Genomic DNA, 55,017 nt, shown 5'->3' on the forward strand with positions numbered 1-55,017 from the left:
GTCGCCCAACACTGGAACAGCTGACAACCCTAGACATTCCTCCACAGGGGGAAACAAGACCGCCGGCCGGCACCCGAACCAGGGCGCCGGCCGGCGGTCTTTCCGATCACTCAGGTGGCGCTGATGGTGCCCGTCAGCAGGAGTGCCAGGACGAGCGTGCCGACCGCGACCCGGTAGAGCACGAAGACGTACAGGGTGTGGTGCGCGACGTAGCGCAGCAGCCAGGCGATCGCCGCGTAGCCGATGACGAACGCGATGATGGTGGCCACCACCATCTGCGCGACCGTGGGTACCGAGGTGCCGGGCGCCGCCGGTTCGAAGACGTCGCCCAGGCTGAACACGCCGGACATCACCACCGCCGGGATGGCCAGCAGGAACGAGTAGCGGGCCGCCGTCTCCCGGGTGAGGTTCAGGAACAGGCCGAAGCTGAGCGTGGCGCCGGAGCGCGACACACCGGGAATCAGCGCCAGCGACTGGGCGAAGCCCATCACCACGCCGTCCCGCATCCGGAAGTCGCGCAGGGTCCGGGTCTGCCGCCCCCAGTACTCGGCGAACGCGAGCACGAAGGCGAACACGATCAGGGTGGTGGCCACCACCCACAGGTTGCGGGCGCTCTCCCGGATCTGGTCCTTGAACAGGAAGCCGAAGATTCCGATCGGGATCGACCCGATGATCACGTACCAGCCCATGCGGTAGTCCAGGCTGGCGCGGATGGACTTGTCCCAGATACCGACGACCCAGGTCCGGCCGATGCGCCAGATGTCCTTGGCGAAGTAGAGCAGGACGGCCGCCTCGGTCCCCAACTGGGTGACCGCGGTGAAGGACGCTCCGGCATCGCGTTCGAAGAAGATCGCCGAGGTGATCCGCAGATGTCCCGACGAGCTGACCGGGAGGAACTCGGTCAGGCCCTGGACGATACCCAGGACGATGGCTTCGACCCAGGTCACTCCCCGACTCCCGAGAGGTCCAGCGCCTCGGCGACGGTGCGCAGGGTCTGCACACCGGTGTCCCGGTCCGCGGCGAAGAGCGTCACCGACAGGGTGGTGACTCCGGCCTCGGCGTACTCGCGCATCCGGTCGGCGATGCGCTCCTTCGGACCGAGCAGCGAGGTCCGGTCGATGAACTCCATCGGCACGGCGGCGGCTGCGTCGCGCTGCCGCTTGGCGAGGTAGAGCTCCTGCACCTCGCGGGCCGCGTCGCCGTAGCCCATCCGGGTGGCCAGTTGGTTGTAGAAGTTCTGCTGGCGGCTGCCCATCCCACCGACGTACAGCGCCGCGTACCAGCGGACCAACTCCGCGCACGAGTCGAGGTCGTCGCCGACCACCACCGGCACGGAGGGCACCACGTCGAAGCCGGCCAGTTCCTTGCCGGCCTTCGCCCGACCGGCCCGGACCGCGGCGAGTTGCTCCTCGGCGAACTCGGGGGCGTAGAAGACGGCCAGCCAGCCGTCGGCGATCTCGCCAGCCAGTTCCAGGTTCTTCGGGCCCACCGCGGCGAGGTAGATCGGAATGTGCTCGCGCGGCGGGTGGAAGCCCAGCCGCAGCGCCTTGCCGGGGCCGTCGGGCAGCGGCAGCGTGTAGAACTCGCCGTCGTAGGCGACCTCCTTGCGCCCCACGGCCAGCTTGACGATGTCCACGTACTCCCGGGTGCGGGCCAGCGGCCTGCCGAAGCGTACGCCGTGCCAGCCCTCGGAGACCTGCGGTCCGGAGACCCCCAGGCCGAGCCGGAACCGGCCCCCGGAGAGCGAGTCGATCGTGGCGGCGGTCATCGCGGTCATCGCGGGCGTCCGGGCGGGGATCTGCATCACCGCGCTGCCGATGTCGATCCGCTCGGTCTGGCCGGCCATCCAGGCCAGCATGCTCGGCGAGTCGGAGCCGTAGGCCTCGGCCGCCCACACCACCGAGTAGCCGAGCCGGTCCGCCTCCTGAGCCAGGGCCAGGTGATCGGCCGGCGTGCTCCACGCTGTCTGGTATCCGAGGCTTAGCCCGAGTCGCACAGAGTCCTCCCCCATCCGCAGTCGCATCAGGTTACGCAATGTCGGTGGCAGGGACGATCACCGGCTCACCCCGAGTCGCCCTCCGCGGTCTCGTCGGGGCCGTCGCGCCTCCGGCAGCCGACCGTACGTCCTCGACGCGGCGACCCGGACGAGCGGAAACACGAACTGGCGGGCAGACTCGACGGGAGCGAGGATATCGGTCCGGCCCTGGTTCGAAATAAGGTTCACCCATGCAGCAGCGACCGCTCGGCCGCAGCGGGCTGGCGGTTTCCCGGCTCGCGCTCGGCACCATGACCTGGGGCCGGGACACCGACGCCGACGACGCGGCCGCACAACTGAAGAGTTACCTCGACGCCGGCGGCAACCTGATCGACACCGCCGACGTGTACGGCGACGGCGACGCGGAGTCGGTGATCGGCTCACTGCTGGGCACCCTGGTGCCGCGCGAGGAGCTGTTGATCGCCACGAAGGCGGGACTGCGGCCGGGCGGCGGCCGGCGCCGGGACGGATCCCGGGGGCACCTGCTGCGTACGCTGGACGCCTCGCTGCGGCGGCTGGGCACCGACCACGTCGACCTGTTCCAGGTCCACGGCTACGATCCGCAGACCCCGCTGGAGGAGACCCTCGCGGCGCTGGATCACGCGGTGGCCAGCGGCCGGGTGCGCTACGTCGGCGTGTCGAACTTCTCCGGCTGGCAGACCGCCCGGGCGGCGGCCTGGCAGGCGGCCTGGCCCGGGCGCGCCCCGGTGGTGGCCGCGCAGGTGGAGTACTCGCTGCTGGAGCGGGGCGTGGAGCGGGAGGTGCTGCCCGCCTGCGAGGCGCTCGGGCTGGGGGTGCTGCCGTGGTCGCCGCTGGGGCGGGGGGTGCTCACCGGCAAGTACCGACACGGCCGACCGGCGGACTCCCGGGCGGTGTCGCCGCATTTCGAGCGGTTTGTCGCCACCTACCTGGAACCGCGCTGCTCCAGCATCGTGGAGGCGGTGGCCACCGCCGCGAGTGGTCTCGGCGTCTCGCCGCTGGAGGTGGCGCTGGCCTGGATCCGGGACCGGCCGGGCGTGACCGCGCCGATCCTCGGCGCCCGCACCTCGGGGCAGTTGCTCGGCGCACTCCAGGTCGAGCGGATGACCCTGCCCGACGAGATCACCACGGCGCTGGACGACGTGTCGGCGCTGGAAGTGGGCTACCCCGAACGCGATGGTTGAGCATCACCCGCAGGAGGGTGGCGCGTGAGGGGTCGGGCTGGGCAGCATAGGCCCCATGGACTACGAATACGCGCCGCTGCGGTTACCGCCGAACGTCGACCGGTTGACCGCTGCGGCGCAGCTGGCGATCCAGGCGGAGTTCTCCGGCTGGGAACTGGCCCGGGTACAGCTCTTCCGCGACGGCACCCGTCAGGTGATGCTGCGTCGGCGGCGGGTCAACCAGCCGCAGCCGGGCCTGTCGTACTGACCAGACGGCGAGCCGGCCGTCGGTGGGCCGACCGTCCGGCCGCGGGTGGGCCGGACTGCCGAGTGGCTGCCGGCTGGGCCGGGACGCCTGGCGGCCGGGCCGGGAGCGGTGATGTCTCCCTCGGCCGCTGTCGAGCTGAGCCGTTTGCGCCCTCGCGGGAGGAGGCCGCTGCCCGGGCCGGACCCCGCCGAGGAGGCGACAGTATCCGGGGGTAGTGCTGGCCCAGGCCACCGGGAGGCAGCAACAGCACCGAAGTTGCCGCCTCCGGTAACGGCGCCCCGGGTCCGCCGACGAGCTACCCGCTGCCCTGCGGCGCCGCACGGTCGGCGGGTCGGATCGGTGACCGACGAAGTCAGTGGCGTCCGAGAAGATCCGGCGGCGCCGCTCGTGCCGGCACCCTGACCGAACCACCGATCCGTCTGTGCCGTCAGCTCGACACCGCGCCAACGGCGGCCACCCGACCGACCTCCGCCACCAGCCCGACACCCGCCGACGGCGGGCCACCGGTCGACCCATCGGGCCGACCGGTGGTCGGTCGGGGCACCCGCAGGTTCAGTGCACGTGGTCGTGCTCGTCGTCGAGTTCCAGGAAGGGATGCTCGTCGAGACGGCCCACCAACCGGTCGTCGGCGCCCGGCTGGAACGGACCCACCGGGTCGTCGTCGGCGAACGACTCCAGGTCGACCGGGGTACCGACCTCGCTGACCATCACCACACCGTCGAGCGGCTCCAGCTCCGGCACGTCGAGCGCGCCGAGCGAGCCGTCGCCGCTCTGCAGCAGCTCCAGCACCGCCTCGCCGACCCCCTCGACCGGCGGCACCTCCTCGTCGCCGGGTACGCCCTCGCGGCGGGCCGCCTCGGCGACCCGGATCAGCGCCGAGACGCTGGGCACCCGGTAGTCGCGCCGCTGCCGTACCGAGATCACCTGCGGGTACGGGTCGGTCGACTCGACTCCCTCGCCACCGGCGAAGCGCTGGTCGGCCTCGTCCGGGTCGATGGACTCGACGTCCCACGGGGTGACCTCGCCGAAGGCGTCCATGAGTTGCTCGTCGTAGGCGAACGAGGCGTTGTTCAGCGCGACGTACGCCTGCCAGACGTCGTCGTCGTCGATCCGGCCCTGCGCGGCCCGAACGGCGGCCAGGTGGTGGCGGGCCGCTTCGATCACGCGCTCGAGGGCGGCGTCCAGCTCACCGTGCTGGTCGGTCATGTGAGGCGTCCCCTTCACGAAGAATCCAGGATGTCGCGTCCCTCCGGACGCGGAACAGCAGGTCGGCGTCCGAACGGACGCCGGCTAACAGGAGCGCAGGAACCGGTCGAGAACCCGCACGCCGAACTGTAGTCCGTCCACCGGTACCCGCTCGTCGATGCCGTGGAACAGCGCCGAGAAGTTCAGGTCGGCCGGCAGCCGCAGCGGCGCGAACCCGAAACAGCGGATGCCCAACTGCGAGAAGGCCTTGGCGTCGGTGCCACCGGAGAGCATGTACGGCACCGGCCGCGCCCCCGGGTCCTCGGCCCGCAGCGCCGCGGACATCGCCGCCACCAGCTCGCCGTCGAAGGTGGTCTCCAGCGCCGGCTGACGCTGCACGTACTCGATGGCGATGTCCGGGCCGACCAGCTCGCGCAGCTGGCGTTCCAGCAGCTCCGACTGGCCCGGCAGGCTGCGGCAGTCGATGGTGGCGCTGGCCCGGCCGGGGATGACGTTGTCCTTGTAGCCGGCGGCGAGCCGGGTCGGGTTGGCGGTGTTGCGGATGGTGGCGCCGACGATGTTGGCGATCGGGCCGAGCTTGGCGATGGCGGCCTCCGGGTCGTCCGGGTCCAGCTCGATGCCGAGCACCTCGGAGACCTCCTCCAGGAAGGCCCGTACGGTGTCGGTGACCACCACCGGGAAGCGGTGCCGACCGATCCGGGCCACCGCCTCCGCCAGCGCCGTCACCGCGTTGTCGTCGTGCAGCATCGAACCGTGTCCGGGCCGGCCCCGGGCGTGCAGCCGCAGCCAGTCGATGCCCTTCTGCGCGGTCTCGATGAGGTAGAGCCGCCGCGACGGGTCCACCGTGTACGAGAAACCGCCGACCTCACCGATGGCCTCGGTGCAGCCGTCGAAGAGGCCACGGTGCCGGGTGGTCAGGAAGTGTGCGCCGTACTCGCTGCCCGCCTCCTCGTCGGCGGTGTACGCGAGCACGATGTCCCGCGGCGGGCGCACCCCGGTGCGCTGCCAGTGCCGCACCACCGCGAGGACCATCGCGTCGAAGTCCTTCATGTCGATGGCGCCCCGACCCCACAGGTAGCCGTCGCGCAGCTCACCCGAGAACGGGTGCACCGACCACTCGTCGGCGTCGGCCGGTACGACGTCGAGGTGCCCGTGCACGAGCAACGCGCCGCGGGTGGGATCGGTGCCGGGGATCCGGGCCACCACGTTGGCCCGGCCGGGCGCGGACTCGTGGATCACCGGCGTGATGCCGACGTCGGCGAGTTTCTCCGCGACGTACTCCGCCGCGGCGCGTTCCCCGACGCTGGTGGCGTTGTCGCCGGTGTTCGTGGTGTCGATACGCAGCAGGTCCCGGCACAGGTCGACGACCTCGTCGGTCGGTGCCGGGAGGGCGGCGGTGGCGTCGCTCGTCATCGTGCCTTCATATCAGCCTAGAGTTTCGGTTCGGGCGGGCGCGGGTACTGCCGCGCCTGCCCGACGTCCGTCGAGCCCACCTCGTCGCTCCGCCCGCCTGCCCAGGAGGCGACCATGTCCGTCCACCTGCCGCCGCTGCCGCCCACCCCCGGGGACGACTATCAGCCCGCCGGGCGCAGCATCGCCGACCTGGTGGCCGAGGAGCACCGGCAGTTGCTGGAGCTGACCCGGCGCCTGATCGAGCCCGGGCCGGACCCGGAACACGGCCGTGACGTGCTGGTCGCCGCCCTGTCGCGGCATCTCTCCGGTGAGGAGCAGTATCTGCTGCCCGCCGTCCGGCACGCCGTCGAGGGCGCGGACCCGCTGGTCGACGAGGTGCTGGCCGGTGACGTCGAGCTGCTGCGGGCCTTGCAGGGGCTGAGCGACGACGGCCTGTCCGACGTCGCCACCCGGGTCGAGGCGCACGCCCGCGCGGTCGATCCGCTGATGCAGCGGCTCTGCGCCGCCGCCACCGAGGAGGAGCTGATCCGGCTCGGCAACCGGTTGGAGATCGCCGAGGAGGCGGCACCGACCCGGCCGCATCCCGGCGTGCCGCACACCCCGCCGTGGAACCGGATCGTCGAACCGGCGGTGGGCGTGGTCGACAAGGTCCGGGACATCCTCGCCGGCCGGCACACCCAGTTGAGCGAGCTGAGCGAGCCGCCACCTCGATGAGTAACCCGCGACACGTTCATGGTCGTTGATCCGTCCGGGCACTACCGCAGGCTGCTCCGTGGCCCTACCGTCACGCTATGAATCTGGAGTTGCGCCACCTGCGGGTGGTCTGCGCCATCGCGGAGACGGGGAGCGTGACCAAGGCGGCCTCGACGCTCGGCCTGGCCCAGCCGGCGCTGACCGCCCAGCTCCAGCGGATCGAACGGACCCTGGGAGGGCCGCTGTTCGAACGCGACCGGCGGGGCGCGCGGCCCACCGCTCTCGGCGAGCTGGTGCTGGCCCGGGCCCGCGTGCTGCTGCCGGCGATGAAGGGTCTGCAGGACGAGGCGGCCCGGTTGGCCGGCGCGGGCGACGCCCCGCGGCGGTACCGGTTCGGTGGGGTCAACAGCCCGATCCTGGGGCGGCTGGTGCACCGGTTGGCGGCCGAGCAACCGCAGGCGCAGATCAGCACGCACGCCTCCTGGTCGGTCGACGAGCTGGCCCAACTGGTCGCCGGTGGACGGCTGGACTACGCGCTGACCGGGGTGTGCGGTGACTCGACCCCGTCGGCGGACTACGGGCTGAGCTGGCGGGAGGTCGCCGTCGACCCGGTCATGGTGCTGCTGCCGGAGACCCATCCGCTGGCCGCACGCGACGAGGTCGCCCTGGCCGACCTGCGGCACGAGCAGTGGGTGGCCGCGCCGGGTGACGGCTGTTTCGGCGACTGCTTCGCCGCCGCCTGCGCCCGGGCCGGCTTCACCCCCCGCAAGGTGTACGAGGCCGACGTGCGCAGCTGCATCGACCTGGTGGACGCCGGTGAGGCGGTGGCGCTGTGCCAGGCCACGTTCCGACCGGTCGCCGGACTGGTGACCCGTCGGCTGGCCGGCACACCGTTGCGCTGGCGGCTGATGCTGGGCTGGCACCCGGAGTCCGCCGCCGCCCGCACGGCCGACCTGGTGCTGGAGACCGCCCTGGTGGCGTACACCGACGCCCTCGCTCCGCACCCGGCGTACCTGGCCTGGTTGTTGCGCAACCCGGCGTTCGGGGTGCGGCGGCCGGCGCCCGTGGTGACGGCACACCGGGTGCGAACCGCCTGAGCGCGGGTAAGGGGCGGGTATGACCGACCTCTATCCCGCCGCCGACGACCGCGAGCTGCTTCGTCAGGCCGCCGCCGCACACACCGCCGCCGTCCGGGAGTGCGAAGCCTTCCTGCGCCGGCTGCCGGAGGTGCCCGACCCGGCCGACCTGGCCGAGTACGCCAATCTGCTCACCCGCGAGGAGCAGACCCGGGCCGACCGGCAGTCCGCCGCGGACGCCGCCGGGCTGGCCATCGGCAGCCTCGAAGCCGAGTAGTCGGGCGGGGACGTGCGGGTACCCCCGGCGCGGCGGCGTCGGGGGTGGCCCGTGGGTCGTCAGCGTTCGACGAGCACGTCGTGCCCCAGGTCCAGCAGGCTGTGCCGCCATTCGTCGTCGGCGTTGCCCCGGTCGGGCTTGGCGGCGGTCAGCGATCGGATCCGCTCGACCGCGTCCCGCATCACCTCGATGTCCTCGGGCGTCAGATCGACCTTGCGTTTGCGCAGCACGGCGAGGATCTGCCGGCCCGGCTCCGGCAGGTTCAGGTCCGGGTCGGGACCGAACGCTGCCTCGCCGGAGCCGCGGGTCAGCAGCCACTGTCGCAGTTGCTCGGACGGCACGTTGACCTCGGCGTGGAACTCCTCCCAGAGCACCTCCACGTCCGGGTCGAGTCGCTGCTCCCGTACCATCAGCCCTCCTCTGCCGGCGGCGACCCGGACTCCTCCGGGTGCCGCTCGTCCGTCTGCCCGCCCAGCCCCTCCGGCGGCACCTGCACCCGGGCGGGGTTGGCCGTCGGTGGCGCCACGATCGCCTCGGTCCGCTCGTCCTCGCGGGCCTCGTCCGGTTCGGTCATCGGTGCCCTTCCGGTCATCGGGGGTGCGTGGTCGTCGCCTTGGCGCGACCCTGGCCGGCCGACACGTCGAAGGCCAGTTGGTCGTCCCGGGCGTCGACGGTGACCCGCTGACCGGGCGAGATCTCCTGCTCCAGCAGCATCCGGGACAGGTGGTTGTCGACCTCCCGCTGGATCACCCGGCGCAGCGGCCGGGCACCGAACTCCGGCTGGTAGCCGTGCTCGGCGATCCAGTCGATGCCGGCGGTGGTGAAGTCCACCTCGATGTCCTGCGCGTGCAGCCGGCGACGGGTCTCCTCCAGGAGCAGCCCCGTGATCTGACGTAGCTGCTCGGCCTCCAGCCGACGGAAGATGATCACTTCGTCGATGCGGTTCAGGAACTCGGGACGGAAGTTCTCCTGCAGCCGGCGCATCAGCCGTTCCCGCAGTTCGTCGCTCTCCCGATCGGTGCCGGGTTCGCCGGCGCCGAAACCGACCGCGCGCTGGGTGCCGGTGATCAGCTCGGAGCCCAGGTTGCTCGTCATGATCAGCACGGTGTTCTTGAAGTTGACGGTGCGGCCCTGACTGTCGGTCAGCCGACCGTCGTCGAGCACCTGCAACAGCACGTTGAACACGTCGGGGTGCGCCTTCTCGATCTCGTCGAGCAGCACCACCGCGTACGGGCGGCGACGCACCGCCTCGGTGAGCTGGCCCGCCTCCTCGTACCCCACGTAGCCGGGCGGAGCGCCCACCAGCCGGCTGACCGTGTGCCGTTCCTGGAACTCGCTCATGTCCACTCGGACCATCCGGTCCGCCTCACCGAACAGCGCCTCGGCCAGGGCCCGGCCCAGCTCGGTCTTGCCCACGCCGGTGGGGCCCAGGAACAGGAAGCTGCCCATCGGCCGGTTCGGGTCGGCCAGGCCGGTACGGGAACGGCGGACCGCCTCGGCTACCGCGGTGACCGCGTCGTCCTGCCCGACCACCTTCTCGTGCAGTTGGCCCTCCAGCCGCAGCAGCCGGTCCCGTTCCTCCTCGGTGAGCTGGCTGGCCGGGATGCCGGTGGCCCGGGAAACCACCTCGGCGATCTCCTCCGGACCCACCTCCGGCACCTGGCTGCCGTTGCCGTCGTTCCCCCGGGCCCGGTCCACCTGCCCCTCCAGCTCGGCGACCCGGTCGCGCAGCGCGGAGGCGCGTTCGTACTGTTCGTCGGCGACCGCCTGTTCCTTGTCCCGGCGTACCTCCTCGAGTTGCTGTTCGAGGTCGCGCACGTCGGCGGCCGGGGTCCGGGTGCGCAGCCGGACCCGGGCGCCGGCCTGGTCGATCAGGTCGATCGCCTTGTCCGGCAGGAAACGGTCGGTGATGTAGCGGTCGGACAGCTCGGCGGCGGTGACCAGCGCCTCGTCGGTGAAGCGGACCTGGTGGTGCGCCTCGTAGCGGTCCCGCAGCCCGCGCAGGATGGCCACGGTGTCCTCGACGGTGGGTTCGGGCACGAAGACCGGCTGGAAGCGCCGGGCCAACGCGGCGTCCTTCTCGATGCTGCGCCGGTACTCGTCGAGGGTGGTCGCGCCGATCACCCGCAACTCGCCGCGGGCCAGCGCCGGTTTGAGCATGTTGGACGCGTCCATGCCACCCTCGCTGCCCGCGCCGCCGGCGCCGACCAGGGTGTGGATCTCGTCAAGGAAGATGATCAGCTCCTCCCGGTGGGCCCGGATCTCGTCGATCACCTTCTTCAGCCGTTCCTCGAAGTCACCCCGGTAACGGGTGCCGGCGACCAGGCCGGCCAGGTCGAGCTGGATCACCCGCTTACCGAGCAGCGTCTGCGGCACGTCGCCGTCGCAGATCCGCTCCGCCAGACCCTCCACGATCGCGGTCTTGCCGACGCCGGCCTCGCCGATCAGCACCGGGTTGTTCTTGGTACGTCGGGACAGGATCTCCACCGCTTGCTCGATCTCGTCGGCGCGCCCGATCACCGGGTCGATCTGGTCGTTGCGGGCCAGGTCGGTGAGGTCCTGGCCGTACTGGTCGAGCGTCGGGGTGCCCCGGTCCGGCCGAGGGCCGCCGGCCGGACCGCGTTCGGCGTTGGCGGCCTGAAGGGACTCGGGCTGGATGCGTCCGGCGGCCAGCATCCGGCCGGCCGGCGACTCGGGGTTCAACGGCAGGGCCATCAGGATGTGCTCGGGCCCGATGTAGTTGGCCCCCATCGCCCGGGACAACTGGTGGGCGTCGAGCAGCGCCCGCTTGGCCGCCGGGGTCAGCGACAGGTTCGGCGGGACCTCGCCGTGCGGCGCGCCGTCGCCCCGCCCGCCCAGGGCGTTGATCAGGGTGTCCGGGTCCGCGCCCGCCCGCCGGACCAGGTCGCGCAGCGGCTCGCGCTGCAGCGCCGCCCAGAGCAGGTGGTCGGTGTCCAGGTCGTTGCTCTTCTTCTGCGCCGCCCGACGCGCCGCGTCGGCCAGCATCTCGCGCGCGTCGGCGGTCATCAGCCGGGTGATGTCGACCCGATGCGCCGGGCGTCGCCCGCCCTCGCCCCGACCGAAGTACCGCGCCAGGAACTCGTCCCACGGGTCGGAGCCGAAGTCACCGGGTCCAATCATGTCTGTCCTCCGCGGTCGGGCGCGAGACGGTCGGCACGGGCTACCCAGCCCCCGGCCGGACAAACGCCACCACCCGGCCGGCGCGGCTGCCGAGCAGGTTGCCCCGACGGGTGGCAGGGTTGACGGATGGACCCGACACCGCTGCTGATCGTGGACGCCGCCAACGTGGTGGGCTCGCGCCCGAACGGCTGGTGGCGCGACCGGGCCGGTGCCACCGCCCGACTGCGGGACACGCTGGCCCCGCTGGGCGGGCAGGGAGTGCCCCCGGACCTGGCACCGCCCGTGGAGGTGGTGCTGGTGGTGGAGGGTGCGGCCCGCGACGTGCCGGGCGTCGACGGGGTACGCGTGGTCTCCGCCGACGGCTCCGGCGACGACGCCGTGGTCGACCTGGTGGCCGGGGCCGGAGACCGCCGTCGACTGGTGGTCACCGCCGATCGTGAGCTGCGGGGCCGGGTGACCGCGCTCGGCGCCGAGGTGCACGGACCGCGCTGGCTCCGGACGTGAGTGCGGCGGGCGGCGGCCGGTGGTGGCGCTGCGTGATCTTCCGACCCCGGGTCCCACGGATCGGACCGGGCGTGTCTGTGGTCGACAACCGGTCAGCGGGGCAGGAACACTGACAGGGCACGTGTTCTGTCCCCTACCGGCATAGGCTCTAATGGAGTCCTCCCCGCCCCCAGGAGGTTCCGCGTGGCGAGCGTCGCCGAGCTCAAGGCAGCCATCGATGTCGCGCTCCAGCAGATCGGTGACGGTCAGAGCGCCGTGCAGGCCGCCGGCGAGAAACTGGCCGAGGCGCAGCAGACCCTCGCCGGGGCGTTGGAGGGCAGCGGTCACACCACGGTCGAGGCGGCGCAGGCGTCATTGACCCAGGCCAGCCAGGAGCTGGAGGAGTGCCTCGCCGCGACGCTCGTCGCGGTCGAGCAGGCCCAGCAGTACGTCTCGACGCTGTAGGGGCGGGCGTGTCCATCGTCGAGGAGGTCGGCGCGCAGGTCCGTGCCGCCGCCGAGGAGCTGCCGCTCGGCCTGCTCGGGCAGGCGCTGGAGAAGTTCGGGCTGGCCAGTGAGCGGTTGCGCTGGGTACGCCAGGAGTCGGCGAACCCGATGGGGGTGCCGGAGCTGTCCGCCGCCACCGAGCACGCGGAGACGGCCGGCTACGCGCTGCGGGTGGCCCAGGAGCAGCTCACCGCGTACCTGGCCGCGATCGGGCTGGCCCCCGACGGTGCGCCACCGGCACCCGGGCAGCCGCAGCGCCGGCCGGCGCACGACGCGCCCGGCGCGGCTGAACCGGTGGTCACCGCACCTGAGCCGGCCGGCGAGGTCCGGTTGCGCCGCTGGTGGTCGGTACGGGTGGCGGAGCTGACCGGCGGACGGGAGGGCCCGGCCGAGGAGCCCGACGAACGCATCGCCGACTCCCGGGAGCTGCTGCAGCGGGTGGTGCGCGGCGTCCGGGCCGGTGACCGCGACCGGTTGCACCGCGACCTGCGCGGCGCGCACGCCGACGTCGGTCTGGGGCTGGCCGCCGTCGCGCCGCCGCTGCTGCGCGACCTCGCCGGTCAGCTGCTCGGCCATCCGCCGCGCGGCGACGACCTGGCCCGGCTGCACCGCGAGCTGGACGGTCGGGTCCGGGACCTGCTGCCCGGCCTGCCCGCCCCGGTGCTGGACACCCTGCTCAGCCGGGTCTGCCGGATGCCTCCGCCACGCCGCGGCGAGGGTGAACAGCCGCACGCCGCCGACCCGGCGGTGACCGCCGGGGTGCTCACCGGTGTCCTGCTCGACCGCCTCGGCCGCGACCTGCCGGCCGAGCAGACCGGCACGGCCGCGGGCCGGCCCACCGGCGAGGGCTCGGCCGGTGGCGTACCAGCCGGGCGGGGCGGGGCGGCGGGCACCGACCGGCGACCCGGGTCCGGTGGCACATCCGGGGTGCGCGACTCAGGCAGCGGGCGCGCGACGCCGTGGTCCGGGACACCGTCGCGGCCGACGTCCCGCGACGGACTGACCGGCCGGCCGAGGCGCGGGATCGATGGCTGACCGGCGCAACCAGCTGGTCACCCGGGTCCGGGAACTGCTCGCCGAGGCACTCGGCGCGTCCCGGGAGCGGTCGGCCACGGCCCAGGTCGCGTTGTCCGCCGCCCGGGAGCGGGCGGTGCGGGTACGTCAGGCCGCCGCGGCGGTGCCCGAGCGGGTCGGCGGCGAACGGGACCGCCGGCTCGCCGAGATCGACTCCCGGCACGCGGCCCGGTTGGCGGTCCTCGCCCGGCAGGCCGCCGAGGCCGCGGCCCGGGAGGCGCCGGGCGCGGGTTCGGCGGACTGGCCGGGGTGGCGGCCCACGCCGGCCGAGCGGGGCGAACCACCGGGAGCCACGCGGATCGGCACCGTCCGGCTGGCCGGCACCGAGCCGGTACCGGCACTGGTGGCGCTGCTCGACGGGGGCCACGTGGCGCTCGACGGTGACGCCGACGGCTGCGCGGCCGTGGTCGCCGCGCTGCTGCTGCGCGGGCTGGGTCGAGCCGCACCGGGCAGCGTACGGCTGGTCGGCTACGACCCGGACCACCTCGGCGGTGGGCTGGCCGGTTTCGCCCCGCTGGGCACGGCCGGGCTGCTCACCTTCGTCGGCCCGGGCGGACTGGGCCGGCTGCTGGACGACCTGGTGGAGCAGATCCGCCGGATCAACGAGACCGTGCTGGCCGGTGAGCACGCCTCGCTGCGCGAGCTGGCCGCCGCCACGGGGCGCCGCCCGGAGCCGTGGCGGGTGGCGGTGCTGCTCGGCGGCGACGAGCTGTCCCGGCACGAGCGGGGCCAACTCGACCGGGTGGTACGCGCCGGCGCGGCCTGCGGCGTACACCTGATCGTGCGGGGTGTGCCGGTGCCCGACGACCCGGCGGTCACCCGGGTGACCGTGACCGGCGACGACGCCCGGGTCGGCACCCTGCCGGTACGCCTCGACCCACCCCCGCCGGCCGCCCTGGTCACCGAGACCTGCCGGGACATCGCCTCGGTGGTCAGCGCCGGCCCGGCACCCACCCCGTTCACCGACCTGCTGCCGCCGGTCGACCAGATGTGGCGGGAGGACTCGGCGACCGGGCTGACGGCACCGATCGGTGAGGGACCACAGGGCCGGCCGGTGCTGCTCACCCTCGGCGACTACCCGCCGCACGCGTTGATCGGTGGCCCCTCCGGCACCGGCAAGACCAACCTGATCTTCGCCTGGATCGGGGCCCTCGCCGCCCGGTACTCCCCCGCCGAGCTGGAGTTCTACCTGCTGGACTTCAAGGAGGGGGTGTCCTTCGCCCGGTTCGCCCAGGGCCGGCGGGACCCGAGTTGGCTGCCGCACATGCGGCTGGTCGGCATCAACGTCAACACCGACCGCGAATTCGGCCTGGCGCTGCTGCGCTTCCTCGCCGAGGAACTGCGCCGACGCGCCGACGCGGCGAAGAAACACGAGGTCACCAAGCTGGCCGAGCTGCGCGCGGTGGACCCGACCGGGCACTGGCCCCGCATCGTCGCGGTGGTCGACGAGTTCCAGATGCTGCTGGCCGGCCGCGACGCGGTCGCCCGGGAGGCGGCCGACCTGCTGGAGGACCTGGCCCGCCGGGGCCGTTCCCAGGGCATCCACCTGGTGCTGGCCTCGCAAGACGTACGCGGCATCGAGGCGCTGTGGGGCCGTCCCGCGCTGGTGGCCCAGTTCACCCTGCGCATCGCGCTGCCGAAGGCGCTGCGCATCCTCGCCGAACGCAACGACGCCGCCCAGTCCCTGCCGAAGTTCCACGCGGTGGTCAACGCCGAGTCGGGCCTGACCGAGGGCAACCAGGTGGCCCGGATCCCGTCGGCCAGCGACTGGGAGACGTGGAGCGACCTGCAACACCGGCTGTGGCGGATGCGACCCGCCGAGGCGGCGCCCGCGCGTCTCTTCGACGGCGACGCGATTCCGCGGCTGGCCGACGCGCCGGACTTCCGGGCCCTGCGGGCGCCGGAGGTGGGCACGCCGCGCAGCCCGGTGGCCCTGCTCGGCGAGATCATCGACGTGCAGGCCCGCTCGGCGGTGCTGCGCCTGCCCCGGGCGCCCGGGCGCAACCTGGCCGTACTGGGCACCCGGATCGACGAGGCGTGCGCGGTGCTGGACGCGGCGGCCCGATCGCTGGCCCGGCAGCACCGTCCCGGCAGCGCCCGCTTCTCGATCGCCTGCCTCGACCCGGACGCCGACCCGGCGGCCCGGGCCCTCTACGAGGATCTCGCCGACGACGCCGCCTGGTACGACGAGGAGACCGTGGCCGAACTGATGGCCGAGACGGCCGACGCCCTGGGCGCGCCCGGCGCCACCGGGGCACCGCACTATCTGCTGCTGTTCGCCGTCGACGCCGCCGCCGGCACGCTCGCCGCTCGCAGCGGGCGGGCCACCGGGCTGGAGCACCTGCGCCGCATCCTGCACGACGGTCCCGAGCGCCGTACCCACGTGCTGGCCTGGTGGCGCGGCGTGGCCCGGATGCGCGCCGACCTGGGTGGTACGGGCTCACGTACCGACCAGATCGGTGCCTGGGTGGCGCTGGACACCCACGGCGGGGATCTCGGTTCGTCGTTGTATCCGGGCAGCGGTGGGCCGGACTGGTATCCCCGCCCGTGGCGCGGGCTGTTCTTCGACCGGGCGGTGCACCGCACCGGACAGACCATCATCCCCTACGGACCGGCACGGTGAACGAACCGGTGACCAGCCAGACCTACGCGGCCCAGCTCCGGCGGCTCGCCGAGCTGACCGCCCGGGTGCAGGAGCAGCGCGAGGAGGCGCGGGCCTGGTACGAGCAGCAGTGCGCGGCGGCCGACCGGGCGGTGGCCGAGTCCGCCGAGGAGGTCAACCGGGCCGAGCGGGAACTGGCCGCCGCACGCGAGGCCCAGGAACGGGTCGACGCCGAGGTGGCGGTGCTCTGGCAGGAGCTGAACACCCGGCTGGGCGGCGGCGGGCGACGGGCGGGGGCACCGCCGGTTCCCGCGCCGAATGCCAGCGGCGACCCGGTCGTGCTGCTGGAGGGCGTACGCGATCTGCTGCGCCGCACCCGCCAGCCCGGCGAACTGCCGGGAAACGTCAACCCGCTGCTGGCGTTGTGCGGCGTCGCCGGTGCCGTGCTGGCGTACGCCCTCGGTGCCGGGGCCCGCGCGCTGGGTGAGCGCAACGACGGCGACCTGGCCGTCGGCCTGCCGGTGCTGGCCCTGGTGGTGACGCTGCTCGGCCCGGTGCTCGGTCTGATCCCGGCGCGCCTGATCGCCGACCGCCGGCACGCCGTCCTGAGTCCCCGCCCCGTCCTCATCGTCGTCGTCGCCGGCCTGGCCACCACCCTCCTCCTCCTGACCCTCCCCTGACCCACCCCGCCCACCCCCGACAGTGTTGATCATGAAGTTGTTACCCGGGGGAGCGCTTCCCCGGGACAACAACTTCATGATCAACCGACGTTGTCGGGTGGTCAGGCGGGGGCCAGGGCGGCTTCGCGGAGGAGGCGGCGGGTGAGGGTGAGGCGGTCGGCGTCGGTGTCCAGGCCGGGCAGGTCGCCGACGCGGCAGACCGCGCCGGTGAGCAGGGCATGGACGGCCGGCTCGCACTGCGCGGGCAGGGTGATCGTACGGTCGAACAGGCGCAGCGCCACCCGCTCGCCCTGGGCGACGAGCTGCCAGCGCAGGCCCGGACGGGCGACGACCCGACTGTCGACGTCCAGCGCGGTGATCGCGGCGGCCTGCGCCAGCGGCCGGATCGGGGCCGGACGCGAGGCCGACCAGGATCGCTGCCGAAGCCGGGCGGCCACCGCGGCCGGTTCGGCCCGCAGCAGCCAGTCCCGCAGCGCCTCAACGGTCTCGGTCAGCTCCGGTTCGATGGCGTCGGGGTCGGCCACGTCGGTGCCGAACGGCAGGGTGGCCCGCAGCCGCTGATCCTCGGCGGCGAGCGCGAGCAACTCCTCGACCAGCGCGTACCGGGTCAACGCCCGGATGCCGACGGTCAGGTGCAGCGAGCTGGACTCCTGCGCCTGGGCGCTGTGCAGCCATCCCCGGGGCAGATAGAGCGCGTCACCCGGTTCCAGGACCACGTCCAGCGCGGCCGGACCCTGCGCGGTCGCGGCGACCTCGTCGGCTCGGCCACCCCACGGCTGGCGTTCCAGCGGGTCGGGCAGCACCGGTGGATGGATCCGCCAGTGCTTGCGGCCGTCGACCTGGAGCACGAAGACGTCGTGGGTGTCGTAGTGGGTGGCGAAGCCCTGGCTGCCCGGTGGGGTCAGATAGGCGTTGACCTGCAACGGCTGCCCCACCGCCAGGCTCAGGTCCCGGGTGAAGTCGATCAACGCCGGCCAGGTGCGGTGCAGGCCCTGCAGGACCAGGGTGGCGCCGTCGGCGTACAGCTGGAGGATCTTCTCGTCGAGAACCTGGTCACCGATCTCGGCGCCGGCACCCCCGCCGCCGGTGTACCGCGCCGCCGGCAGCAGCTGCCCGTCCTTCGCCACCCGCAGGAACGGGGTACGCAGACCGCGCCGGCTGAGCAGCTCGTCGGCGTCGGTGGGGCTGAGCAGATCGGTGAAGCCGGCCGGGTTAGGCAGTTCGGCGGCGCGGGACAGCAGCGGAGTACGTCCCCAGTGTGCGGCGGCGAACTTCGCCGGTTCCACGCTGACGCAGCGGGCCAGCGCGGCCATGGCCGACGGCGGCTCGGCGGCCCCGTCCGGTCCCGACGCCACAGCGGACAACGACGGAGCCGCCGGGCGGCCGAGGCCGCCCGGCGGTTCGAGATACGTCATGGCGTTGCGCTACCGGGCGGCGCCGTCGGCGCCACCGTCCTGCTGACCCGGAGTGGCACCACCGTCGGCCGGACCCTCCGCGCCACCGTCGGCGCCACCGTCCTGCTGACCCGGAGTGGCACCACCGTCGGCCGGACCCTCCGCGCCACCGTCGGCGCCACCGTCCTGCTGACCCGGGGTCGCGCCACCGTCGGCCGGACCTTCCAGCCCGCCGCCGCTGGTGGTCTGCATGTCATCGTCGTTGAGTGGCATCGTGCTCCCTCGGATTGACCCGCCCCCGCCACCGTCGGTCGGGTGCGTCCTGACGCGGGTGGTACCCCGCTCCCGATCTTCTCTAACCACACCTGACCTCACGGTAAACGTCCGAACCGTCCGGCATGGCCGGTTCGCCGCAGGGCGGGCCAGCGCCGCCGGTGGCAGGATGGACCACATCGAGCAGACGGAGGTGCCGATGACCGAGCCGCTGGAGCCGGTGACCGAGGACTGGCAACGGGCCCTGGCGATCGTGGCCCACCCGGACGACCTGGAATTCGGTGCCGCCGCCGCGATCGCCCGCTGGACCGGGCAGGGCAAGGAGGTCGTCTACTGCCTGGTGACCAGCGGCGAGGCGGGCATCGACGGAATGTCCCCGGCGCGGGCCCGCGAGGTACGCGAGCAGGAGCAGCGCGAGTCGGCGGCCCTGGTGGGCGTGGACACGGTCGAGTTCCTGGGCCTGCCCGACGGCGTGCTGGAGTACGGCGTGCCGCTGCGCCGGGAGCTGGCCGCGGTGGTCCGTCGGCACCGTCCGGAGATCGTCATCACCAACAACTTCCGGGCCACCTGGGACGGCGCGGACGTGCTCAACCAGGCCGACCACATCGCGGTGGGTCGGGCCACCCTGGATGCGGTCCGCGACGCCGGGAACCGGTGGATCTTCCCGGAGCAGCTGGCGGGTGACGTCGAGCCGTGGGGCGGCGTACGGCAGGTCTGGGCGGCCTCGTCACCGCGCTCCCGACACGGTGTGGACACCACCGACACGTTCGACAAGGGGGTCGCGTCGCTGCTGGCCCACGAGGCGTACCTGACCGGTCTGGGCGACGGCAGCTTCGACGCCGAGGAGTTCCTGGAGGGCGGCGCGCGCCCGGTCGGGACGCGGCTGGGCGTGCGCTACGGCACCTCGTTCGAGGTGTTCCACTTCGACCTCTGGTAGGGCCCGGTCGTGATCCTGGTCGGCACCTCCGGCTGGCAGTACCGTGACTGGCGGGACCGCTTCTACCCCACCGGCCTGCCCCAGCGGGCCTGGCTGGAGCACTACGCCCAGCGGTTCGCCACGGTCGAGGTGAACAACGCCTTCTACCGGTTGCCGGAGCGGGACACCTTCGCCGCCTGGCACGCGCGTACCCCCGATGACTTCTGCGTGGCGGTCAAGATGAGCCGCTACCTCACCCACATCAAGCGGCTGCGGGACCCGGCCGAACCGGTGGCCCGGTTCCTGGCGCGGGCCACCGCGCTGGGCGACCGGCTCGGCCCGGTGCTGCTGCAACTGCCGCCGAACCTGCGCGCCGACCCGCCGGCACTCGACGCGACCCTGCGGCTGTTCCCGCCGAACGTGCGGGTGGCGGTGGAGCCACGACACGACTCCTGGTGGACCGGTGCCACCCGTACAGTGCTGGAACGGCACCGCGCCGCGCTGGTCTGGGCCGACCGGCACGGCCGGCCGGTGACCCCGCTCTGGCGCACGGCGGAGTTCGGGTACCTGCGCCTGCACGAGGGGCGGGCCCGACCCTGGCCGCACTACGGTCGCATCGCCCTGGCCTCCTGGGTACGCCGGCTGGCCGAGACGTTCGGTGACGACGAGACGGCGTACGTCTACTTCAACAACGATCCCGGCGGTGCGGCCGTGGTCAACGCGGCGACCTTCGCCGCACTGGCCGTCCGGGCCGGCCGCGAGGTCAGCCGGGTGCCCGGGCCACCGGCCCGGTGAGCCCGACGCCCCGGCCCGCCCCACGCGGGTGGGGCGGGCCGCGATGTGCCGGGATCAGGGCATGATCTGGGCGAGGTCGGCGGGCATGGTGGCCTTGACGTCCTCCCACTCGCCCTGGGTGATGTGCCGGCGCAGGGTGTCCAGCACCACCTGGACCACCCGCTCCGGGCCGCCCTCCACGTCGTACGGGAAGCCCTGGCGGACCTCGTACAGGAAGTCGTCCCGGTTGAGCTTGATCGGCACGTCCTGCGGCTGCCAGCCGTCGAAGTAGACGCCGCGCACCACGACCGGCAGCTGGGCGGAGAACTCCACGCTCTCCTGCACCGGCATCCGGTCCCGCAGCAGGTGCAGCACGGTACGCAACGCGGCGTACGACTGGTTGCGCTGCTCCTTCGGCCATCCGTACGCCTGCTCGATGTCCTTCAGGATCAGGTTGGTCTTGTCCATCGAGGACTCGATCGCGGACTGGAACTGCTCAGCCATCTCCCCACCCCCGTAGGTCGGTCTCCCACCGCCGGTCGTCGTGACGTCGCGGCGGACCCACCGGGCCGCGCCGGAGCCGGAGCGGACTGTCCCGTCCGCTACGTGGAGCCCGTCGGGCCTGATCGGACGCTCCGACGACATGCAGCACCGCGGCGCGTCGTCGGTGCGACGCCACCCGTACCGTCATCGCCAACCACCTCCGTGGTGTCGTCGTCGCGCGGACGCCGACACACCGCCGCCCGCTCCCACCATCCTCGGCCCGCCCGGGGTGAGCTCCCCTCACCCGACCAGGATGAACCGACCGGAGTTGACCAAGACGTTTCGGTCGCGGATGCGCGCCCGCCGGGAGGAAAACTTCTTGATCAACGCTGGGGAGGGGGTCAGGCGGAGGGGGTCAGCAGGGCCTGTAACTGCTGGGCGTTGGTTTGGGCGTAGTCGCGGTAGCAGTTGTTGAGCAGGACGTGGGTCTGCTCGGTCTGCTCGGACAGCTCGCGCAGCCTGGGAGCCCACTCCCGGAGCTCCCGCTCGGAGTAGTGGTAGCCGAACTTCTCATGAATGTCCTTGCTGGTCCACTTGTCACTGTGGCCGTGGAAGCGGACCACCGCGAGGTCCGAGGTGGCGGCCAGCACCGGCGGGATGGAGGAGCGGTGGCCCTGCGGCATGTCCACGCTGACGTACGCCAGCCGGTGCTCGCGCAGGAAGTCGAGGGTCTCGGTGGCGTTGTCCCCGTCGAACCAGGAGGCGTGCCGGAACTCGAACACCGGCCGCAGCGGCGCGCAGCGGCGCGTCACCTCCAGCAGGTACTGCTTGTTGTCGCGCCGGATGGTGAACCAGGGCGGGAACTGGAACAGCAGCACGCCGAGCTTCCCCGCCTCGACCAGGGGGTCGAGGGCGCTGAGGAACCGGGTCCAGACCTCCTCGTACGCCTGCGGCGGCAGGTCGTCGGGGTAGAGGTTGCGCTTGTCGGTGTCCGGCCGCAGGTCGTTGTAGATCGCGTTCAGCCGGGTCGGGTGGCCGGTGAGCAGGCTGAACGCCTTCACGTTGAAGGTGAAGCCGGCCGGGGTCCGCTCGGCCCACAGCTTCGCCGTGCGCTCCGCGGGCGGCGAATAGTACGTGGCGTCGACCTCGACCAGTGGAAACTGGCGCGCGTAGTAGGCGAGCCGCTTTTCCGGCGTGTCAGCCGTCCGGGGATACCAGCCCGAGTCCAGCAGGGTCCGGTCGGTCCAGGAGGCGGTGCCCACCCTGATCTCGCCCATGGGTGAAGTCCACCGCGTCCCGGACCGACCGGCAACCGCTGCGGGTCAGGCCGCCCGACGTTCGCGCGTCTGCTTGCAGGTGACGCAGGTGGTGGCCGACGGGAAGATCTCCAGCCGTTCGACCGGGATCGGCGCGGTGCAGCCCTCGCAGAAGCCGTAGGTGCCCTCGTCGAGCCGGGCGAGCGCGTGCTCGAACTGGGCGCGACGGTCCAGGATGGTGCGCAGCAGCGACTGGGCGGTGTCCCGCTCGGCCGTCTTGGTGCCGCTGTCGGCCTGGTCGTCGCCGGCGGTGTCGCCGACCTCGACGAGCCGCAGCACCTGGCTCTGCTGCACCGCCTGCTCGTACTCCGCGGTCAGCTCGTCGTGGCGGGCCTGCAGGGAGAGTCGGATCTGGTCGATCTCCGCCTGGGATCGGCCCGTGCCGACCGTGTCGTGGACGAGCATCGCTGCCTGCCTTTCCTGGGCCATATCGTCTTCGCGGGCGGGTCGGTCCGCACCCGGTCATACCGCCCAAGTCATCGCACCCGGGCGCTGTGAGCCCCGCGAATACCCCCGCTGCCGCCGGCTCAAACCGCCCCCTCGACGGATTCCACCAGCGCCGGGCGACGCGGGTCGTCGACCCGGACCAGCACGTCGGCGAAGCTGGCCGGGGCGACCTCGGCGGCGTACCGGTCGAACGCGGGCAGGGTCCACGCCAGTTCGGGGTCGGTACGTCGGCGCAGCGCGGCGGCCGACATCTCCAGGTGCACGACGACGTCGAAGGCCAGCCCGCCACCGAGCAGGAACGCGCCGCTGACCAGCACGACCCCGCCGATCGGCAGTTCGACGTACCCGGCACGGCTGGCCCGGTCCGCCCGCGCGTCCCACAATGTGGGCAGCAGTCGCCCGCTGCCGCCCGGCCCCGCCGGGTCCAGCACCTCGCGGCGCAGCCCGGGCTCGTCCACCCAGCCCTCGTAGTAGGCGTCCGGGTTGGTCCGACCCCGCTCCAGACGCACCGAGGCGGGTCTGAGGAAGTTCTCGGCCCGCACGTGCAGCGCCGGATGGCCGAGGGCGCGCAGCGGATCGACCAGGGCGGCGGCCAACTGGTCGGGGCGGGCGGCAGGGGCGCCGTCCACGGCGACCCGCAGCCGCCCGTCCGACACCGCGGCGGCGAACCGCTCGGCCAGTTCGGTGATCAGGAGCCGCGGTGAAATGGGACGCACACGCATCGGACCATGGTGCCCGTCGGCCGGGGCGGGTACGCACGCCCCGGCCGGATCCGGTCAGCCGGCTCGGTCGAGGGTGACCCGGGCGTCGTCGGCCAGCCGGTAGCCGACGCCGTAGACGGTGGTGACCAGCGGGACGTCGACGCCGACCTTGCCGCGCAGCCGGCGCACGTGCACGTCGACCGTGCGTACGCCGGCATGCTCGTAGCCCCAGACGGCGTTGAGCAGCTGGAGCCGAGTGAAGACCCGCCGTGGGTGCGCGACCAGATGCAGCAGCAGGTCGAACTCCAGCCGGGTCAACGGCAACGGCTCGCCGTCACGCAGCACCGACCGGGAGGCCGCCAGGATGTGCAGGGTCGGAATGGCGGGGGCGAGCTGTCGCGACGGCGTACGCCCGGCCGGCACGGCCTCACTGCGGCGCTCCGGCACGACCGGACCGACGGTGGTGATGGTGCCCTCACCCCGTTCCAGCATTTCCCGCGCCGCGTCGAGCAACCGGCGCGCGGCCGGCGTCAGCGACTCCTCACACGCCAGCGGGATGGAGAGGGTGACCGTGAGCACCGGCGCGGCGGTGTTGGCGGGACGCCGCTGACCGCCGGGAGGTCGACCGGGCACCGCGGGTTGGGACGTATGCCATCCGGCGCGCGACGAAGCGGGGCTGACCGACATGGTCCTCCTTGGCTGGTCCGGGTTTCCCCACGGCCCCGGGACGCCGCTTTATCGATGCTTCCCGGTGCCCGTGCGAGGGTCAAGGGGCGGCTGCGTTGCATGAATGTGACAATTGACCGACACATCGGAGCCGTCCGCTCGCTCTGCGTACGAGGCCAGATGATTACAGCAGAGTCGCCAAGTTGACCTGATACGGGGGGTGGTCGATGCCGTTCGCAGCCCTCGGACCGGGTGACCGGCACCCGGCCCGACGTCGACTGTTCGCGCTCCCACCGCCTGACTGTCACGCGGACGGGACAGCCCGGACGGTCGCGGACGGGACAGCGCCATCGACCGGCGCGGGAGAGCGCGCCGGTCGTGAACGGAGAGCGCGGGGGGTCGTTCGGCGGGCAGCGCGCCGGGTCGACCGGCGGGTGGTGTCGCCGGACCGCGGGGCCGAGGGCCGGGCACCCCGCCCGACCGGAAGAGCAGCAGGTCGTACTCGATCCGGGTCAGCGGGATCGCCCGGTCGCCCCGACGGACGGCACGCGGTCCGGTGAGGATCCGTACGACCTTCGGATCCGTCACGGCGGCGGGGGCTGCCTCCGCGTCCCGCGACGATCGCACCTCGCCCGGCTCGGCGAGTTCGCCGAGCAGTTCGAGCAGCCGGTTCAGGCGCGGGCTCACCGAGCCCGACGCCAGGTCGACGGTGATGGTCAGGGTCGGCGTGGTGCGCGGCCGGAGCATCCGGACCCGGCTGGTGCGACGGGGCGGGTGCTGGCGCGGGCCGAGGGCGACGACGGACACGGTGGCCTCCTGGGACTACCGCCACGTCGGGTGGGCGTGGCGGTTCAGCGGGACGCCCGGCCGGCAGTCGCCGGGGGCGCGAGCATGGACGGTCTGGTCGGCGGGGTGGGGCCGAGCACGGGCAGGCCGGCGATCCGCCAGGCGGCGAAGCCGCCGACGACGTCGGTCGCCCGGTGCAGCCCGAGGTCCTGGAGCGAGGCGGCGGCCAGCGACGAGGTGTAGCCCTCCTGGCAGAGGACCACCACGGGCAGGTCGTAGCCGACCGCCTGGGGCAGCCGGGCCGGGCACCGTGGGTCGAGTCGCCACTCCAGCACGTTGCGCTCGATGATGAGCGAGCCCGGCACGGTGCCGTGCGCCGCCCGCTGGGCGACGGGGCGGATGTCGACCAGCAGGGCACCCGCGCGGTACGCCAGGTGTGCCCGCTCGGGATCGAGGCGGTCGAGCCGGGCGCGGGCGGCGGCGAGGATCTCGGCTATCCCCCGGGAGCCGGGGGGGCGGCACGGGTGCCGGACAGCCAGGGGCGGGACCGGTCAGCGACATCAAGGTTTCCTTCCGAGAAGGTTCTCGGCGTCGACCCGGAAGGCGCGCCGGGCGACGCGGGCGGTGTGATCGTTCGGGGCCTCACCATGCCACGCCGGCCTCGGCCACCTCGGCGAACCGCAGCCGCCCCGCGACGAGGTCGGGTCGAAGCGCAACGGCACCGGCCAGGTGGTGACGTCGGCGGCCCACGCCCGCGCGACGGCGAACAGGTCCGGTGCGACGGCGGACGGGGCAGGCATGGCGGTCTTCCTCACGACTGGTCCGGTGACTGTCGCCAGCCTAGAAGGTAAAGCCTATAGGTTTAGTAGGCATTCCCGAAGGCTGGGACGGCCGGGCGACCGAGAGTGGCTCGTCGACACCGACTAACCTGAGCCGGTGAGCGAGGAACTCGACGCCGAGACCCTGGAGTTCGCGCACCGGATGTTCGACCTGGCGCGCGACGGCGCGACCGAGGAGCTGGCCGGGTACGTCGACGCGGGGCTGCCGGTCAACCTGACCAACGAGAAGGGCGACAGCCTGCTGATCCTGGCTGCGTACCACGCCCGCCCGGAGACCGTCAGCGCGCTGCTGGCGCGCGGTGCCGACCACGCGCGGGCCAACGACCGTGGGCAGACGGCACTGGCCGCAGCGGTGTTCCGCAAGAACGCCGAGGCGGTACGCGCGCTGCTCGACGCCGGGGCCGATCCCGACGGCGGCAGCCCGTCCGCCGTGGAGACCGCCCAGTTCTTCGATCTGCCGGAGATGCTCGCGCTGCTGCGGCCCGCCTGACGGCCCCTACCGCACGGCCTCGACGAGGAACCGGCGGGCGTGGGTGACGAACGGCCCCTCGGCCCGGATGCGCTCGTGCAACCGGGCCAGCGCCGGCCGGTGGGCCGCGACGGTGAAGCCGGGGACCGTCCAGATCACCTTCCGCAGGAACCAGACCACCGCGCCGATGTCATGGAAGACCGTGCGCAGGGTCGCCTCCCGCAGCTCCACCACCGTCAGGCCGGCCGACCGGGCCGCGGCGACCGCCCGTTCCGGGTGCCGCCCGGTCGGCGGCGGCAACGGACCCAGGATCGCCTCACTGAGTTCGCGTACGGTGCCCGGACCGATCTGCTGGGACAGGAACGTGCCGCCCGGACGCAGCACCCGGGCCACCTCCGGCCAGTCGGTGCGGACCGGATGCCGACTGACCACCAGGTCGAAGGCGGCGTCCCGGAAGGGCAGCGGCGCGTCGACGGACACCGCCACCACGGTCGCCCCGAGCGGACTCAGGTTGGCCCGGGCCACCGGGACGTTCGGCGGCCACCCCTCGGTCGCCACCAACAGCCGGGGCGGCCGGGGTACCTCGGCGAGCACCTCTCCCCCGCCGGTGTCGATGTCCAGCGCGGCGTCGGCCACCGACATCCGGTCCGCCACCAGACGGGCGTACCCCCAGGGTGGACGCTCCTCGGTGGCCCGGCCGGCGAGCCAGTCGAACCCCCAGCCCGTCACCGGCGCGGCGGCACCCTCGGCGATCAGTTCCTCGAAGCTCGCGTCCCGCACCACCGGCCCAGCCTGCCCCGGGGCGGGCTGGGCCGGCAACGGAATTGCGGTCGGCGCCCACATGCGGTCGGCACCGACCGCGTGCGGCTCACAGCCGCGGCCGGACGACGTCGACGGTCGGGCCGTCGACGGTACGCAGCGCGTCGAAGCTGGTGGCCTCGCCCCGGCCCAGTTCGAAGTGGCGCATCAGCCGGGCACCGAGGCGGACCCCCAACCCACCCACGGCGAGGGCGAGCAGCTCGACGACCAGCAGCACCGGTGACGCGCCCCGGTTCGACGCGTCGGCCCGGATGAGGCAGGAGAGCAGGAACAGCCCGGCCATGCCGGCGTTGACCAGGTTGAACGTGATCGCGGTGCGGCGGGTCCGGTCCGGCGGGACGTCCCACAGGTCGACCATCCCGGCGACGGCGGTCAACGCCGCCGCCACGAGGGCGGCCACCGCCGTCCAGTAGCCGACCTCGCCGAGGAAGACCGGTCCGCCGACCACGTCGGCGAGGTCGAAGATGACGGCGCAGACGAAGAGCCCGTACGGGAACGTCACCAGCATCGGTTGGATGGGGTGTCCCTGCACCCGCAGACGGCTCTGCATCTGGTCCCCCCTGGGATAGGTTCAGTCCATCAGTCCAGGGTGCTACCCGGGCGCCACCCGGGCGAAACGACCCGCCCCGCTCAGTTGTCCCGGGGCCGGGAGACCGTGCTGACCAGCCTCTCGGCCACCTCCCGCAGCGGGATCGACAGCGACGACGCCGCGCTGCGCAGCACCTCGAGGGCGTCCTCGGCCGGGCAGCCACGCTGGGTCATGATGACGCCGACGGCCTGGCCGATCACGCCGTCGTTGAGCAGGGCGCTGTCCTGCTGCACCGTCAGCGCGGCGCGCTTCTCCCGGTCGCGTACCGCCGCCAGCAGCAGGCCGGCGTGTTCGGCCAGCAGCATCGCGGTCAACTGGTGGCCGGGGGTCAACGCGTCGGACTCGCCGGCGTAGAGGTTCACCGCGCCGATCACCTGGTCGTCGATGTCGACGGGCGCCGAGATCACCCCGCGTACGCCCAGCTCGCGGGCCCGGGGCGTCCAGTCCCGCCAGCGCGGTTCGATGCCGAGGTCCTCCGCGCCGACCATCTCCCGGCGGCGGATGGCGTCCATCGCCGGGGTGTCCGGGCCGTACCGCAGGTCGTCCAGCCCGCTCAGCCGCGGATCGGAGGCCGCGACCCCGGCCGGCTCACCGGCCCGCAGGGCGGTGAACCCGCACCAGCCGACCCCGGCCAGCGCGTCCCGGGTGATCCGGACCAGCGCGGCCAGCGCCTCGTCGAAGTCGTCCACGGCGATCAGGCCGGCGGTCAACTCCCGCAGCAGGGCAGCCGTCTCGAGCACCCCGAGCGTCTCCGCCAGCGGTGCACGCGTCTCCAGGTTCACCGGCCCCCGGCTCCCGTACTCCCGGTCAGCGTCGTCACCGTCTCCTCCTCGGCTGGGAACCGCGGCGCTGCGGCTGCCCTCGTCATCACGACCAGCCCTACTACCCGCGCCGACAACGGTCGAAACGGCGCAAACCAGGGCCCCCTCCCAGGGTACGGACGCCACCGGGAGGGGTCTGCCGGACCGGACGACTCAGCGGGCGCCGGCACCACTGAGCCGGCGACCGACCGAGGCGATCAGCCGGTCCAGCTCGGAGCCGAACGGGTTGTCGTGCACGAGGTACGTCCAGGTGGCGCTCGGGCGGACCAGCTCCGCCTCGTCGGGCTCCCAGTCCTCGTCGAACTCGGTCTCGGCGAAGGTCGCGAGCGTCCGCGCCTCGATCTCCGGGACCAGTTCGGTGAACGCCGGCACCGCGGCGCGGTGGAACTCGTCCAGCGGGTCGAGCCGTCCCAGGGCCCGCAGGTGCACGCCCTCGCGGACCTCCGACAGCTCGGCCAGGTGCGACGCCCACAGCCGGTCGAGGTGGTAGAGGGCGATCGACCGGGCCACCCGGGCCAGCAGGTCCTCGTCCATCTCACCGGCCTTCTCCGGCATCTTGTCCAGCAGCATCAGCGCCGCGACATCGCTGGTGAGCAGCCGCTCCCGTCGCTCGGCCAGGGCCTTGCGCTGCTGCTCGATCACCACGCTGTAGCGCCAGGTGTTGCGGTGGATCTCGTGGTTGACCCCCTCGGCGACCCGCTGGGCGTGCTCCACCGCGTAGTCCACCTGTGGATCGGTGACCAGGCCGTCGGCGTTCATCCGGGGCGACGGCGGCACGGTGTCGCCGGCGTGCCGGACGACGAGGTCGTCCTCCAGGCTGACGAAGAAGACCGATCCACCGGGGTCGCCCTGGCGACCGGCCCGGCCGCGCAACTGGTCGTCCACCCGGCGGCTGTCGTGCCGGCCGCTGCCGATCACGTAGAGGCCGTTCAGCTCGGCCACCCGATCCCGGTCGGTCTGGTCGCTGCCGCCGAGCCGGATGTCCACGCCTCGCCCGGCCATCTGGGTGGAGACGGTCACCGCGCCGTACGCCCCGGCCTCGGCGATGATCGCCGCTTCCTCGTCGTCGTTCTTGGCGTTGAGCACCACGCACGGCACCCCGGCGGCGTTGAGCCCGGCCGCCAGCTGCTCGGACTCCTTCACGTCCAGCGTGCCGACCAGCACCGGACGTCCGTCGGCGTGGCAGCGCCGGATCTCGTCGATCAGCGCCTCCTCCTTCTCCGCCCGGGTGGCGTAGATGCGGTCCGGCTCGTCGACCCGCACGCACGGGGTGTTCGGCGGAATCACCGCGACCTCCAGGCCGAAGAACTCCCGGAGCTGGTCACCGACGAGCACCGCGGTGGCGGTCATGCCGCACACCATCGGGTAGAGGCCGACGTACGCCTGCACGGCGATGGTGCCCAGCACCTCGCCCTCGGCCGTGGCGTCCAGCCCCTCCTTGGCCTCGACCGCCGCCTGAAGCCCGTCCGGCCACCGGCGGCGCTGGGCGACCCGGCCCCGCATCTCGTCGATCAACTCGACGGTGCCGTCCCGGACGATGTAGTCCACGTCCCGGTGCAGCAGGGCGTGCGCGTGCAGCGCCACGTTCACCGCCGAGAGCTGCTCGACGTTCTCCTCGTCGTACAGGTCGATGCCGAGCTTGGCCTCGACGGCGGCCAGGCCGGCGGAGGTGAAGGCGACGCTGCGGCCGTCCTCGGCCACCGTGTAGTGCCGGCCCTTGCGCAGGCCGCGCACCAGCGCCGCCGCGGCGTGGACCGGGTCCTGCTCGCCGGGCACCGAGCCGGCGAGGACCATCGGTACCCGGGCCTCGTCGATCAGGATGGAGTCGGCCTCGTCGACGATCGCGGTGCGCAGCGGGCGCTGCACCCGATCCTCGATGTCGGTGACGAGCTGGTCGCGGAGGAAGTCGAAGCCGGCCTCGCTGACCGAGACGTAGGTGACGTCGCAGGCGTAGGCGGCTCGCCGCTCGACCGGGGTGGACGCCTCGTTGACCCATCCGACGGTGAGCCCGAGCAGGGTGTAGATCGGCTCCATCCACTGGGCGTCGCGGCGGGCCAGGTAGTCGTTGACGGTGAGCACATGCACCGGCCCGTTGCCGAGGCGGACGTGCCCGTACGCGGCGATCGCCGCGGTGAGCGTCTTGCCCTCGCCGGTGGCCATCTCGGCGACCTTGCCGGAGAGCAGCGACATCGCTCCCAGCAGCTGGACATCGTACGGCCGCTGGTCGATGCCGCGGCGGGCCGCCTCGCGGCCGAGCGCGCAGATCTCCTCGTAGCTCGACGCCGCAGCCGCCGCCTCGGTGAGCTCCGCGTCGTCGAACGCCGAGACCTCCTCCTCGCGGGCCTCGATGACCGGCAGCAGCTTCTCCAGCGGGGCCAGATCGACCGTGGTCCCCGGGCGCTGGAGGAACCGGCGGAACCTGGTCTTCAACCGTTGCGACACACCCATGAGCCGCAACGGTACGCGACTGGACCGATCTTGAACGTCCCACCCGTCCCATCGATTTTCCACGATCTTGCGTTTTCCGCCGAGACGAAATGGGGCTCTCGACGCGCGAAGGCGACCGGTGCCGCACGATCACGGCGGTGAGTCGGCGCGGGATGGCTGGTCAGGCGCAATCAAAGGTTCATCGGACGGGAACGTGGCCGGAGCAGAGTGGTGATCAAGCTGGGGGAAGGATCCGGTTAGCGTGCGGGGTGCTGGGAAATCCATCTCCCGGTCTTCCCGCCGACGAGGGGGTGTCTGTGCGCAACGACGAATCTCTGGTCTCGCCGGTGGTGGAGGCCTGGGCCACCTATCGGACCACCTCGGCCGCCGACTGGCCGACCCGCCGGCTGCTGCGGGCCAAGGGCGACTGCCGGGTCAGCGTGGTGCTGCCGGCACGCAACGAGGAAGCCACCGTCGGAGCGATCGTGTCGACCATCCGCGAGCACCTGATGGACCGGGTGTCGCTGGTCGACGAGCTGATCGTGGTCGACTCGCGGTCCACCGACCGCACCGCGGCCGTGGCCCGGGCCGCCGGTGCCGAGGTGGTCAGCCAGGACGCGATGACACGTGGACTACCCCGGCTCACCGGAAAGGGCGACGCGCTCTGGGCCGGCCTGGCGGCGGCCGAGGGCGACGTGGTGGCCTTCGTCGACGCCGACCTGCGGGAGTTCCGGCCGCACTTCGTCACCGGCCTGCTCGGCCCGCTGCTCACCGACCCGTCGGTGGACTTCGTCAAGGGCTTCTACCACCGACCCCTGGTCGGCTCCACCAGCGTGGAGGCCGACGGCGGCGGGCGGGTGACGGAGCTGATGGCCCGCCCGATGCTGAACCTGTTCTGGCCGGAACTGGCCGGATTCGTCCAGCCTCTCGCCGGAGAGTACGCCGGCCGCCGGGAGGTGCTGGCCCGGGTGCCCTTCGTCTCCGGTTACGGCGTCGAGACCGCCATGTTGATCGACCTGCTCGAACTCGTCGGGCTGGACGCGCTGGCCCAGGTGGATCTCGGTGAGCGCAAGCACCGGCATCAGGACACCGCCGCGCTGGGCCGGATGTCCGCTCAGATCATGCTCACCGCCTGGTCGCGGCTGCAACGGCGGGGCTGGGCGAACCCGGAGGTGCTGCCGACCGCCCTGCTGACGCAGTTCCGCCGGGGCGGCTCGGACGCGCTGCCCAACCTGGATCGGGAGATCGTCGTCAGCGACGTCGCCGTCGAGGAACGGCCCCCACTGGCCGAGCTGCGACACCGGGTGCCGCGACGCCAGGTCGCGGCGGCGTGACCGGCGTGGCGCGGCCAGCGTCCGCCGCGTCGGCATCGGGCCGGCCAGCGCCCGGCGTGCGGTGTCGGGCCGCTCACGGTGGCGTTTCACCGGGTGGGAGCCCGGGTACCTGGCAGGCTGCGACGCCGCCGAGACGAGGGTGGAGATGGCGAGCCGGATCACCTGCCAGGTACACGACGGAGCACCGGTCACCGTCGTACGCCTCGCCGGCACCCTCGACATGATCTCGATGCGCCAGGTGTACGCGGTCCTGGAGGAGTGTCTGGCCCGGCAGCCCGACGCGCTGGTGGTCGACCTGGCCGAGCTGGCCGTACGCGATCACCTGGCGGTGTCGGTCTTCGCCGCCGTGGCCCGCCGCGCCGCGGGCTGGCCGGTGGTGCCGCTGGTGCTCTGCGCACCGCATCCGGACGCCGCCGCCTCGCTGGCCAACTCCACGGCCTGCCGGGTGGTGCCGGTGCGGGACACCTGCGACGAGGCGAGCCTGGTCGCCGGCGAGTCGGCCGTGACCCGGCTGCGGGTACGCCTGGACCCGGTGGCGGCGGCCTGCCGGCGGGCCCGGGAACTGGTCGCCGACGCGTGTGCCCGGTGGAATCTGCCCGAGGCGGTCGGTCCCGCTTCGGTGGTGCTCAGCGAACTGGTCGGCAACGTGGTGCGGCATGCGGGAACCCCGATGCAGGTCACGGTGACCCTGCGACGGCCCTGGTTGCACCTGGCGGTGATCGACGGCAGCAGCGCCGACCCGCACCCCGAGCAGGCCGGACAGCGCGACGAAGGTGGCCGTGGGCTGTTGCTGGTGCGCGAGCTGGCCGACCGGTGGGGCAGTACGCCCGCGGGCGACGGAAAGGCCGTCTGGGCCACGCTACCGGCGAATTGACCGAAATTACCGCTCTCGCCTGGTTACATGGTCGGCGGGGCGGGTAGCCACGCCCGTCCCTATCCGTCGTCAGCGGGGTGAGCGTTCATGCCCAAGCGGGTAACCACCGAACCCGGACAGGACCGAGGGCCGGCGATTCTCGCTCCGGCCCGGTTCGGCGGCTATCCCGGACCGCTGCGCCGGCCGCTGCCGGGCGGGAAGCTGGTCAGGTTCCTGGCCACCACCGACCACAAGCAGATCGGTCTGCTCTACCTGCTGACCTCGTTCGGCTTCTTCGTGCTGGCCGGGATCGAGGCGATGCTGATCCGGGCCGAGTTGGCCCGGCCGGGTCTGCAGTTCCTCTCCCCGGAGCAGTACAACCAGTTGTTCACCTCGCACGGCGCGGTGATGCTGCTGCTCTTCGCCACCCCGGCGGCGTTCGGGTTCGCCAACTACATCGTGCCGATCCAGATCGGCGCCCCGGACGTGTCGTTCCCCCGGCTCAACGCGCTGGCCTACTGGCTCTACCTGTTCGGCGGCCTGATGGTCATCGGTGGTTTCCTCACCCCGCAGGGCTCGGCCGACTTCGGCTGGACCGCGTACACCCCGCTGAGCACCGTCGAGCACTCCCCCGGCCCGGGCGCGAACATGTGGGTGATCGGCCTGGTGGTGTCGGGTCTGGGCACCATCCTCGGCGCGGTCAACCTGATCACCACGATCCTGACCCTCCGCGCCCCGGGCATGACCATGTTCCGGATGCCGATCTTCACCTGGAACATGCTCTTCACCAGCGTGCTGGTGATCCTGGTCTTCCCGCTGCTGGCCGCCGCCCTGCTGGCGCTGACCGCCGACCGGCTGCTCGACGCGCAGGTCTTCAACCCCGACACCGGCGGACCGATGCTGTGGCAGCACCTGTTCTGGTTCTTCGGCCATCCCGAGGTCTACATCATCGCGCTGCCGTTCTTCGGCATCATCACCGAGGTCATCCCGGTCTTCTCCCGCAAGCCGATCTTCGGCTACACGGGTCTGGTGCTGGCCACCATCGCGATCACCGTGCTGTCGATGACGGTGTGGGCGCACCACATGTTCGCCACCGGTCAGGTGCTGCTGCCGTTCTTCAGCATTCTCAGCTACCTGATCGCGGTGCCCACCGGAGTGAAGTTCTTCAACTGGATCGGCACCATGTGGAAGGGACAGCTCACCTTCGAGACGCCGATGCTGTTCGCCATCGGCTTCCTGGTGACCTTCCTGCTCGGCGGGTTGACCGGGGTGCTGCTGGCCAGCCCGCCGGCCGACTTCCACACTCACGACACCTACTTCGTGGTGGCCCACTTCCACTACGTGGTCTTCGGCACGGTGGTCTTCGCGCTCTTCTCCGGCTTCTACTTCTGGTGGCCGAAGATGACCGGGCGGCTGCTCGACGAGCGGCTCGGCAAGCTGCACTTCTGGACCATGTTCATCGGCTTCCACGGCACCTTCCTGGTGCACCACTGGCTGGGCAACGAGGGCATGCCCCGGCGGTACGCCGACTATCTGCCCACCGACGGCTTCACCACGCTGAACATGATCTCGAGCATCTTCGCGTTCGTGCTCGGCGCCTCCACCCTGTTCTTCATGTGGAACGCCTGGAAGTCCTGGCGCTACGGCGCCGAGGTGACCGTGGACGATCCCTGGGGCTTCGGCAACTCCCTGGAGTGGGCCACCACCTGCCCGCCGCCGCTGCGCAACTTCGACCGGATGCCCCGGATCCGCTCCGAGCGACCCGCGTTCGACGCCAAGTACGGCGAACTCGTCTCCGACCTGGGCCGCGACCTTCCACAGCGGACGACCCGGCCGCCCCAGGAGTTCCGCGACGAGATGCACCGGGAGGTACACGTGCCGGAATCACCGAGCGCCGAGGGCGCGCACGGCGCGCGGGAGGCCGTGGCGTACCAACCCGCGCCGCAGTCCGGCGCCCGGCCGGTCGAGGTGCCCGAGCCGGAGGAGATCCGCCGGCCCAGCTTCGAGGAGACCGACGAGCCGGAAGGGAACCCGCTGGGCGCGGAGCGCGACCCGCAACCCAACGACCGGTGGCAGCATCCGCGCGGGCACGGGGACACGCCGGAGAACTGAGCGACGCGTACGCGTGGGGCGGCACCAGTCGGTGCCGCCCCCACGATGTTCCGGCTGGTCAGCGGCCGCGGACCGGTGCAGCCGCGGACCGCGACTGGTTGGCCGCCTCCGACTCGGCGGGACCGTTCTGCCACGGCGGCGGGGCATCGGCGAGCATCGCCTGGCGCAGCCAGGTCAGCGCCCGCGACAGCAGCCGGGACACGTGCATCTGCGAGATGCCGAACCGGGCCGCGATCTCGGCCTGGGTCTGGTTGCCGTAGAACCGCATGGCCAGGATCCGCCGCTCCCGCCAGGGCAGCCGGTGCAGCAGGCCACTGACGGTGACGCGGTCGTCGACCGACTCCAGCGCGATGTCCGACTCGCCGACCAGGTCACCGAACTCCGCCGAACTCTCACCCCCCACCGGGGCGTTGAGCGACGCCGGGCTGTATCCGGCCGCCGACTCCAACGCGGCGAGAATCTCCTCCTCCGGTGTCTCCAGCCGCTTCGACAGCTCGGCCACCGTCGGCGCCCGGGACAGTTCGCTGGTCAGCGCCGCCGTCGCCTGTCCCACCTCAAGGATCAGGTCGCGCAACCGGCGGGGCACGTGCACACCCCAGGTGCGGTCCCGGAAATGCCGCTTGATCTCACCCACGATGGTGATCGCCGCGTACGCGGTGAACGAGCCCCGTTCCGGGTCGTACCGGTCGACCGCGTTGACCAACCCCAGACGGGCCACCTGCTCCAGGTCCTCCAGCGGCTCCCCGCGTCCCCGGTAGCGGCGGGCCAACCGGCCCGCGAACGGCAACGCGAACCGGACCAGGTCGTCGCGCGCCTCCTGACGACGCTCCGGCGGCAGCCCTTCGATCCGCGCCGCGTACGCCAGCGCCGCCGCGTCGAGGTCCTCCAGGCCCCGATCGGTGGGTGGTGGTGTGGTTGTGGTGGTCTGTCCGAACATCCGCGCCTCCCTTGGGAAGGACCCCGCCCGGATTCGCCGACACCGGGCACGCGCGTAGGCACGCACGGGCCTGTGACTGGGTTACGTGATTGGGATGCCAGCGGGCGACGGCGCCGTGCCACGCGAGGTGATCAGCCTGTCGCAGCCGGCGGTGTTCCCGCTCCGTAGGTACTCAATCACGGGATCGCGGGTTCGCGAGGATGTTTCGTCAGCCCGGTCTCAACAGATCAGCAGGCCGTGGTGACCGCCGGCGTCCCGCAGCGCGGCGAGGGCCTCGGAGGTCGCCAGCGGCGCCGGGTTGGGCAGGTCGTACGGCTGGGCGCGGAGCACCTCGGTGGCCCGGCGGGTGGGTACCGAGGTGACCGGATAGCCCCGCGCCGAGGCGCGGTCCAGGGCCCGCCGCCGCCGGCCGAAGGCGGCGACCGCCAGCCACTGCGGCAGCCCGGCCAGGGCCGGTGAGCGTACGCCCGGCGGCTCCGGCAGCACGTCGACCGAGGTGAACGACTCGCTGCCGGCCAGCCACCACTCGACCTGCTCGACGCTGCGGCGGGTGGCGTTCTCGCACCAGTACGGCACCAGACCGGCCCGGAGCACCTGCCACGGGTCGAGCAGCCGGCCGCACTCGACGACCAGGCGGTCACCGGTCTTGCCGGCGGCCCGCAGCCAGCGGCGGTACAGGTCCGCCGTGGCCGCGCTGAGCGCGGCGGGCGTGGGCACCAGGATGCGGTGCAGCGGATGACCGTGCCGGGAGGTCCAGTCCCGCACACCCCGGTCGAAACCGGACTCCACGCCGTGTTCGGCGGCGGCGGGCGGGGCGGAGATCTCCGGCGGTGTCCAGTGCGCGCTGTCGCCGCCGGCCGAGCGTAGTACCTGCCGCAGCGCGTGGCTGTCGGGATGGAAGTCCACCGGGTGCAGGCCGCTGGCCGGGCAGCCGAGCTGGAAACTGTGCCCGTCGGCCGCGTCGACCACCGGCCAGGTCCGGGTGTCCTGCAACACCAGCACCGGCGCGCCGGGCGCCAGCCGGTCGGCCAGGAAGCTGCGGTACGCCGCCGGCAACGTCTGCCAGCGACCGGTCAGCGCCACGGTCGCCCCGGCCAACGCGCCCCGGCTGGCCGGGCAGTGCACCTGCCGCAGGTGCAGATCGGGGTTGCCGGCCAGCAGCCGACCGGCGAGCGCCGCGCCGTGGTCAAGGGCGGCACGCGGACGGTCCACCGCGCCCTGCGGCCAGTGCGCGATCATCTCGAAGCCGGCGGGCAGCCAGGGCATGCCCAGCGCCACCGCCAGGTGCGCGACGCCGCCGTGCGGGGAGCCCAGCAGCACTCCCGGGTACCGGCGACACGGATACTGGTCGACGAACCACCGGGCGACCCGGCCCGCGTCGACCTCGGCGGCCTGCCCGGCGGTGAGGGCGACCCGGCTCGCGGAGCGGATCGCCGCGGCCCGCCGCACCGGGTCGGGCGTGCCGGCGAAACGGGACACCGGTCCGGCGTGTCCGAGGTCGGCACAGTCACTGCCGCGCAGCGCGCGGGCGGTGGCCGCGACCAGGATGCGAACCGTGCTGCCGGCCGCCACGACCCGGTCGCCGGCCATGCCGGCACCGGCCGCCGTGAGTCCCGGGCGCACCTTGCGCACCGGCCCCACCTTGCCTCGATCGCTCACCACGCGGCCCGGCTTCCCGCCACGATGCGGGTTAAACAGGGCATCCCCCCACCGAGCGGCATCAACCAGGGGATCTTGTCCGTTCCCGGCGAGAGCGGAAAGCCCGCCATCGTCGGGTCAGGTGGCGTAGCGGGCCGGGAGAAGGCGTTGCGTGGACACCTCGACCAGCGGGTCGGTGAGCCGGCGCCACGAGCCGGGGGTCAGCGCGTTCGTCAGCACCTCCAGCACGCACGGCCGGTCGGCGGTCAGCGCCTCGTCACAGGCCGCGCCGACCAGCTCCGGCCGGTCGACGCGGATCCCGTGCAGGCCGAGCAGCCGGGCCCAGCCGGCGTACGGGACGTCGTCGGTCATCGGCCGGTCCCCGAGCCGGGGGTGGCCGGACCGGTTGTTGAACACCAGCACCACCAGCCGCGGGTCGGGCCACGACGACCGCCGTCGGGCGACGGTGACCAGTTCCGGCAGCCCCTGCGAGCGCATCCCCTCGTCGGTGAGCAGGGCGATCACCGGCCGCTCCGGGGCGGCCAGCTTCGCGGCGACGGCGTACGGCAGGGCACCGCCGGGCGGTCCGGCCGGACCCACCACGACGTGCGCCGACGTGCTCAGGTGTGTGGCCGGCAGGGTGCCGTCGACGATCACCGCGCCGTCCGGAGGCAGCCGGGCGGACAGTTCGTCGAGTACCCAGCGACCATCGGGCGCGGCGCGCGGGGCCGCGGTCCGTACCCCGCCGACCGGTGACGGGTGAGGCAGCACCAGGCCGACCGGGCGGCCACCGTGCGACGCGGCCCGCAGCGCCTCGTCCACCAGCTCCGGCACCCGCACCGGGTCCGCGGCGTAGCGGACGCCGTGGCACACCTCGGCGAGCAGTCGCGTAGTGACACCGACCTCGTCGTCCGGCACCGGGCCGGGCTCGGCGACGACGGCGAGCATCGGCAGCCCGGCGCGGCGGGCGGCGTCGAGCCCGGCGAGCACGCCCGCGGCGGCCACTCCGCCGGCCGCCAGGCAGACGCCCGGCCCACCGGTGAACCGGGCGTGGCCAGCCGCCATGACAGCGGCGCTGTCCGCGTCGCGGGCGGGGACAAGTTCCGGGTCGCCACCCGCGGCGTCGAACGCCTCGACCAGTGCCGCGACCGCCTCCCCCGGGTGACCGAAGACCCGCGGAACCCGCCAGGCCAGCAGTCGCGCGACGAGCGCGTCAGCCACGCTCGGGTCAGGCACCGCCCCGTCCCGGGGTGACCGGGTCGACGTAACGCAGCACCGCGCCCACCCCGTCCACCAGTTCCGGCGCCTCGTCGGGGCCGAGCACGGTCAGTTCGGCGTCGGTGCCCACCAGGGCACGCACCAGCGCCGCGTCCGCCCGGACCCGCTCCGGCTCGGCGACCGTGGCCAGTTGGCCCGGCTCGGTGGCGATGTCGGTGGCGGCCGGGCCGATCCAGAGTTCGCCGTCGGCCGACGGATCGTCGACGATGAGCATGGTGTCGACCTGGTTGCGCTGCAACGCGGCCACCACCGCGTCGAGCCCGGCGCCGACGTCCTCCTGCATGCCGAAGCGGTCCAGGGCCGCGGTGACCCGCTGGTCGGCGACCTCGGCGATGGTCTGCACGGTCAGGTCGTCCAGCAGGGTCTGCTCGGCGCCGGCGGCCCGGGAGCCGGCGTCGGTGCGTACCACCATGTCCTGCCAGCGTTCCGGCATCTGGGCGGCGATCATGCCGGTGGCCCGCACGTCGCCGGCCACCACCACCACGTCGGCGCCGACCCGCTCGGCCAGTTCCACGGTGGCGGCGGTGACGTCACCGGCGTTGTGATGCCACGCCTCCATCGCGGCCCGCTGGTACCGCGACTGGGACCAGCCACCGGGCTGGACCCGGCGCAGCTGGTAGCTCTCCCGGCCGGTCACGTGGGCCCGGCGCGGCACCCCACCGGCACTGACCGACATCGCGTCGGCACCGGTCCGGTCGGCCAGCACCCGCACCCAGGCAACCTGCTCACCGCGCTGGGCCAGCAACGGCATCACGTGCGGCAGCGGGGCGTACGCGGCCAGGTCGCGGCGCGGCGGGGCGGACAGGTACTCGGAGAGCACCACCCGTCCCTGCGTGCCGAACACGGCCAGCCCGTAGTCGCCGGGCATCGGGTCGTGCCCCCGGATCACCCGGTCGAGCGCGGCGACGGTCGGCTCGTCCGCCCCCTGCTCGGCCAGTCGCCGTTGCAGGCCACGCCAGCGCAGATCGAGTGCCGCGTGCGCGTCCTCGGTGTCGAGGGAGGCGTCCAGGTAGACCGAGCACCACGGGCCCGGACGCTGGTACAGCGGGCGCAGGAAGGACAGCTGCATGCTCGACCCCTTTCCAGCTCGGCCCACCGCATACCCGCGCCACCGTGCTTGTCACCTGCCGGCTGCCGCGTGACCGCTTTTCATTCACGTCGTTCAACCCCGAGGATCGATACGATCCGTATGCGTAGCCGGACTCTGGGTGGTGGTCATGGACACGACATCGTATTCCCGGCGCAGCCTGCACCCCACGGGGCGGATCCTCACCGCGCAGATCGTGCGCCTGATGGACGGCTATCCCCGCGAGGTGCGGGTGGGGCAGCCGGTGCTGGTGGTGGTGCTTGCCGCCGCCGGGGTGGCCGGCCTGCTCGCCCGGCTGGTGCGGGCCCTGCTCTCCACCGGCTCCGGCACGGGTCGGCGCAGCTTCAAGGAACTGAAGAAGGGCCCCGAATACCTGGTGACCCCGGTTCGCCTGCGTGACGCCGACGGCCGGTTCTACGAGGTGGAGCTGCACGGGCACCTGCCGCAGAGCGCGCTGCACCCGGCCGACCACGTCCAGCTGACCCTGCGCGACCAGGGTGATCCCGACCTGGCACCGAAGATCGAACGGATCGTCAACCTCACCACCGGGCAACTGCTCCGGCCGCGTACGGCCACCATGTGGTCGCACCTGGGGCCTCCGCTGCTGCTTCAGGCGCTGCTGGGGGTGCTGGTACTCGCCACGGTGGCCGCCTGCACGGCCCTGAGCTGACGCCTCCCCGCCCGACCCGTCGACCTCGACCGGGCCCGGTGCCGGTTCAGCCGACCACGGCCGGCTCACGGGCCGGCACGGTGACCTGGAGCATGCCGCGGCGACGCGCCCAGCGCTCGAAGACGACGGTGGCGAACGGGGGGACCGCGCAGGCCAGTGCCACGCCGGTGGCCAGCGGACTCCACCGGTGCACCCGCGCCACGGCGAGCACCAGCACGCCGTACGCGACGAAGAGCGCACCGTGGATCGGGCCGAAGATCTGCACCCCCAGCTCGTTGCCCGGCGGGCCGTACTTGACCACCATCCCGGCCAGCAGGCCGGCCCAGGAGATCGCCTCCGCGATCGCCGCCACCACGAACAGTCGGGTCACCTTCTCACGCACGCCGCCATGGTAGTGCGGCGTCCGAGGACCGCCCGCAGCGGCGATCCGACAAGCCGACGGAAGGGACTTCCGCGGGTGGCATGGACGTGCGACGTTTGGGGTACCAGCGGTGACAGGGTGGTGACCAATGGGCGAGGAAGTCGGCGTACAAACCTTCAGCCGCCAGGATCGGGCTCGCTACCGGGACAAGGTACGCCGCTGTCTCGACGTCTTCGCCGAGATGCTGCGCGAGTCCCGGTTCGACGTCGAGCGGCCGATGACCGGGCTGGAGATCGAGCTCAACCTGGTCGACACGGAGTCGATGCCGGCGATGCGCAACACCGACGTGTTGCGGGCGGTGGCCGACCCGAGCTTCCAGACGGAGCTCGGCCAGTTCAACGTCGAGATCAACGTGGCGCCGCGGCGGCTGGCCGGCAACGGCACCGCCGAGTTCGAGGAGCACGTCCGCGCCAGCCTGAACGCGGCCGACCAGCAGGCCCGCACGGTCGGCGCGCAGCTGGTGATGATCGGCATCCTGCCGACCGTGCTGCCGGAGCACCTGACCGCCGCGACCCTGTCGGCGAATCCCCGCTACGCGCTGCTCAACGAGCAGATCTTCGCGGCTCGCGGTGAGGATCTGCGGATCGCCATCAACGGGGTGGAACGGCTGGCGGTCACCGCCGACACGATCACCCCCGAGGCGGCCTGCACCAGCACCCAGTTCCACCTCCAGGTCGGCCCCGGCCAGTTCGCCGACTACTGGAACGCCGCCCAGGCCGTCGCCGGGATCCAGGTGGCGCTCGGGGCCAACTCGCCGCTGTTCTTCGGCCGCGAGCTGTGGCGCGAGACCCGCATCCCGCTGTTCCAGCAGGCCACCGACACCCGCTCCGAGGAGATCAAGACCCAGGGCGTACGCCCCCGGGTCTGGTTCGGTGAACGCTGGATCACCAGCGTGTTCGACCTGTTCGAGGAGAACGTGCGCTTCTTCCCGGCGCTGCTGCCGGTCTGCGATCCGGAGGACCCGTCCGAGACGCTCGCCGCCGGAGGCGTACCGGCCCTGGCCGAGCTGCGACTGCACAACGGCACCATCTACCGGTGGAACCGGCCCGTCTACGACGTGCTGCGCGGCCGGCCGCACCTGCGGGTGGAGAACCGCGTCCTGCCGGCCGGACCGACCGTGCTGGACACCATCGCCAACGGCGCGTTCTACTTCGGCCTCGTCCGCGCGCTCGCCGAGGCGGACCGGCCACTGTGGTCGCAGATGTCGTTCAGCGCCGCCGAGGAGAACTTCAACACCTGCGCGCGGCACGGCATCGACGCCCATGTGTTCTGGCCCGGTCTGGGCTACCTGCCGGTCACCGAGCTGGTGCTGCGCCGCCTGCTGCCGCTGGCCCATCACGGCCTGGAGCGGTGGGGGGTAGAGCCGGACGAGCGGGACCGGCTGCTCGGCATCATCGAACAACGCTGCCTGACCGGCCGCAACGGCGCCAGCTGGCAGGTGGCGACCCTGCACCGGCTGGAGTCGACCGACCAGCTGGACCGCCCGGACGCGCTGCGTGAGGTGGTGCGGCACTACGTGGAGCTGATGCACAGCAACCGGCCGGTCCACGAATGGCCGATCCCCTGACCAGCTCCCGACACAAAGCGTGACCGGCACGTCACAGCCGATACCGTGGGTGGGTTTCGTCCGCCGGGTGGAGAGGATCCCGCCGATGCCGCGGTCACCACGTCACGCCGTCCCACTCACCGTCGCCCTGCTCGTGGTCAGCCTGTCGCCGCCCGCCATGGCGAGCCCCGAGCTCGCGGGGCCCGACGCCGCCTCGCGCGCCACCGCCACGTCGGTCACGCCCACGTCCGTCGCCGCGACCGGGTCCCACCGGCAGGCGGTCGGTCGGAGCACGGTCGCCAGCGCGCCCGGCGAAGTCCGGACCACGCTCCGGGACGCGGCCACCGGCGCCGCCGTGCGGGGGTGCGTGTCACTGATCCCGGTCGACCGTGACCGGCTCACCGTCGTGGGTCTCGGCGAGGCGCAGGACGGCCAGCACGGCGGCTGCACCGGGCTCGACGGTGGCGACCTGGTCGCCATCAACGTGGCACCCGGCCGCTATCACCTGTTCGCCGAACCCTACGACGGCGGGCGGTACGGCCGGCAGTGGGTCGGTCGGCACGGCGGTACCGGGCAGCGGGAGCACGGGATCACCGTCAGGGTGCGTCCGGGCCAGACGGTCACCGTCCCGCCGGTCCGGTTCGACCCGCCGGGCAGCGTCACCGGCCGGGTCACCCGCGCGGCGGACGGTACCCCGGTCTACGGCGGATACGTCCTGGTCCTGCCGTTCGTCCCGCACCCCAAGTACGGCGACTACGGCCCGATGACCGGCGAGGACGGCCGCTACACCGTGACCGGCCTCGGGCCGTACCGCTGGCCGCTGTACTACACCGGCGACTACCTGGCCAGCCAGTGGTCCGGCGGGGTGGCCGACCGCACGAAGGCACGCCTGGTGCGGGTCCGGGCCGGCACGACCGTCACCGCCCCCGACCAGAGGCTGGTCGCGGGCACCCCGGTCAGCGGCACCATCGCCGTCGCCGAGCTGCCGAGCTACGCCCAGGTCATCGCCTTCCACGCACGCACCGGCGACGTGACGGGGGTGACCGACGTCGGCGACGACTACAGGCTGCGGCTGCTGCCCGGGCAGCGGGTGGTGCTGCGCTGCGATTGCGCGTACGCGCCCAGCCGCTGGTTCCCCAACGCCCTGGACATCTCCGGCGCGCAGTCACTGCGGATCGGACACACCCCGGTCACCGCCGACTTCGACCTGACCGGTCCCGCCACCGTCGCGGCCCCCTGACAAGCCGCCCCGGACCGGTCACCGCGCGGCCGGTCGGCGCGGCCCCGGACCGGACCGGGTCACTGACCGGCCACCAGGACGACCCGTCGCGGTCGCCTGGTGGCCGGTCACCGGCGGTCCGGTTCAGCGCAGCGCGTCGAGGGTGATCTCGGCGGCGCGGGCGAGCAGGGCGTCGTCGCGTTCGGCGTCCCGCTCGGCCCGGTCGGAGAGCACGGCCAGCACGATCGGGGCCCGGTCCGGCGGCCAGACGACCGCGATGTCGTTGCGGGTGCCGTGGTCGGCCGAGCCGGTCTTGTCCCCCACCGTCCAGCCGTCCGGCGCGCCGGCCCGGATCGTCTTGTCACCGGTGGTGTTGCGCCGGAGCCAGTCGACCAGCACGCCACGGTCCTCCGGCGACAGGGCGTCGTCGACCGCGTACGCCCGCAGCGAGGTGGCCAGGGCCCGGGGCGTGCTGGTGTCGCGGTCATCGCCCGGGACGTACTCGTTGAGTTCGGTCTCCCACCGCACCGGCTCGGTGACCTCGTCGCCGAGGTCGCGCAGCACCTGCTTGAACCCGGTCGGGCCGCCGAGCTGCCGGAGCAGCAGGTTCCCGGCGGTGTTGTCGCTGTAGCGCACCGCCGCGTCGGCGATCGCGCGCAGCGACAGGCCGGTGTCCACGTGCCGCTCGGTGATCGGCGAGTAGGTGACCAGGTCGTCGCGGGAGTAGGTGACGACCCGCTCCAGTTCCTCGGTGGAGGTCGCGGCGAGCACCGCGGCGGCGGCGAGCGCCTTGAAGGTCGAGGCGTACGCGAAGCGCTCGTCGGCCCGGTGCGCGACGGTGTGTCCGGTGCCGGTGTCGATCGCGTACACGCCGAGCCGGGCGTCGAACTCCCGTTCCAGCGGGGCGAAGTCGACCACCACCGGTGCGGCGGACGCCGACCAGTCGGCCACCGTCGGCATCGGCGAGGTCGGTGCGCCCGGTGAGCAGCCGGCGAGCAGGCCGAGCGCCAGGGCGGCGGCGAGCGCGACGGCACGGGTACGGCGGTTGGTACTGGTCACAACTGGGTCCTTCCCTCGATCAACCGACCCGGCGGACGTCATCCGGGCGACCGGCACCCAGGAAAGCAGCGCCGCTTGATGCTGTCGAAGACGCCAACGACAACACTCATGCCGGATCGGCATAGAATCCCGGCGTGGATCTGGTGGCGGCCTGCCGGGCGTTCGTGTCGGTCGGCACCCACGGCAGCTTCACCGTCGGTGCCTCCGTCGCCCGCATCCCCCAGTCGGTGGCGAGCCGACGGGTGGCCGCGCTGGAGCGCCACCTCGGCGGGCTGCTGTTCGACCGCACCTCGCGCAGCGTCACGCTGACCCCGTTCGGGCGGGACATGCTCGCCTCGGCCCGGCGGATCGTCGACCTGGCGGAGGCGATGGAACACGACGCCGAACGGGCTCGGCTGCGCCCGTTCCGGTTGGCCGTGCCGACGGTCTGCGCACCCCGGGCGCTGGCCCGGCTAGTGGTCGAGGCCCGCCGGCACGACCTGAACCTGGAGTTGCGTCGGGGCGAGCCGGCGGAACGGGCCCGGCTGCGCCAGAGCCTCGAGGTGCGGGCCGCGCTGGTCTGCGTACCGCCGGACGAGGCCGCGTGGCGGGTGCCGCTCGGTCTCGCGGGCGGCGTCGACCCGGGGGTCGACCTGATCCGTCTGGAGGCGCTGCGCGCGCCGCGGGCCGACCGCCGGATCCGGCGACGCCGGGTCTGGATCTCACCGGAGGACGATGTGCCGCACGTCCGCGATCCGATGACCCGACTGCGGGACGCCGTCGGGTTGCAGCCGACGCAGGTGGCGGTCGCGGCGTCCGTGGTCGACGCCGCCGCCGAGGCGCTCGCCGGCACCGACCTGGTGCTCTGCTCCCCCGCCGAGGCGTACGAACTCGGACTGCACTGGCGGCCCCTGGGCGAGCTTCGACCGGTTCGCGGCTACCAGGTGACGGCCGGCGTCCGGGAGGACGCCGAGCGGCTGCGCGGCGTGCTGGGTGCCGCCGTGGCCCGGTGCCTCGGCGTACCGGAGGCGGCGTGACGGTCGGTCGGCTGCTCCGGACCGCCCGGGAGACGTTGCGCGACGCGGGGCTGCGCGGCTGCCTCCTGGTCCGTGACCTCGACTCCGGCGACGAGCTGGGGCTCGACGCCGACGTGGTGCTGCCCGTCGCGTCGCTGGTGAAGGTGCCCCTCGCGGTGGCCACCGTGGACCGGATCGAACGCGGCGAACTCGACGGTGCCACCGGGGTCACGGTGGCACCGGGCCGGGTACGGACTCCCGGCCCGACCGGACTGAGCCGGTTCCGGCACCCGGCCACCGTGGCCATCGACGACCTGCTCTACCTCAGCGTGGCGATCAGTGACGAGGGTGCCTCGGACGCGCTGTTCGCCCTCACCCCGCCGACGGCGGTCGCCGGCACGCTGCGCCGCTTCGGCATCGACGGGATCAGCGTCCGGCACCGCACCCGCGACCTCACCGACACCCCGGCAGAGCGGTTCGCACCGGAGGAGGTGCACCTCGCGCACTCCCTCGCCGCCTCCGCGACCACCGCCGGTCAGGGCCACCCGGTGGCGCAGTTGGACGTGGGCCGGGCAAACGCCGGCTCGGCCCGCGCCTTCGTCGAGCTGCTGCACGCGCTGTGGCGCCCGTCGCGGATCCCGACGGCGGTGGCCGCCCGGGTACGCGAGTTGATGGGCGACAACCTGCTGCGCCAACGGCTCGCCCCGGACTTCAGCTCCGACGCCTCCCGCTGGTCGTCGAAGACCGGCACCCTGCTCAACCTGCGGCACGAGGTGGGCGTGGTGGAACACGCCGACGGTCAGACGTACGCCGTGGCCGCGCTGAGCGAGTCGACGGTGCCGGCCGCCGTGCAGCCGCAGGCCGAGGCGGCGCTGGCGCAGGTGGCCCGGGAACTGCACGACGCCCTGCGCGCCTACCGACGCTGACCCCGAGCGTGGCGGACGCCCGGCGGCGACGCGATCGCATGTAAAAGTTTCTAGACATGATGTCGAAGACGCCTTACTCTGAGCATGTCTATGATTCTTTACATCGAGGAGTCGGTGATGACGCACCAGGAGAAGCGCGCCTGGATCATGCTGGTGGTCAGCGCGGTCGGCTACGCCATCTACGTGGCCGTGATCCTGAGCCGGGCCGACGACGGGCGGCTGGCCTCGACGCCGTACGCCGGCGCTCTGTTCTGGACGGTCGGCGGGGCGATCGCCGCCAGCATGCTCCTCGAGATCGGGCTCGGCGTCGTGAATCCGCGCGCCTCGCGGGTCAGCGACGTGCGCGACCGGGAGATCGGACGACTCGGTGACCACGTCGGGCAGGCGTTCGTGGTGATCGGCGCGGTGTCGGCGATGCTCATGGCGATGGCCCAGTGGCACTGGTTCTGGATCGCCAACGTGATCTACCTGTGCTTCGTGCTGTCGGCGGTGGTCGGCTCGCTGGCCAAGGTGATCGTCTACCGCAGGGGCGTGCCGCAGTGGTGAAACCGACCCGCGTCACCAACAACATCCGGGCGCTGCGTTTCGCCCACGACGAGATGACCCAGGCAGCACTGGCCGAGCGGATCGGCGTCACCCGACAGACCGTCATCGCCATCGAGCAGGGCCGCTACTCCCCCTCGCTGGAAATGGCCTTCCGGATCGCGCACGTGTTCGGCGTACGGCTCGACGAGGTGTTCCAGTATCCCGAGGAGGCGTCATGAAGGCCATCGTGCGCGATCACTACGGCCCGCCGTCCGTGGTCCGGCTCCGCGACATCGAACGTCCCACCGTCGGCGAGCACGAGGTGCTGGTGCGGGTGCGCGCCGCGGCGGTCGACCCGGGCGTGTCGATCTTCCTGGCCGGCCGCCCCTACCTGGTACGACTCGCGTCCGGGCTGCGTCGTCCCCGGGTACCGGTACTCGGCCGGGACCTGGCCGGCGTGGTGACCGAGGTCGGCACCGGGGTGACCCGGTTCCGGCCGGGCGACGAGGTCTTCGGCACCTGCCTGCGCGGGTCGTACGCCGAGTTCGCGGCCACCCACGAGCGGCGGCTGGCCGCCCGGCCGGCCACCGTCTCCTTCGAGCAGGCCGCCGCCGCGCCGGTGTCCGGGATGACGGCCCTGCGCGCGGTCCGTGACACGGGCCGGGTGCGTGCCGGCCACCGGGTGATGGTCATCGGCGCTTCCGGCGGCGTCGGTTCCCAGGCCGTGCAGATCGCCAAGGCGTACGGGGCGACCGTGACCGGCGTCTGCGCCCCGGCCAAGACCGATTTCGTCCGCTCCCTGGGCGCCGATGACGTCCTCGACTACACCCGCGAGGAGATCGACCGGGACGGCCCCGTGCACGACGCGGTGATCGACACCGGCGGCAACCGTCCGCTGTCGCTGCTGCGGCGAGCGCTCACCCCGCGCGGGACGCTGGCGTTGGTCGGCGGCGACTGGACCAGGGGCCCGCTGCTCGGTGGCTACGGTCGGCAGGTACTCGGTGCGCCGCTGCTCTCGGCGGTCATCGGCCAACGGCTGCGCGCGGTCAGCGCGGTCGAGCGCACCGAGGATCTCGAAGAGCTCCGTCACCTCATCGAATCCGGTGCGCTCGTCCCGCCGGTCGACCGCGCCTATCCGCTCGCGGAGGCGGCGGACGCGCTGCGCCACTTCGCCGACGGGCACCCCGCCGGCAAGGTGGTGGTCACCGTCGGAGCCCTCGACGAGTGAGCGGTGGGCCCGACGGTCCCACCCGGCACCGACCGGGTGGGACCGCGGCGACCTCAGGAGGAGGGCACGTACAGCAGGCGGCCGGTGGTGTTGGGCCGGGTGTTGAAGACGACACCCGTGGTCGCGTCGGCCACCACCCGGGCGTGCACCTGGGCCGGGGTCCAGGTCGGGTTCGCGGCGAGGATCAGCGCGGCGGCCCCGGCCACGTGCGGCGCGGCCATCGAGGTACCGGTCCTCGTCGCCACGGCGGTGTCGCTGACGTAGCCGGCGGAGACGATGCTCTGTCCGGGCGCGAACAGGTCCACGCACGGGCCGTGGTTGCTCAACCAGGCCGCCCCGTCATCCGGCCAGGTCGAACCGACGGTCAGCGCCGCCGGAACGGAGGCAGGCGTCTTCGTGCAGGCATCGCCGCCGTCGTTGCCCGCGGACGCGACCACGGTCACCCCCGAGTTGACCAGCCCGGTGGTCGCCACCTCGATGGCGCTGGTGCTGCCGGAGACCGGCCAGCCGAAACTCATGTTCGCGACGGCGGGGCGCTGCGCGTTCGCGGTGACCCAGTCGATCGCCTGGGTGGTCGTGGCGATGTCGCCGGTGGCGTCACACGCCCAGACCCGCACCGCGACCAGGGTGACGTTCTTGGCGACCCCGTACGTCGCGCCGCCGAGCGTGCCGGCGACATGGCTGCCGTGCCCGTAGCAGTCGTCCGCCGCCCCACCGTCGACCACGTCGATGCCGTTGACGACCCGACCGCCGAAGTCCTGGTGGGTGAAGCGGATGCCGGAGTCGATGACGTACGCGTGCACGCCCTGCCCACCCGAGGGCGGGTAGCTGAACGAGTTGTCCAACGGCAGGTTGCGTTGATCGACCCGGTCCAGTCCCCACGACGGCGGATTCGGCTGGGTGCTCAGCGGCGTGGCGGACGTGGCGGTCCCGGTCAGTCGCACCCGGCGGTTCTGCTCGACGAAGGCCACCGACTCCTCGGCGGCGATACGCCGGGCCGCCGCCGCGCTGGCCCGGATCGTGAAGCCACGCAGGGCGGCCGAGTAGTGGTGCTCGACCGTCCCGCCGTGCCGGCCGACCAGCACCCGTGCCGTCCGCTCCACCGCGTCCCCGGCCACTCGACGGGCCGCTGCGGGCAGGACGCCGGCCGGCACCTTGCCGTCCGGCGCCAGCACGCCGCTGTCCCTGAGCACGACGCCGTCCTTCAGCACCACGACGTAGCTGTCCGGAATCGCGTCGGACGCACCGGCGCCGACGATCGTGACTGGCCCGGCCGCCACCGGATCCCCCGCGCCGATCAGCGACGCCGCGGCGACCGCGACGGCCGCCGCCATCGCGACGGGCCTGCGCAGGGTGAGCCGGTACGAACTGGTCTGCGGTAGCCGCATCTGCTGCCCTTCCGACCGACCCCCGTTGCGGTCCCCGTTGTTCCGCAGTCAACCGGGGCCATCGATCTCCGGCGATGCTATCCGGCCGCGGCCCGCCCCGCCGCCCCGCCGGGCGACCGCCTCCGCTTGAGGAATCATCGACCGATGGGGCCCCGGCGTCCGACCACAGGGGACCCCGACGGAGCACGCGCAGACGCCGGCGGGCCGGCGGCGGTCGCCGCCGGCCCGTCAGTACGCGTACAGAACCGCTCGCAGGCCCCACAGCGCCGCGACGGCGAGCGTGACCATGCCCACGGCGTACGGCCACCAGCGTCCGCGCGGGCGGCGGGCGGCGAGGGTGGCCGTGGCCAGCAGGAGCACGGCGACCACCACTGTCCACGCCGTCGCGGCGGGCACCCGGTCGGCCGTCCGGCAGCCGGCCGGGGCGGGCAGCACCGCCGCACACAGGTCGTGACGCGGCACGGCCAGCCACCAGTAGCCGACCCAGGCGACCGCCGCGATCCCGACGGCGGCGGTGATCCCGAGCCAGGAGTCGACGCGCGTGGACCGGCTCGATCCCGCGATTCCACTCATGCCGGCGAGTGTATTGACCGGCTCAGTCGACGCCGAACTCCATGGCGGCGCGGTCGAGCGCCTCGTCCTCCGCCGACGGCACACCCCGGGAGGCGATGGCCTCCGCGCCGCCCTCGGGCATCGCGCCGATCAGCCCGGTAGAGGCCGCCTGCGCGGCACCGACCACCCGCTGCGGGGCGCCGCCGACCATGCCCAGGTGCGCGTACTGCTCCAGCTTCGCCCGGGAGTCGGCGATGTCCAGGTTGCGCATGGTGAGCTGGCCGATTCGGTCCGCCGGACCGAAGGCGGAGTCCGTCGTACGCTCCATCGACAGCTTGTCCGGGTGGTAGCTGAAGGACGGACCGGTGGTGTCCAGGATGGAGTAGTCCTCGCCCCGCCGCAGCCGCAACGTCACCTCGCCGGTGACCGCCGTGCCGACCCAGCGTTGCAGCGACTCGCGCAGCATCAACGCCTGCGGGTCCAGCCACCGACCCTCGTACATCAGCCGGCCCAGCCGGCGACCCTCGTTGTGGTAGTTGGCCAGGGTGTCCTCGTTGTGGATGGCGTTGACCAGCCGCTCGTACGCGGCGTGCAGCAGCGCCATGCCCGGGGCCTCGTAGATGCCCCGGCTCTTGGCCTCGATGATCCGGTTCTCGATCTGGTCGGACATGCCCAGACCGTGTCGACCGCCGATGGCGTTGGCCTCCAGCACCAAGTCGACCGCGCTGGCGAACTCCTTGCCGTTGATGGTGACCGGCCGGCCCTGGTCGAAGCCGATGGTGACGTCCTCGGTCGGGATCTCCACCGACAGGTCCCAGAACCGGACGCCCATGATCGGGTTGACCGTCTCGATGCCGGTGTCGAGGTGTTCGAGGGTCTTCGCCTCGTGCGTGGCGCCCCAGATGTTGGCGTCGGTCGAGTACGCCTTCTCGGTGCTGTCCCGGTACGGCAGCCCCCGGGCCAGCAGCCACTCCGACATCTCCTTACGGCCACCGAGGTCGGTGACGAAGTCGGTGTCGAGCCACGGCTTGTAGATGCGCAACTGCGGGTTGGCCAGCAGGCCGTAGCGGTAGAACCGCTCGATGTCGTTGCCCTTGAAGGTCGAGCCGTCGCCCCAGATCTGCACGTCGTCGGAGATCATCGCGCGCACCAGCAGCGTGCCGGTGACGGCACGGCCCAGTGGCGTGGTGTTGAAGTACGCCCGCCCGCCCGAACGGATGTGGAAGGCACCGCAGGTCAGCGCGGCCAGGCCCTCCTCCACCAGGGCCGCGCGGCAGTCCACCAGGCGGGCGACCTCGGCGCCGTAGCTGAGGGCCCGCTCGGGCACCGAGGCGATGTCGGGTTCGTCGTACTGGCCGATGTCGGCGGTGTAGGCACACGGGATCGCGCCCTTGTCGCGCATCCACGCGACCGCGACGGAGGTATCGAGGCCACCGGAGAAGGCGATGCCGACGCGTTCACCGGTGGGCAGGGAGGTCAGAACCTTGGACACGAGGAAAAGTATGCACCATGACGTATGGTCATGCAAACGCTTCGTGGGGATTTCCGGCCGGCCTGTCACAGGACCCGGACGGCCGGTGTCTGGATGGGCAGGACCGACAGGCGAGGAGGAGACATGGCCCGAATTCCCGCGGCGGAACTCACCGGTGTGCACGGGGCCCTGCTCAAGCGGATCATCAGAAAGAAGTTCGGCACGGTGCCCGACGCGCTCGGGGTGATGTGGCACAACCGGCGGGTGCTGCGCACCACCATGGGCATGGGCCGGACGGCCACCCGGTGGAACGCCTGCGACCGGGACCTCAAGTCGTACGCCCACATGGCGGCCGTCTCCCTGATCGGCTGCTCCTTCTGCCTCGACCTGGGCTACTTCCAGGCCCACAACGAAGGGCTCGACCTGACCAAGGCCCGTGAGGTGCCCCGGTGGCGCGAGTCCGAGGTCTTCACACCGCTGGAACGCGACGTCCTGGCGTACGCCGAGGCGATGTCGCAGACCCCACCCACGGTCACCGACGAGCTCTCCGCCCGGCTGCTCGACCGGCTCGGGGCCCCGGCGCTGATCGAACTCACCGCGTTCATCGCCGCCGCGAACCTGGCCGCGCGGATGAACGTCACGCTCGGCATCGAGGCGCAGGGCATGGCGGCGGCCTGCGGCCTGCCGCCTCTGGCCGAGCCGAGCCACGTAGCCTCGCGGGCATGACCGACGACCCGTTCGTCGCGCACCGCAGCCTGCTCTTCACCGTCGCGTACGAGATGCTCGGTTCCGCCGCCGACGCCGAGGATGTCGTGCAGGAGACCTGGCTGCGGTGGGCGGACCTCGACACCGGAGCCCGGGCCGAGGTCCGCAACCCGCGCGCCTACCTGGTGCGGATCGTCACCCGTCAGGCCCTCAACCGGCTGCGGACGCTGGCCCGGCGGCGCGAGGAGTACATCGGTGAGTGGCTCCCCGAACCGCTGCTCACCAGCCCCGACGTGGCCGAGGACGTGGAACTCGCCGAGAGCGTGTCGTTCGCCATGCTCACCGTACTGGAGACGCTGGGGCACACCGAACGCGCCGTGTTCGTGCTGCGCGAGGTGTTCGACACGCCGTACGACGAGATCGCCGAGGCCGTCGGCCGGACACCGGCGGCGGTCCGCCAGATCGCCCACCGCGCCCGGGAACACGTGGCGGCACGACGCCCGCGGGTACGGGTCAGCCGCGCCGAGCAGGAAGCTGTCGTGGACCGGTTCCTGGCCGCGGTACGCGGCGGCGACCTGCGGGAACTGCTCGACGTGCTGGCACCCGACGTGGTCGCCGTCGCTGACAGCGGCGGCCTCGCCCCGGCGGCCCGCCGGCCGATCGAGAGCGCCCAACGGGTGGCCCCACTGCTGGCCAAGCTGTCCGGGATGGGCCTGGACTACCAGGCCACGCCGATGTGGGTGAACGGTGCGGTCGCGATCCGCTTCGACCTCGACGGCCGGCTGTTCGCGATCGCCAACCTGGCGATCGAGGACGGCCGGATCAGCCGGCTCTACTCGGTGCTCAACCCGCACAAGCTCGCCAACCTCGACCGGCGGACGGACCTCGCCCGCTGAGTGCGTCTCCCACCCCGGCATCCCACGCGGAACGCCGCCGGCACGAGCGCGGAACGCCGTATCCCGCGCGGCCTCAGTGCGCGTCGCGCCGCAACCACCCCGACTCGTCGTACCCCGGCGCGGCCAGGTCCGGAGGACGCCGAGCGCCCGCGCCTCGCGATGGGTGCGGCGACCGGGATGCCGCATCTCGCGGCCTCAGTGGGCCTGGGAGACGCCGAGATGCCGCGACGCGCGCGGGCGTATCCAACGCGGGGCACGGCGACCGGCGGTTCAGTCGGGTGGGCTGGTCGCTGCCGCGTCAACGGCCGGCCCTGGCCACTCGCGGCCGGCGTCGTCCGGTTCCGCCCGGTCGATCTCCCCGGGTGCGGGGCCCGTGGCCGGCTCGGTGGACGCGGCGGAGCCCGGGTGGAACTCGTGCCCCTGTGCGCACAGCCGGTCGTAGACCCGATGCCGGGCCAGGGCCAGCACGTGCGTCTCGACCTCCGCCTCGGCCAGCAGCTCCGCGACGATCTGGCGTACCGCCGCCTCGACCACGGCCAGGTCGGTGCCCGGGAACCGCTCGGCGACCACCTCGATCTCGCGTCGGACGGCCCGCTCCGGGTCGTCCAGCGCGCCGATGCCCGCCCCTTCCTGATCGGCGTCCGATGCCGTGCGCGGCTCGTCAATTCCGTTCGGATCGTGCGTCATCGTTCCTCCTGACCACGACGTGCGACTCGTGCCTCCATCTCCGGCTGCCGTCGCCGACAAACCGGCAGGCCGGCCCTCGGGCGAGCCGTTCGGCAAGAGTTCACCGGCGGGCCATCGGCCCGCGCCTCGGGACTTCCGCCCCTTAGCGCCCGACCATCGGCGTCATACCGTCGACACGACGGACACGACGCCGGGGAAGGATCGACCATGGACCAGGTCAGCGACCGCCGGCTCCACCGGGTGAAGCGGTGGATGTACCACGACGGCAGACCCAACTGGCTGGCGCGGATGATGAACCGCGTCTCGGCGTGGCAGTTCTCGGCCGGTTTTCTCGCTCCCCGTAACTGGATCACCCTGGAGGTGGCGGGTCGCCGGAGCGGTCGGACGGTGTCGTTCCCGGTGGTCGCGGTCGACCACGACGGCCGGCGGTACCTGGTGTCGATGCTCGGCGAGCAGGCGAACTGGGTACGAAACGTGCGCGCCGCCGCCGGACGGGCGGTGCTGCGGCACGGCCGCCGCCGACCGGTGCTGCTGGTGGAGGAGCCGGTCGAGCAGCGGGCACCGATCCTGCGTACCTACCTGGACAAGGCCCCGGGTGCGCGCCCGCACATCCCGGTCCGGCGGGGAGCACCGCTCTCGGACTTCACTCGGATCGCCGCCGAGTACCCGGTGTTCCGGATCCTGCCCCGAACGGAGAGCTGAGCCGGCCGAGCGAGCATCCCGCCTCCGCCGGCCGCGAAATTGACGCGCCGCACGGGGCGGGCTCGTGCGATCGTGGCCCGATGCCGCAACCGGTCCTGCGTACCGATCGTCTGCTGCTGGTCCCGCTCGCCGACCGGCACCTCGACCTGGAGGTCGAGCTTGACTCCGATCCGGAGGTGCTGCGTTACCTCTACGGCCGGGCCCGCAGCCGGGACGAGGTGACCGGGTCGCACGCGAACCGGATGGCCGTCGCGGAGAAGGTGGACGGCCTGGGTTTCTGGATGGCGTTCGGCACCGACGGCGGGGCGCGCGGCTCGACGCCCCCGGCGACCGAGGACGACGGCGAGTTCGTCGGGTTGATGATGCTGCCGCCCGCACACGGCCCCGATCAGCCGGACGATCCGGCCGTCGCCGAGCTGGGGTACCGGCTGCTGCGTCGACACTGGCGCAAGGGCCTGGCCAGCGAGGCCTC

The 55,017-nt window shown here is 72.9% G+C and carries 58 protein-coding genes and 1 pseudogene (1 of these 59 only partly in view); 28 read left to right on the forward strand and 31 right to left on the reverse strand.

Going from position 1 to position 55,017, the window contains the following annotated elements; genetic code table 11:
• Positions 1 to 110: 110 nt before the first annotated feature.
• On the reverse strand, positions 111 to 947 hold the full coding sequence (locus SM447_RS16070; protein ID WP_474573613.1) for an undecaprenyl-diphosphate phosphatase: 837 nt from the start codon (positions 945 to 947) through the stop codon (positions 111 to 113).
• Positions 944 to 1,996: an LLM class F420-dependent oxidoreductase gene (locus SM447_RS16075; RefSeq protein ID WP_474573614.1), complete on the reverse strand. Its 1,053-nt coding sequence runs from the start codon at positions 1,994 to 1,996 to the stop codon at positions 944 to 946. The genes SM447_RS16070 and SM447_RS16075 overlap by 4 nt, the downstream gene beginning before the upstream one ends.
• A gap of 230 nt (positions 1,997 to 2,226) precedes the next feature.
• On the opposite strand from SM447_RS16075, the gene SM447_RS16080 reads away from it, so the two are divergent.
• The gene (locus SM447_RS16080) at positions 2,227 to 3,198 is read left to right on the forward strand and encodes an aldo/keto reductase (protein ID WP_474573615.1); all 972 of its coding nucleotides are present in this window, start codon (positions 2,227 to 2,229) and stop codon (positions 3,196 to 3,198) included.
• Positions 3,199 to 3,253: 55 nt separating this feature from the next.
• Positions 3,254 to 3,445, forward strand: coding sequence for a DUF5703 family protein (locus SM447_RS16085; RefSeq protein WP_474573616.1), 192 nt, complete (start codon positions 3,254 to 3,256; stop codon positions 3,443 to 3,445).
• Positions 3,446 to 3,997: 552 nt separating this feature from the next.
• On the opposite strand, the gene SM447_RS16090 is transcribed toward SM447_RS16085, so the two are convergent.
• Positions 3,998 to 4,651 carry a hypothetical protein gene (locus SM447_RS16090; RefSeq protein WP_474573617.1) on the reverse strand — a complete coding sequence of 218 codons (654 nt, stop codon included), beginning with the start codon at positions 4,649 to 4,651 and terminating at the stop codon, positions 3,998 to 4,000.
• 84 nt (positions 4,652 to 4,735) lie between these two features.
• Complete coding sequence (locus SM447_RS16095) at positions 4,736 to 6,064, reverse strand: M20/M25/M40 family metallo-hydrolase (RefSeq protein WP_474573618.1); 1,329 nt, start codon at positions 6,062 to 6,064, stop codon at positions 4,736 to 4,738.
• Positions 6,065 to 6,178: 114 nt separating this feature from the next.
• Here SM447_RS16095 and SM447_RS16100 point away from each other — a divergent pair, with 114 nt between their 5' ends.
• The 3 genes from SM447_RS16100 (at position 6,179) to SM447_RS16110 (ending at position 8,110) form a co-directional block, all read left to right on the forward strand.
• Positions 6,179 to 6,778 carry a hemerythrin domain-containing protein gene (locus tag SM447_RS16100; protein WP_474573619.1) on the forward strand — a complete coding sequence of 200 codons (600 nt, stop codon included), beginning with the start codon at positions 6,179 to 6,181 and terminating at the stop codon, positions 6,776 to 6,778.
• A gap of 77 nt (positions 6,779 to 6,855) precedes the next feature.
• Positions 6,856 to 7,854, forward strand: a complete 999-nt coding sequence (locus SM447_RS16105; RefSeq protein WP_474573620.1) for a LysR family transcriptional regulator — start codon at positions 6,856 to 6,858, stop codon at positions 7,852 to 7,854.
• Between the two features lie 19 nt (positions 7,855 to 7,873).
• A complete protein-coding gene (locus tag SM447_RS16110) occupies positions 7,874 to 8,110 on the forward strand; it encodes a hypothetical protein (protein WP_474573621.1) in 237 nt (78 codons plus the stop codon).
• 59 nt (positions 8,111 to 8,169) lie between these two features.
• Here the strand turns inward: SM447_RS16110 and SM447_RS16115 are convergent, their stop codons facing one another.
• From SM447_RS16115 to SM447_RS16125, 3 genes are read right to left on the reverse strand one after another with little or no spacing between them, the layout of a single operon-like run.
• A complete protein-coding gene (locus SM447_RS16115; RefSeq protein ID WP_474573622.1) occupies positions 8,170 to 8,520 on the reverse strand; it encodes a DUF3140 domain-containing protein in 351 nt (116 codons plus the stop codon).
• Positions 8,520 to 8,702: a hypothetical protein gene (locus SM447_RS16120; RefSeq protein ID WP_474573939.1), complete on the reverse strand. Its 183-nt coding sequence runs from the start codon at positions 8,700 to 8,702 to the stop codon at positions 8,520 to 8,522. The genes SM447_RS16115 and SM447_RS16120 overlap by 1 nt, the downstream gene beginning before the upstream one ends.
• Positions 8,699 to 11,251, reverse strand: coding sequence for an ATP-dependent Clp protease ATP-binding subunit (locus SM447_RS16125; RefSeq protein ID WP_474573623.1), 2,553 nt, complete (start codon positions 11,249 to 11,251; stop codon positions 8,699 to 8,701). Before SM447_RS16125 ends, SM447_RS16120 begins: the two co-directional genes overlap by 4 nt.
• A gap of 126 nt (positions 11,252 to 11,377) precedes the next feature.
• Between SM447_RS16125 and SM447_RS16130 the strand changes: the two genes are divergently transcribed.
• The 5 genes from SM447_RS16130 (at position 11,378) to SM447_RS16150 (ending at position 16,596) form a co-directional block, all read left to right on the forward strand.
• Positions 11,378 to 11,755 (forward strand): hypothetical protein, encoded by a 378-nt coding sequence (locus SM447_RS16130; RefSeq protein WP_474573624.1) that lies wholly within the window; start codon positions 11,378 to 11,380, stop codon positions 11,753 to 11,755.
• Between the two features lie 183 nt (positions 11,756 to 11,938).
• Positions 11,939 to 12,199 carry a hypothetical protein gene (locus tag SM447_RS16135; protein ID WP_092379879.1) on the forward strand — a complete coding sequence of 87 codons (261 nt, stop codon included), beginning with the start codon at positions 11,939 to 11,941 and terminating at the stop codon, positions 12,197 to 12,199.
• An 8-nt stretch (positions 12,200 to 12,207) separates the two neighbouring features.
• Positions 12,208 to 13,275, forward strand: a complete 1,068-nt coding sequence (locus SM447_RS16140; RefSeq protein WP_474573625.1) for a hypothetical protein — start codon at positions 12,208 to 12,210, stop codon at positions 13,273 to 13,275.
• Positions 13,268 to 15,937 (forward strand): FtsK/SpoIIIE domain-containing protein, encoded by a 2,670-nt coding sequence (locus tag SM447_RS16145; RefSeq protein WP_474573626.1) that lies wholly within the window; start codon positions 13,268 to 13,270, stop codon positions 15,935 to 15,937. The genes SM447_RS16140 and SM447_RS16145 overlap by 8 nt, the downstream gene beginning before the upstream one ends.
• Entirely contained in the window at positions 15,934 to 16,596 is a 663-nt protein-coding gene (locus tag SM447_RS16150; protein ID WP_474573627.1) for a hypothetical protein, read from the forward strand. The genes SM447_RS16145 and SM447_RS16150 overlap by 4 nt, the downstream gene beginning before the upstream one ends.
• Before the next feature lie 101 nt (positions 16,597 to 16,697).
• Here SM447_RS16150 and SM447_RS16155 read toward each other — a convergent pair whose 3' ends face one another.
• Both SM447_RS16155 and SM447_RS16160 read right to left on the reverse strand, forming a co-directional pair.
• The gene (locus tag SM447_RS16155; RefSeq protein WP_474573628.1) at positions 16,698 to 18,011 is read right to left on the reverse strand and encodes a cupin domain-containing protein; all 1,314 of its coding nucleotides are present in this window, start codon (positions 18,009 to 18,011) and stop codon (positions 16,698 to 16,700) included.
• 15 nt (positions 18,012 to 18,026) lie between these two features.
• Positions 18,027 to 18,263, reverse strand: a pseudogene (locus tag SM447_RS16160) (hypothetical protein); the annotation flags it as partial.
• Between the two features lie 169 nt (positions 18,264 to 18,432).
• Between SM447_RS16160 and SM447_RS16165 the strand changes: the two are divergent.
• Together SM447_RS16165 and SM447_RS16170 are read left to right on the forward strand one after the other, a co-directional pair.
• Positions 18,433 to 19,200: a PIG-L deacetylase family protein gene (locus SM447_RS16165; RefSeq protein WP_474573629.1), complete on the forward strand. Its 768-nt coding sequence runs from the start codon at positions 18,433 to 18,435 to the stop codon at positions 19,198 to 19,200.
• A 9-nt stretch (positions 19,201 to 19,209) separates the two neighbouring features.
• On the forward strand, positions 19,210 to 19,974 hold the full coding sequence (locus tag SM447_RS16170) for a DUF72 domain-containing protein (protein WP_474573630.1): 765 nt from the start codon (positions 19,210 to 19,212) through the stop codon (positions 19,972 to 19,974).
• A 54-nt stretch (positions 19,975 to 20,028) separates the two neighbouring features.
• Here the strand turns inward: SM447_RS16170 and SM447_RS16175 are convergent, their stop codons facing one another.
• The 8 genes from SM447_RS16175 to SM447_RS16210 form a co-directional block, all read right to left on the reverse strand.
• Positions 20,029 to 20,457, reverse strand: a complete 429-nt coding sequence (locus tag SM447_RS16175) for a DUF2267 domain-containing protein (protein ID WP_474573631.1) — start codon at positions 20,455 to 20,457, stop codon at positions 20,029 to 20,031.
• Between the two features lie 380 nt (positions 20,458 to 20,837).
• Positions 20,838 to 21,713 (reverse strand): DUF72 domain-containing protein, encoded by an 876-nt coding sequence (locus tag SM447_RS16180; RefSeq protein WP_474573632.1) that lies wholly within the window; start codon positions 21,711 to 21,713, stop codon positions 20,838 to 20,840.
• Between the two features lie 45 nt (positions 21,714 to 21,758).
• A complete protein-coding gene (locus tag SM447_RS16185; RefSeq protein WP_474573633.1) occupies positions 21,759 to 22,157 on the reverse strand; it encodes a TraR/DksA family transcriptional regulator in 399 nt (132 codons plus the stop codon).
• Between the two features lie 122 nt (positions 22,158 to 22,279).
• A complete protein-coding gene (locus tag SM447_RS16190; RefSeq protein WP_474573634.1) occupies positions 22,280 to 22,921 on the reverse strand; it encodes a nucleoside/nucleotide kinase family protein in 642 nt (213 codons plus the stop codon).
• Positions 22,922 to 22,975: 54 nt separating this feature from the next.
• Positions 22,976 to 23,587 carry a winged helix-turn-helix domain-containing protein gene (locus SM447_RS16195; RefSeq protein WP_474573635.1) on the reverse strand — a complete coding sequence of 204 codons (612 nt, stop codon included), beginning with the start codon at positions 23,585 to 23,587 and terminating at the stop codon, positions 22,976 to 22,978.
• Positions 23,588 to 23,635: 48 nt separating this feature from the next.
• Complete coding sequence (locus SM447_RS16200; RefSeq protein WP_474573636.1) at positions 23,636 to 24,373, reverse strand: hypothetical protein; 738 nt, start codon at positions 24,371 to 24,373, stop codon at positions 23,636 to 23,638.
• A 44-nt stretch (positions 24,374 to 24,417) separates the two neighbouring features.
• A complete protein-coding gene (locus SM447_RS16205) occupies positions 24,418 to 24,891 on the reverse strand; it encodes a rhodanese-like domain-containing protein (protein WP_474573924.1) in 474 nt (157 codons plus the stop codon).
• 21 nt (positions 24,892 to 24,912) lie between these two features.
• Positions 24,913 to 25,152 carry a hypothetical protein gene (locus tag SM447_RS16210; RefSeq protein ID WP_474573637.1) on the reverse strand — a complete coding sequence of 80 codons (240 nt, stop codon included), beginning with the start codon at positions 25,150 to 25,152 and terminating at the stop codon, positions 24,913 to 24,915.
• A 136-nt stretch (positions 25,153 to 25,288) separates the two neighbouring features.
• On the opposite strand from SM447_RS16210, the gene SM447_RS16215 reads away from it, so the two are divergent.
• Positions 25,289 to 25,681 (forward strand): ankyrin repeat domain-containing protein, encoded by a 393-nt coding sequence (locus SM447_RS16215; RefSeq protein ID WP_474573638.1) that lies wholly within the window; start codon positions 25,289 to 25,291, stop codon positions 25,679 to 25,681.
• 6 nt (positions 25,682 to 25,687) lie between these two features.
• On the opposite strand, the gene SM447_RS16220 is transcribed toward SM447_RS16215, so the two are convergent.
• From SM447_RS16220 to secA2, 4 genes are all read right to left on the reverse strand, one after another.
• The gene (locus SM447_RS16220) at positions 25,688 to 26,443 is read right to left on the reverse strand and encodes a class I SAM-dependent methyltransferase (RefSeq protein WP_474573639.1); all 756 of its coding nucleotides are present in this window, start codon (positions 26,441 to 26,443) and stop codon (positions 25,688 to 25,690) included.
• Positions 26,444 to 26,528: 85 nt separating this feature from the next.
• Positions 26,529 to 27,029 (reverse strand): DUF2231 domain-containing protein, encoded by a 501-nt coding sequence (locus SM447_RS16225; RefSeq protein WP_474573640.1) that lies wholly within the window; start codon positions 27,027 to 27,029, stop codon positions 26,529 to 26,531.
• Between the two features lie 80 nt (positions 27,030 to 27,109).
• Positions 27,110 to 27,850, reverse strand: a complete 741-nt coding sequence (locus SM447_RS16230) for a GAF and ANTAR domain-containing protein (protein ID WP_474573641.1) — start codon at positions 27,848 to 27,850, stop codon at positions 27,110 to 27,112.
• A gap of 192 nt (positions 27,851 to 28,042) precedes the next feature.
• Positions 28,043 to 30,337: an accessory Sec system translocase SecA2 gene (gene secA2, locus SM447_RS16235; protein WP_474573642.1), complete on the reverse strand. Its 2,295-nt coding sequence runs from the start codon at positions 30,335 to 30,337 to the stop codon at positions 28,043 to 28,045.
• Positions 30,338 to 30,666: 329 nt separating this feature from the next.
• On the opposite strand from secA2, the gene SM447_RS16240 reads away from it, so the two are divergent.
• From SM447_RS16240 to ctaD, 3 genes are all read left to right on the forward strand, one after another.
• Positions 30,667 to 31,650 (forward strand): glucosyl-3-phosphoglycerate synthase, encoded by a 984-nt coding sequence (locus SM447_RS16240; RefSeq protein ID WP_474573925.1) that lies wholly within the window; start codon positions 30,667 to 30,669, stop codon positions 31,648 to 31,650.
• 145 nt (positions 31,651 to 31,795) lie between these two features.
• Positions 31,796 to 32,524, forward strand: a complete 729-nt coding sequence (locus SM447_RS16245; protein WP_474573643.1) for an ATP-binding protein — start codon at positions 31,796 to 31,798, stop codon at positions 32,522 to 32,524.
• A gap of 87 nt (positions 32,525 to 32,611) precedes the next feature.
• Complete coding sequence (gene ctaD, locus SM447_RS16250) at positions 32,612 to 34,615, forward strand: aa3-type cytochrome oxidase subunit I (RefSeq protein ID WP_474573644.1); 2,004 nt, start codon at positions 32,612 to 32,614, stop codon at positions 34,613 to 34,615.
• A gap of 58 nt (positions 34,616 to 34,673) precedes the next feature.
• Here ctaD and SM447_RS16255 read toward each other — a convergent pair whose 3' ends face one another.
• The 4 genes from SM447_RS16255 to SM447_RS16270 form a co-directional block, all read right to left on the reverse strand.
• Positions 34,674 to 35,552: a SigB/SigF/SigG family RNA polymerase sigma factor gene (locus tag SM447_RS16255; protein WP_474573645.1), complete on the reverse strand. Its 879-nt coding sequence runs from the start codon at positions 35,550 to 35,552 to the stop codon at positions 34,674 to 34,676.
• A gap of 219 nt (positions 35,553 to 35,771) precedes the next feature.
• Positions 35,772 to 37,142 carry a hypothetical protein gene (locus SM447_RS16260; protein WP_474573926.1) on the reverse strand — a complete coding sequence of 457 codons (1,371 nt, stop codon included), beginning with the start codon at positions 37,140 to 37,142 and terminating at the stop codon, positions 35,772 to 35,774.
• A 186-nt stretch (positions 37,143 to 37,328) separates the two neighbouring features.
• Positions 37,329 to 38,426, reverse strand: a complete 1,098-nt coding sequence (locus SM447_RS16265) for a thiamine pyrophosphate-binding protein (protein WP_474573646.1) — start codon at positions 38,424 to 38,426, stop codon at positions 37,329 to 37,331.
• Positions 38,419 to 39,537: a baeRF2 domain-containing protein gene (locus SM447_RS16270; RefSeq protein WP_474573647.1), complete on the reverse strand. Its 1,119-nt coding sequence runs from the start codon at positions 39,535 to 39,537 to the stop codon at positions 38,419 to 38,421. Before SM447_RS16270 ends, SM447_RS16265 begins: the two co-directional genes overlap by 8 nt.
• Before the next feature lie 148 nt (positions 39,538 to 39,685).
• Between SM447_RS16270 and SM447_RS16275 the strand changes: the two genes are divergently transcribed.
• On the forward strand, positions 39,686 to 40,225 hold the full coding sequence (locus SM447_RS16275; protein ID WP_474573648.1) for a hypothetical protein: 540 nt from the start codon (positions 39,686 to 39,688) through the stop codon (positions 40,223 to 40,225).
• Between the two features lie 46 nt (positions 40,226 to 40,271).
• Here the strand turns inward: SM447_RS16275 and SM447_RS16280 are convergent, their stop codons facing one another.
• The gene (locus SM447_RS16280; RefSeq protein ID WP_474573649.1) at positions 40,272 to 40,607 is read right to left on the reverse strand and encodes a DUF3817 domain-containing protein; all 336 of its coding nucleotides are present in this window, start codon (positions 40,605 to 40,607) and stop codon (positions 40,272 to 40,274) included.
• A 127-nt stretch (positions 40,608 to 40,734) separates the two neighbouring features.
• On the opposite strand from SM447_RS16280, the gene SM447_RS16285 reads away from it, so the two are divergent.
• A complete protein-coding gene (locus tag SM447_RS16285; RefSeq protein WP_474573650.1) occupies positions 40,735 to 42,213 on the forward strand; it encodes a glutamate-cysteine ligase family protein in 1,479 nt (492 codons plus the stop codon).
• A gap of 85 nt (positions 42,214 to 42,298) precedes the next feature.
• Positions 42,299 to 43,432, forward strand: coding sequence for a hypothetical protein (locus SM447_RS16290; protein ID WP_474573651.1), 1,134 nt, complete (start codon positions 42,299 to 42,301; stop codon positions 43,430 to 43,432).
• Positions 43,433 to 43,555: 123 nt separating this feature from the next.
• Here the strand turns inward: SM447_RS16290 and bla are convergent, their stop codons facing one another.
• Positions 43,556 to 44,470: a class A beta-lactamase gene (gene bla, locus SM447_RS16295; protein ID WP_474573652.1), complete on the reverse strand. Its 915-nt coding sequence runs from the start codon at positions 44,468 to 44,470 to the stop codon at positions 43,556 to 43,558.
• A 134-nt stretch (positions 44,471 to 44,604) separates the two neighbouring features.
• On the opposite strand from bla, the gene SM447_RS16300 reads away from it, so the two are divergent.
• The 5 genes from SM447_RS16300 (at position 44,605) to SM447_RS16320 (ending at position 48,144) form a co-directional block, all read left to right on the forward strand.
• Positions 44,605 to 45,486, forward strand: a complete 882-nt coding sequence (locus tag SM447_RS16300) for a LysR family transcriptional regulator (RefSeq protein WP_474573653.1) — start codon at positions 44,605 to 44,607, stop codon at positions 45,484 to 45,486.
• The gene (locus SM447_RS16305) at positions 45,483 to 46,391 is read left to right on the forward strand and encodes a serine hydrolase (RefSeq protein ID WP_474573654.1); all 909 of its coding nucleotides are present in this window, start codon (positions 45,483 to 45,485) and stop codon (positions 46,389 to 46,391) included. Before SM447_RS16300 ends, SM447_RS16305 begins: the two co-directional genes overlap by 4 nt.
• Positions 46,392 to 46,475: 84 nt before the next feature.
• Positions 46,476 to 46,937, forward strand: a complete 462-nt coding sequence (locus SM447_RS16310; RefSeq protein WP_474573655.1) for a hypothetical protein — start codon at positions 46,476 to 46,478, stop codon at positions 46,935 to 46,937.
• Positions 46,931 to 47,155 carry a helix-turn-helix transcriptional regulator gene (locus SM447_RS16315; protein ID WP_474573656.1) on the forward strand — a complete coding sequence of 75 codons (225 nt, stop codon included), beginning with the start codon at positions 46,931 to 46,933 and terminating at the stop codon, positions 47,153 to 47,155. Before SM447_RS16310 ends, SM447_RS16315 begins: the two co-directional genes overlap by 7 nt.
• Positions 47,152 to 48,144, forward strand: a complete 993-nt coding sequence (locus tag SM447_RS16320; RefSeq protein ID WP_474573657.1) for an NAD(P)-dependent alcohol dehydrogenase — start codon at positions 47,152 to 47,154, stop codon at positions 48,142 to 48,144. Before SM447_RS16315 ends, SM447_RS16320 begins: the two co-directional genes overlap by 4 nt.
• Positions 48,145 to 48,197: 53 nt before the next feature.
• Here the strand turns inward: SM447_RS16320 and SM447_RS16325 are convergent, their stop codons facing one another.
• The 3 genes from SM447_RS16325 to argG all read right to left on the reverse strand — a co-directional run bounded on the left by SM447_RS16325 (position 48,198) and on the right by argG (position 51,576).
• Positions 48,198 to 49,532, reverse strand: a complete 1,335-nt coding sequence (locus SM447_RS16325; protein ID WP_474573658.1) for a S8 family peptidase — start codon at positions 49,530 to 49,532, stop codon at positions 48,198 to 48,200.
• 228 nt (positions 49,533 to 49,760) lie between these two features.
• Positions 49,761 to 50,105 (reverse strand): hypothetical protein, encoded by a 345-nt coding sequence (locus SM447_RS16330; protein WP_474573659.1) that lies wholly within the window; start codon positions 50,103 to 50,105, stop codon positions 49,761 to 49,763.
• A gap of 22 nt (positions 50,106 to 50,127) precedes the next feature.
• Positions 50,128 to 51,576 (reverse strand): argininosuccinate synthase, encoded by a 1,449-nt coding sequence (gene argG / locus SM447_RS16335; protein ID WP_474573660.1) that lies wholly within the window; start codon positions 51,574 to 51,576, stop codon positions 50,128 to 50,130.
• A 123-nt stretch (positions 51,577 to 51,699) separates the two neighbouring features.
• On the opposite strand from argG, the gene SM447_RS16340 reads away from it, so the two are divergent.
• Both SM447_RS16340 and SM447_RS16345 read left to right on the forward strand, forming a co-directional pair.
• Complete coding sequence (locus tag SM447_RS16340) at positions 51,700 to 52,281, forward strand: carboxymuconolactone decarboxylase family protein (RefSeq protein WP_474573661.1); 582 nt, start codon at positions 51,700 to 51,702, stop codon at positions 52,279 to 52,281.
• Entirely contained in the window at positions 52,278 to 53,156 is an 879-nt protein-coding gene (locus SM447_RS16345) for an RNA polymerase sigma-70 factor (RefSeq protein WP_474573662.1), read from the forward strand. Before SM447_RS16340 ends, SM447_RS16345 begins: the two co-directional genes overlap by 4 nt.
• Positions 53,157 to 53,426: 270 nt before the next feature.
• Here SM447_RS16345 and SM447_RS16350 read toward each other — a convergent pair whose 3' ends face one another.
• Entirely contained in the window at positions 53,427 to 53,843 is a 417-nt protein-coding gene (locus SM447_RS16350; protein WP_474573663.1) for a hypothetical protein, read from the reverse strand.
• Positions 53,844 to 54,050: 207 nt separating this feature from the next.
• Here SM447_RS16350 and SM447_RS16355 point away from each other — a divergent pair, with 207 nt between their 5' ends.
• Entirely contained in the window at positions 54,051 to 54,545 is a 495-nt protein-coding gene (locus SM447_RS16355) for a nitroreductase/quinone reductase family protein (protein WP_474573664.1), read from the forward strand.
• Between the two features lie 80 nt (positions 54,546 to 54,625).
• Positions 54,626 to 55,017: the 5' portion of a GNAT family N-acetyltransferase gene (locus SM447_RS16360; RefSeq protein WP_474573665.1), read on the forward strand. Its footprint extends 223 nt past the window's final position; the window shows 392 of its 615 coding nt (coding positions 1-392); its start codon is at positions 54,626 to 54,628; its stop codon lies off the right edge, out of view.

This window comes from Micromonospora aridisoli (genome assembly GCF_056150025.1).

Bases quoted from the DNA above. Each gene is read 5' to 3' on its own strand.
- SM447_RS16080 (WP_474573615.1), top strand. From the start codon at position 2,227: ATGCAGCAGCGACCGCTCGGCCGCAGCGGGCTGGCGGTTTCCCGGCTC.
- SM447_RS16085 (WP_474573616.1), top strand. From the start codon at position 3,254: ATGGACTACGAATACGCGCCGCTGCGGTTACCGCCGAACGTCGACCGG.
- SM447_RS16090 (WP_474573617.1), bottom strand. From the start codon at position 4,651: ATGACCGACCAGCACGGTGAGCTGGACGCCGCCCTCGAGCGCGTGATC.
- SM447_RS16095 (WP_474573618.1), bottom strand. From the start codon at position 6,064: ATGACGAGCGACGCCACCGCCGCCCTCCCGGCACCGACCGACGAGGTC.
- SM447_RS16100 (WP_474573619.1), top strand. From the start codon at position 6,179: ATGTCCGTCCACCTGCCGCCGCTGCCGCCCACCCCCGGGGACGACTAT.
- SM447_RS16105 (WP_474573620.1), top strand. From the start codon at position 6,856: ATGAATCTGGAGTTGCGCCACCTGCGGGTGGTCTGCGCCATCGCGGAG.
- SM447_RS16110 (WP_474573621.1), top strand. From the start codon at position 7,874: ATGACCGACCTCTATCCCGCCGCCGACGACCGCGAGCTGCTTCGTCAG.
- SM447_RS16115 (WP_474573622.1), bottom strand. From the start codon at position 8,520: ATGGTACGGGAGCAGCGACTCGACCCGGACGTGGAGGTGCTCTGGGAG.
- SM447_RS16120 (WP_474573939.1), bottom strand. From the start codon at position 8,702: ATGACCGGAAGGGCACCGATGACCGAACCGGACGAGGCCCGCGAGGAC.
- SM447_RS16125 (WP_474573623.1), bottom strand. From the start codon at position 11,251: ATGATTGGACCCGGTGACTTCGGCTCCGACCCGTGGGACGAGTTCCTG.
- SM447_RS16130 (WP_474573624.1), top strand. From the start codon at position 11,378: ATGGACCCGACACCGCTGCTGATCGTGGACGCCGCCAACGTGGTGGGC.
- SM447_RS16145 (WP_474573626.1), top strand. From the start codon at position 13,268: ATGGCTGACCGGCGCAACCAGCTGGTCACCCGGGTCCGGGAACTGCTC.
- SM447_RS16155 (WP_474573628.1), bottom strand. From the start codon at position 18,011: ATGACGTATCTCGAACCGCCGGGCGGCCTCGGCCGCCCGGCGGCTCCG.
- SM447_RS16165 (WP_474573629.1), top strand. From the start codon at position 18,433: ATGGACCACATCGAGCAGACGGAGGTGCCGATGACCGAGCCGCTGGAG.
- SM447_RS16175 (WP_474573631.1), bottom strand. From the start codon at position 20,457: ATGGCTGAGCAGTTCCAGTCCGCGATCGAGTCCTCGATGGACAAGACC.
- SM447_RS16180 (WP_474573632.1), bottom strand. From the start codon at position 21,713: ATGGGCGAGATCAGGGTGGGCACCGCCTCCTGGACCGACCGGACCCTG.
- SM447_RS16185 (WP_474573633.1), bottom strand. From the start codon at position 22,157: ATGCTCGTCCACGACACGGTCGGCACGGGCCGATCCCAGGCGGAGATC.
- SM447_RS16190 (WP_474573634.1), bottom strand. From the start codon at position 22,921: ATGCGTGTGCGTCCCATTTCACCGCGGCTCCTGATCACCGAACTGGCC.
- SM447_RS16195 (WP_474573635.1), bottom strand. From the start codon at position 23,587: ATGTCGGTCAGCCCCGCTTCGTCGCGCGCCGGATGGCATACGTCCCAA.
- SM447_RS16210 (WP_474573637.1), bottom strand. From the start codon at position 25,152: ATGCCTGCCCCGTCCGCCGTCGCACCGGACCTGTTCGCCGTCGCGCGG.
- SM447_RS16225 (WP_474573640.1), bottom strand. From the start codon at position 27,029: ATGCAGAGCCGTCTGCGGGTGCAGGGACACCCCATCCAACCGATGCTG.
- secA2 (WP_474573642.1), bottom strand. From the start codon at position 30,337: ATGGGTGTGTCGCAACGGTTGAAGACCAGGTTCCGCCGGTTCCTCCAG.
- SM447_RS16245 (WP_474573643.1), top strand. From the start codon at position 31,796: ATGGCGAGCCGGATCACCTGCCAGGTACACGACGGAGCACCGGTCACC.
- ctaD (WP_474573644.1), top strand. From the start codon at position 32,612: ATGCCCAAGCGGGTAACCACCGAACCCGGACAGGACCGAGGGCCGGCG.
- SM447_RS16255 (WP_474573645.1), bottom strand. From the start codon at position 35,552: ATGTTCGGACAGACCACCACAACCACACCACCACCCACCGATCGGGGC.
- SM447_RS16260 (WP_474573926.1), bottom strand. From the start codon at position 37,142: ATGGCCGGCGACCGGGTCGTGGCGGCCGGCAGCACGGTTCGCATCCTG.
- SM447_RS16270 (WP_474573647.1), bottom strand. From the start codon at position 39,537: ATGCAGCTGTCCTTCCTGCGCCCGCTGTACCAGCGTCCGGGCCCGTGG.
- SM447_RS16275 (WP_474573648.1), top strand. From the start codon at position 39,686: ATGGACACGACATCGTATTCCCGGCGCAGCCTGCACCCCACGGGGCGG.
- SM447_RS16285 (WP_474573650.1), top strand. From the start codon at position 40,735: ATGGGCGAGGAAGTCGGCGTACAAACCTTCAGCCGCCAGGATCGGGCT.
- SM447_RS16290 (WP_474573651.1), top strand. From the start codon at position 42,299: ATGCCGCGGTCACCACGTCACGCCGTCCCACTCACCGTCGCCCTGCTC.
- SM447_RS16310 (WP_474573655.1), top strand. From the start codon at position 46,476: ATGTCTATGATTCTTTACATCGAGGAGTCGGTGATGACGCACCAGGAG.
- SM447_RS16320 (WP_474573657.1), top strand. From the start codon at position 47,152: ATGAAGGCCATCGTGCGCGATCACTACGGCCCGCCGTCCGTGGTCCGG.
- SM447_RS16325 (WP_474573658.1), bottom strand. From the start codon at position 49,532: ATGCGGCTACCGCAGACCAGTTCGTACCGGCTCACCCTGCGCAGGCCC.
- SM447_RS16330 (WP_474573659.1), bottom strand. From the start codon at position 50,105: ATGAGTGGAATCGCGGGATCGAGCCGGTCCACGCGCGTCGACTCCTGG.
- SM447_RS16340 (WP_474573661.1), top strand. From the start codon at position 51,700: ATGGCCCGAATTCCCGCGGCGGAACTCACCGGTGTGCACGGGGCCCTG.
- SM447_RS16345 (WP_474573662.1), top strand. From the start codon at position 52,278: ATGACCGACGACCCGTTCGTCGCGCACCGCAGCCTGCTCTTCACCGTC.
- SM447_RS16350 (WP_474573663.1), bottom strand. From the start codon at position 53,843: ATGACGCACGATCCGAACGGAATTGACGAGCCGCGCACGGCATCGGAC.
- SM447_RS16355 (WP_474573664.1), top strand. From the start codon at position 54,051: ATGGACCAGGTCAGCGACCGCCGGCTCCACCGGGTGAAGCGGTGGATG.